The following is a 57,671-nucleotide window of genomic DNA, read 5'->3' as shown; positions in this document are numbered from 1 at the left end:
ATGCGCCCTTGACCATCGTTTGCGGGCTGCTGGGCGCGGCCGGCATGGGCGTGCAGAACGCACACGCGCGCCTCGCGACGCGCAGCGTGGCCGCGAACACGGTGATGACGGGCAACGTCACGCAGGCTGTGATCGATGCATTCGATCTGCTCGCGCCCGGCACGGCGCACGTGGACCGGGGGGAAGCACGCGCGCGGCTCGTGCGCACGCTGCCACCGGTTCTCGCGTTCGCGCTGGGCGCAGGCGGCGGGGCGCTGGGCTGGTTGACGGGCTCGTTCTGTGCGCTGATCGTGCCGCTCGTGTTGCTTGGCGTGCTCGCTTGCTGCGCGTTTCGAATTGGGCGTGAAAGCGCATGACGGCTGGCCGCCACGCTTCGTCCCCTCAATTCATGCTGGCCTGATCATCGTTCGCTACGATCGATCCCCAGCCGATGGGCGAGCGTGACAAGTTCTGCGAACGAACTGGCGCGCATCTTGCGCATCGCGCTGCTGCGGTAGACGCGCACCGTGACTTCGCTAATGCCAAGTTCGTTCGCGATCTGCTTGCTCAATTTACCGGCTGCCGCGGCGGCCATCACTTCGCGCTCGCGCTCGATCATCGCTTCGAAGCGCGCGTGCATGTCGTTATCGTGCCGCTCCTGAATCAACCTTGCGGCGTCGCGTTCCAGCGAGATCGCAATGGCATCGAGCAGATCCTGATCGCGAAACGGCTTCGTGAGGAAGTCGATGGCGCCCGCCTTCATCGCCCGCACGCTCATGGGAATATCCGCATGACCGGTAACGAAAATCACGGGAATGGGGTCGTGCTCCGACTTGAGCAAGTCTTGGAGCGCAAGCCCGCTGCTTCCCTTCAGTCGAATGTCAAGAACCAGACAACTCGGCCCCGCGCTGCGCTGGCAAGTAAGGAAGTCGTGCGCGTTCAGAAAGCCCTGTGCAGCGACGCCAACGGAGCGCGCGAGCAGACAGATGGCCTCGTTCATTACGGTGTCGTCTTCGACGACATATACCGTGGAGATTTCGCTGGCTAGCTCTTGGTCTGAGAATGTCGCTGATTTCACGATTCAACCTGAATAGCGTGGGATGCCCGAATAGGCAAAAGGCTAACGCGCGCAACCGAGAATGTCTTGAATGTTAATGCTGTGCGCGCTGGGTGACGATTTCGTGTTATGCGACAGGCAGCGTCATGACGAACTCGGCACCGTCCTGCACGTTAAAGGCATCGAGCGTGCCGTGGTGGCTCTCGACGATGGTGCGGCAGATCGCCAGCCCCATCCCCATGCCCGACGACTTCGTCGTATAGAGCGGGTCGAAAATGAGCTCGAGGACGTCGGCCGGAATTCCCGTGCCGCGGTCGCGCACGGACATTACGACCTTGCCGACGCTGACCCGTGTGGCGATCGCAAGTGCGCGCGTTTCAGGCGCCGTTTCGCTCATCGCCTCCACGGCATTGGTAAACAGATTCAGCACCACTTGCTGTAGCTGGATGCGATCCGCCTGGACCATCGCATCACCTGCCTCCAGTTGCGTCACGACCTTAACTTGCTGGGCCGCAGCTTCGGGGTGGAGCAGATCCAGCACGTCGCGCACGACGTCATCCATGCGTAGCGGCGCGAGAATCGCGGGTGCCTGCTTGGCGAGTGCGCGCAAGGCGCGAACGATCTCGAGCGCACGCAGGCTCGTTCGCTTGATGTGGAAGAGGCCCGCCGCGACTTCCTCGAGATTGGGCGTGGCGCGCTGCAACCAGCGCAGGCTGGCGTCGACTGAAGTGGCGATCGCGGAAAGCGGTTGATTCACCTCGTGGGCGATAGAGGCCGCCACGTTGCCCATCACCGTGAGATGAGAGGTGCGCGCGAGTTCGTCGCGCGCGGAGCGCAGGCTGACTTCCGCATTCAGGCGGTGCTCGCTTTCTTCGACAAGCCTCTCATAGAGTCGCGCCGTTTCGAGCGAAACCGCCACCTGCGGCGCGAGCACTTCCAGGTCCGCGACCCGGTTCTGGTCAAAAACGCCAGGCGCGAGGTTGTTCTCCAGATAGACGACGCCAACAAGCGAGCCGCCGCGCAACAGCGGCATGCAGAGTACCGAGCGTTGCGTGCGTCCGACGGAAGTACGTGTGCGCAGCGATGGCGATTCGACGCTCGCTTCCGCGAACACCAGTGTCTTGCGCGTGCGAACGACGCTATTGAGCACGGCCAGTGGCAACGCGTCACCATCGGGGGCAACGCCACTCAGCGTGACCACCATGCGATCCGCTTCCACGCGCGCCAACGCTTCAATTTTCGGCCCATCGTCGTGCATGATCAGCAACAGGCCGTATTGCGCCCCGGCGTACACGGTAATGCTGGTAAGCAACTTTTCGACCAGGCGATCTGTCACGGCCTCGCCCGAGATTGCCTTCGCCGCCTCGACGCCCAGGTCGACAAAGGGCTGCTGCCGCGCTGCGTTGCGCGGGCTCGCGTCGTCGCTCGCCATGGACGCCACAAGCGGGTGGCGTTCGTGAATGCGCTTCTCGGCAAACGCCGCGCCCCAGCGGCGATAGCAGATTGCTGCGTGGCGCAAATGATGGCGCGCCGAGGACTCCAAAGCGTGCGTCATGCACAGTTCGCCCGCGAATTCATGGGCGAGCGCCTGTTCGTGGACGAATCCCGCGGCTCCAGCGGCTTGCGCGGACTGCTCGTAAGCCACCAGCGCGCCGAAGGCATCACCCTGGAGCCGCGCAATTTCGGCGTCGATCAGGAGGAGCTTGTTGCGAAACGTCGCACCGTTTTGATGGGCCCAGCGCGCGAACTGGACGCGTTGCGAGCGAAGCTCGAAAAGCGCGCTGTCGTTGGAGGCGTATTGGCCGCGTGAAACTGCCAGCGCGCCATACCAACGGCAATCAGCCACGTTGATATGCGCGGGTACGGTCCAGGCAAGCGCGCTCGCATTGTCGAGGCGTGCGCGCGCAGCTGAATAGTCTCCGGCGAACAGCTTCGCGAGGCCGTCGTAGAAGTACAGGAAGAAGCGCGCGATCTGCGAAACCTCCGAGCCGGTTTGGTCGGGTCGATCCGTGCTGTTCTTTCCTCGCTGCAACTGGCGAACAAAATCGCGTTGCGCCAGCAGTACCGCTTCGATATCGCGGTACTGGACGATCGCTGTCAGTTCGAGTCCCCGTTCAACCTCCTCGTCGACGAGCGACAGGTTCTCGCCCATGGCAATCAGGTCGGAAACAATGTGATTGCACGCGTAACATGCCATGCCGATGTCGCCAGAGGCTCGCCCCAGCACTCGTGCTTGCTGTGCGTGCTCAAGCGCGAAAGAGAGCGGGCGTGTCCATACGCTGACCTGATCGATGGCAACGAGCGTGGCGACGCGCTGCGCCTCGAACCCGTGCTGATCGACCAGCGCCAGCGCGGCCTGTCCGTAGGCGAGCCCTTCGTCGGCGGCTTCGTACAATCCCGCAAACAACACGCCGAACCACGCGAGGCCAGACGGCGACTCGGGCGTCACGCCATGTTCGAGCGTGAGTTCGACCATCTTGGCGAGATGCAGGATGCCGAGTCCGTCGGTCACGAAGAACGAGGAAGTGAGCGTGGCGAGCAGGCCCATGACGACATGAATGCGCCGGTCCTCGCAAGGAGGCAGATGGCGCACGCTCGCGATCGCGCGGCCCCGCAGCGCGAGCTGCACCGACTCGCACGCGGCGCGCATCTGCTCGGCGGTTGGAGAACGGTACAGATCCACGCCTAGCAGCGCAAGCCCGGCCAAAGCGGTGGACAAAGCGCCTTCGTAATCGGACTGGACGGTCTGCAAGACGGCGTTGAGTCGATGCACGTCGGCGCGGTCGAGAATCGCGAGCGGGTGGGCAAGCAGCGCGTCGAGGCGTTGTTGCGCGTCCGTGAGTCTGGCCTGCGCCAGCAAACACTCGCAGTGCAGCAGTTGGGCTCCGTAAGTCAGTGCGTAGTGGTTCGACCACCACTTTTCATCGACCATGCCGAGGGCCGCGTTGGCATATTCCGTCGCCTGGTCCAGCGCAGCGGCGTTGCGCGCGCGCTTGCCCGCCATAATCAATACGCGCACATACGCAACCCGAGTTTCGAGGCCGAGCGTCTCCTTTGGTGCGCGCTCGATCTGGGTGGCAATATCGAACGCATACTCGGGAAGACGCGCACGCCAGTAGTCGATCATCACGGAGGCGATACGCGCGTGAAAACGCGGCTTCGTTTGGGGGTCGATGCGCGCGTAAGCGGATTCGAGCACACGATCGTGCAAAAATGCGTAAGCCTCGGGCTGAACCGAGAGCAGATTCGCGTCGACGAACGGACGCAGACGCTCGTGAACCTCGTCCGGCGTTATGCCGGCTATTTGTGCGAGCAATGCCACGTCGCATCGTATCCCGACGCAGGCAAGCCATTCGACCAGTTTCGCGCTTCCCTGCGGAAATCGATCGAAGCGGCGAATCAGCAGGTCGATCACGCTGTCGGAGTATAGGCGCCGCGCGATGCTCGCTTCGTCCCACGTCCAGGCCGCAGCTTTGACGCTGTAGCGCAGCACTTCGTCGTCGATCAACATGCGCAGGAGTTGGCGCGAGAAAAACGGGTTGCCGCCCGTTTTTGCGTGAACGGCGCCCGCCAGAGGCTCGACGCGCTCCGCCGGCTCGCCGAGTGTCGCGCCGATCAGACCGGCCAGGTCACGAACCGAAAGCGGTTGCAGGCGCACCTGCGTCACGCGCATCGTCCTGCATGCGTCGAATTCGCGCTGCCACTGTAAATGGCCAGGCCGGTCGACGGAGAAGTCGCGGTGCGCGCAAAGGAGCAGCACGTTCGACGGCGGTTGCGAAGAGAATGCCCTCAGGAACGCGAGGCTCGCCGGGTCGGTCCATTGAACGTCGTCGAAAAAAATAACGAGCGGCGCGCCCGGCTGCGCGAGCGCAGCGAACGTGTGCAGCAGCGCGCGCACGAGGCGCGCCTGCGCGAGCGGCGCGGGCACGTCGGCAAGCGGCACGCCGTGGCCGATGATGTGTTCGACTTCCGGTACGAGTTCGGCGATCGCTCGCCCTTGTCCTTCGAGGCGTTGAATCCAGCGCTCGCGAACGGACGCGAGCAGACTGTCCGCCTCGCCGAGTAGCGCCAGCGTCAATGCGCGCACGATCTGGACGATCGGCGCATAAGGAATCGTGGTGCGAAGCTTGTCGGCCTTGCCGGACGCGAATCGAGAGCCGAGGCGCTGCACGTCGTTGAAAAGAGATTCGACGATCGCCGACTTTCCGCAGCCGCCGCTGCCGGAGATTAGCACGATTTCGGTCTTGCCGGTCGCGGCCACGCGCGCAAGGGCATCGTCGAGCAACGCTTTCTCGGCTGTCCGCCCAAACAACCGGCCAGGCACGCTGAGGAGACGAGACGATGCCCCCGTATCCAGGGCAAAGCGGGCTTCGCCGCCAGGCGCGCAGAGCGACTCGCGGATACGCTGCAAGTCTCCATATGCAGCGGCCGCCGTGGCGTAGCGTTCGTTCGGATCCTTCGCGAGCAGCTTGAGCAGGACTTCAGCGAGCGGCTCAGGCACGTCCGCGCGGCGGCGGCGCGGATGTGGGGGTTCGATTGCCAGGCGAGCGTGATACCAACCCGCTGAGCTTTGCGCGTCGATGGGCAGTTCACCGGTCAGCAGTGTATAGAGCGCTACGCCCAGCGCGTAGAGGTCGGCGCTTTTGTGATCGACAGGAGCGTCATCGAGCACGACTTCCGGAGCCAGATACGGTTGCCTGCTCAGGCGGTCCCGATACGCCTCAGGCGGAGCAGGATCGAAACCGATCAAGCGGATTGCGCGGGTTTCAGCGTCCGCTTCGATTCCGGCCTGGGCTTTGGCTAGCAAGATGCTGGAGAGTTTCAGATCCCCGTGGCAAAGTCGCGCTGAATGTGTTGCGCCTAGTGCGCGCGCTGCGCCCGCAGCCACGGCGAGAAACGCTTCGAGGCTGAGTTGGCGGGAGTCCAAAGAGGAGGCGAGGGTGCTGCCCGCGCATGCCTCATACACGATGATGAGGCGCTCGCCACCCCAGATGCTCTCCACCGGCGGCAGGCCCCACGGCGGGCCAATACGCGCGCTTATGGCGAGTTCACGCTTGAGGCGCTCGGAGCCGATTGCCGACGTGCTTGGCGCATGGCGCGCGAGCCAATATCTGCCCTCACCGGGCTCGCGGAGCAGACTGGTCGTTACTCCGTCGGCATGGTCGAGCTCGCGCTTCTCGCAACGCTCGAACCATGCAATGTCGAATTGCACGCCCGGGAAAGCGGCGTCCGCTGCCGCGCCGTTCTCAATCTGTGCGGCAACCGAGCTGGAGTGCTTTGCATGCGTGGTCATTGAATGGGCAGCTTGTTGGCTTCGCGTTCGCCGGCAGCGGGTATGCCGTCGCAAGAACCTCGTGGAGAAGCATTCAAGGAATACGGCTATTGCATATTCCTCGCGCGTAAGCCGCAGTATGCGGGACGAGTTTCGGCATATCCAGCGTTTGCCGCCCGCGTTCATAACACTTAAGGATTTTTAGCGAATGCGGACGCTCTCGTAATGATCGAGCAAGGCGGCTCAATCGTTAGCATGGTGTGGCGGAGAGTTGCCCGCGTGCGCAAATGTGGCACAGGTTATTTCAGAACCCAGCGAGCCGCCGTTAATGCGAGCACAGGTTGCTGTTGGAGTCGCGCAGTGGCCGAATGCTGCGCAATCGGGCGCAAGGGCGGACGAAAGCGGGCTTTGCGGCGCAAGGGGCGCGCGCCCCCCGGAATCCGCCAACCGCTCCGCACCGTAGGCTCGCACGATGGGAAAGAGCGAGTAGAGCCGGTTCGCCCCTTCCGGGTGCACCGTCAGCAGCGATTTTGCGGCGAGCCGGTGCACGCATTCCAGAGCCGTGTCGCGTTGAATGCCGTTGACAGCAGCGACTTCGCAGGCGCTTGCCAGGTCGAATGGGGCCTCGAAAACGGCGAGACGCTGCAGCACCGTGCGTTCGGCTTCGCCAAGCTGCAGATAGCTCCATTCGATCGAAGCGCGCAGGGTGCGCTGGCGAGGATGCGCAGTTCGCGAGCCGCCGGCGAGACCCAACGCAGAACCCTCAAGCTCCTGCGCGAGCGCCTGTGCGCCCAGCAACGCGGCGCGGGCAACCGCGAATTCGAGTGCGAGCGGCAGGCCACTCAGGCGCCGGCAAATATCGGCGATTGCCGCGAGCGTTTGCGGGTTTTGCGGGAATTCGGTTCCCGTTGCTTTCGCGCGATTGAAGAACATCGTCACCGCGCCGCTGGCGAGAATGGCCGCTTCGTCTGCACCTTCATGGGGCAAGGAAAGCGGCGGGACCGAGTGAAGATGTTCGCCCTTTGAGCGCAGTGGTTCCCGGCTGGTCGCGACCACTACCGCGTTGCGGTTCGCAGCGAGAACGCACTCGCATAGTGCGGCGACGGTCTCGACTTCACGCTCGCAATTGTCCAGCACGAGCACGGTGCGCCGGTCGCCAATCTCACTCGTGATTTCCGCAATCCCGGCGCTGCCGTCGCGAAGCTCCTGCACAAGCATGGGCAGTCGGTCCGCATAACAGGAACAGCGATCGATATGGTCGGCGAAATCGGCGTGGCAAAAAACGGCGCGGTTGTCCTCGGCCCACGCCTTCGCCACGGTGGAGGCAAGCCGCGTTTTGCCCACGCCGCCGGGCCCGGTTAGGGTGATGAACGACTCCCGTTGAAGCAGTTCGTACAACTGGCGCGCCTGATCTTCACGGCCGGCGAGCGCCCACGCGCGTTGGCGAACGTGGCTGTGCCGCTTTACTGCAGCAGCACCCACAACTGTGCTCGAAGCGTCCGATGCCTGCGCAAAGGGGCGCACGAGTTGATAACCTAGTCCCGACACTGTGCGAATCCATCCTTCGCCAAGCAGCTTGCGCAGCGCGGAAATATGGACCTGTATATTATTTTCCACAACGAAGGTCGTGGGCCAGACTAACCGCAAGATCTCGTCTTTGGTCACGATGGCTCCCTCGGCACAAATGAGCAATTCGAGAATGTCGAACGCCCGTGCGCCCAGCGCCAACGGCTGTCCATCGAGGTATACCTGGCGCCCCCCGAGAGAGACCGAAACTCGACCGAAAACGTACATGTTTTGCCTCCATTCTTTGATGTTGAACGGCGCAATGGAGTTCTCAATCAAGCGTAAACGCGCTTCATTGCAATTTGTAGCGTGTCTTATTTTAAATGGAGAATCGCTCGACAAACCGAATGAACGCGCGAACTTTGCGCGAAAGGCGCCGGTTGGGAAGGTAGGTCGCATAGACGAAAGCCTCGCCCGCGTCGGCCGTGATTTCCCTGTCCTCGAACAGCCTGACGAGGCGGCCGGCCGCGACATCGGGCGCGACGAGCCATTCCGGCAGCAAGGCCACGCCCTGGCCGCCAATTGCAGCGCCCGCGATCATGTCGAGGTTGTTGGTCACGAGTTGGCCGGTCACGATAACGGGCTCGATCGCTTCGCCCGAGCGAAAATTCCAGCGTTGCCGCCGGCCCGGCTTATAGGCGAATTGAAGGCATTCCGCGCCCGCCAGGTCCGTGGGCGTTGCGGGGCGTCCGTGCCGCGCAAGCCATGCCGGGCTCGCCACGAGAAAGCGCTCGCTTTTGCCGAGCGTCTTGACGATGAGACGGTTGTCGAGGTCGGGCACGCCCACACGCAGGGCCACATCGAGGCGGTCGTTCACGAGATCGAGGTGAATGTCCGACACCACCAGATCGACGGTGATCTTCGGGTAGGCCTGAAGAAATTGGGGAATTCGCGTGGCGAGGCGAAGGCGGCCATAGGTCGCCGAAACCGAAACACGCAAATGCCCCGTGAGTTCGGTGCCGCGATCGATCACGCTGCTATCGGCATCGTTCAGATCGGAAAGCACCTGCCGCACCTGTTCGACATAAGCGCATCCCGCACCTGCGTGAGGCCGAGCGCGAGACCACGGCCGCGATCGAACCAACTGCTGACCACGCGCGTATAAGGCAGACCACTCGTGCCGCCGCCGACAAAACCAAGGAGTCCGATCAAACCGATATAGGTGACCGGCGAGCGCGCGCCAGCCGCAATCGCGAGAAAGTACAGCGCGAGCGCAAGCGCGCTGGCGGAGACGGTGCGCGCGGCGCCGAAGCGCGAAAGCATGCGCCCCCAGAACTGCAATCCCACGACGAGGCCAAGCGTGAACGCGAGATAACCCGCGCCGTACTGCGTTTTCGTGAGGCCAAAGGCGTGTTCCAGGTCCTTGGCAAAGAGGCCAAGGTTATATGACCCCAAGCCGATTACCCCGACACCGAGGCCGGCCGTGCAAGCGATCAATTGAGGCCAGCCTCGGTAAAATTCGTCAAGCTTGCGCATACATTTCCTGTGTCTGGATTATTTTGTCGTGCAGACGCACGTGCGAAATAAACCGGGGTTATCGTTCAAGCGCCGCTGCAAATGCAGCGACGGACTCAAGAATAGTGCCGACAAAAAGCGCGATAAACGGGGGATGTTGCGAACGCGGCGTTGCATTTTCTGCAATGCGCGGGCGCGTGAGCGAGCAGGAGCGCAGGCCGAATCGATGCGGCTCAAGAAGGGGAAAGCAGACACGCGAGCGCCCCGCGCTGAGGCGGGACGCTCGCGTATTGAGGCGAGAGGGCGCGGTTAGATGCGCAGCAATCGGGCGGCGTTTCCGCCTACGATCATGTTGCGCTCGGCGTTGTCGAGCGGAACGCGGTCGAGAAAGCGCACGGGCTGTTCGTATCCCATATCGAAGCAGTAGTCGCTGCCAAGCACGAGTCGATCCACGCCGACGGTCTTGATGAGAAACTCCAGCACGGGCCCGGAATGCGAAACCGAGTCGTAGCTGAAGCGGCGGGCGTAGCTGCTGGGCTGCTGCGCGAGCTTGCGCGTTTCGGGCCGCACATTCCATCCGGCATCGATGCGCCCCAGCAGAATCGGCAACGCCCCGCCCGCATGCGGCAGCGTGATTTCCAGCGTGGGATAGCGGTCCATGACGCCGCCGAGAATCAGATGTGACGCGGCAATTGCAGTATCGAAAGGATTGCCAAGCAGATTGCTCAGATAGTAGTCGGCCAGGCGGTTCCCGCCAACGGTTTGTTGGGGATGCAGAAAGACCGGCAACCCCATTTGCGCGATGCGGGCGAAAATTGGATCGAAGCGCGGATCGTCGAGATCGCGATTGTCAATGTTCGTGCCCATATACACGCCGCGTACGCCCGGCAGGGCCGCTGCGCGATCGAGCTCGTCGAGCGCGTCGCGCGCGTCCAGCATCGGCAGCGTGGCCAGCACAACGAATCGTGTGGGGTGAGTGCGATAGACCTCCGACGCGGCCGCATTCCACGTTTTCGCCAACTGCGCATTGAACGCGCGGTCGCCCCAGTACGCCATCGGCACGCTCAGGGAAAGCGCCTGAACGTCTACGCCGCTCGCGTCCATGTCCCGCAGGCGTTGGTCGACGTCGATGAACTTCATCGGCAACGGACCCAGGCCGCCGGCCGGTGTCTTGAAGGTGAACGAGTGGCCGTCGCACACGAAACTGCCGCCGTATTTCGAGCCTTCCTTACCCACGAGGTCGCAATACGATTCGGGGTAATAGTGCGCGTGAACATCGATCGAACGCTGGGTGATGGACGCCGCCACGGCTTGTGCCGCCTGCGCGGGTTTGGCGCTCACGCCGAGTGCGGCTCCCCCGGCAACCGCGCCCAGTGCGCCGAGCAAACGGCGGCGTGTGGGGGAAATACAGCACGTGCAATCCATACGTTGTCTCCTTCTGCTTTTATGTTGAGTGTGTTTAGAGAGGCTTACACACCATGCGTGGCGCCCATTTCACATCTGACGGTTTGCGAATCGAACAGCGTGCGCTCGCGTTGCGCGCGGGCTGAACGGTCGGTGACCGAGAAAAACCACGTGCCCGCGAAAGCGCAAATCATCGAGAAGAGTGCGGGATATTCGTACGGGTAAGCCGCATGAGCGTGCCCGAGCACCTGCACCCATACCGTTGGGCTGAGTACGGTCAACGCGAGGGCGACGGCGAGTCCAATCGTGCCGCCCGCCACGGCGCCACGCGTCGTCATACCGCGCCAGTAAATCGACAGTAGCAGCACGGGGAAATTCGAGCTTGCGGCAATCGAAAACGTCAGGCTGACGATGAACGCGATATTCTGCTTTTCGAACGCGAGCCCAAGCAGAATGGCGAGTACGCCCAGAACGAGGGTGGTCACGCGTGAGACGCGCATTTCGTCGCGCTCGGAAGCCTTGCCACGGCGCAGCACGTTCGCGTAGAGGTCATGCGAGATCGCGGAGGATCCCGCGAGTGTGAGACCCGCCACGACGGCAAGAATGGTCGAGAACGCAACGGCGCAGATAAAGCCCAGAAAGACATTCCCACCCACCGCGTGCGCGAGATGAATCGCGACCATATTGACGCCGCCGATCACCGCGCCCGAAGGCGTGTGATAGCGGGGGTCCGTCGCCACGAGCGCAATCGTGCCAAAGCCGATCACGATGATGAGGGCGTAGCCGATGCCGACGATGCCCGTTGCGTAAAGAATGCTTTTGCGCGCAGCCTTGACGTCGCGGACCGTGAAAAAGCGCATCAGGATATGCGGCAAACCTGCGGTGCCGAATATGAGCGCGAGGCCCAGCGAGACGGCCGAAACCGGATCGGAGACGAGGCCGCCCGGCCGCATGATCGCGTCGTGCGCCGGATGCACGGCTACGGCCTGGGCAAAGAGCGCATTGAGGCTGAAGCCAAAGCGCGCGAGCACCATGATCGCCATGAAGGCAGCGCCCGCGAGCAACAGCACCGCTTTGATGATCTGGATCCACGTGGTGGCGAGCATGCCGCCGAAGAACACATAAACGACCATCAGCACGCCCACCATCACCACGGCCACGCTGTAGTGCAGGCCGAACAGCAATTCGATCAGCTTGCCTGCGCCCACCATCTGCGAGACGAGATAGAGCAACACGATGACGATGGAACTCGACGCCGCGAACGCACGGATCGGGCGCTGCGCGAGCCGCCAGGACACGACGTCCGCGAGCGTGTATTTGCCGAGATTGCGCAGCGGTTCCGCGATGAGGAACAGAATGATCGGCCAGCTTGCGAGAAAGCCGATCGAGTAGATCAAGCCGTCGTAGCCGCTCGTAAACACCAGCGCGGAGATGCCGAGCAGCGAAGCGGCCGACATGTAGTCGCCCGCAATGGCCCAGCCGTTCTGGAGCGCGGTGATCTTGCCGCCCGCCGCGTAGTGGTCGGATACGCTGTTGTTCCTGCGCGCTGCCCATTTGGTGATGAAGAGCGTGGAGGCGACGAAAACAAGGAACATGCCGATGGCCAGCGTGTTGTGGCCTTGCGCGATGGACGAGGCCGGCGCCGCTTGGACCGCTGCGGGCAGGACCGTCGGCGTATAACACGCGAGAAGTGCCAGACGTTTCATGACTTTTCCCCTTTGGCGCAGGCTTCGACCATCGGATCGTGTACACCGTTGGCGCGTGCGACGTAGATGGCCACGAGCGCGAACGTGAACACGAACATGCCAAAGCCGACCGGGAACCCCCAGGTCATCGGCTCGCCCTGCGTGATTGGCATGCCGAGCCATTTCGCGTTGAAGGCAAGCGACAGGATGAACGCGAAATAAGCGCTGAGCATCAAGGCGGTGAGTCCCCATGAGAAGGCGCGGCGCTTTTTCACGAATGCGGAGAAGCGGGGATTGCCGACCAGCGTGTGCGGGGCATCGGCGGGCAGGGCCGCCTCTTTGGGCCCGTATGCGCCGTGAGAGGAAAGAGTGTGTTCCACGTTGTCTCCGTATATGTCGTGTTCGCGTTGTGTTTGCGTCGTCAAGCCGCCCAGGGAACGGCCGTTTCGCGCATCACCGCCTCGGGCGTGCGGTAACGTTCGGCCATCTCGCGCTCGGACTCGTCCTTGAGCTGCGCCTGCATATACGCGCCCAGGTGGCGCGCATGCTGAACAATGGCCGCGCCGAATTCCGTGCGAACGGCGCTATAGGCTTCCAGCGCGCCGCGCACATCAGTGCCTTCGCGCAACGCCTTGACGAGTTCCATCGCGTCGCCCGCGGCCTTGGTTACGCCCATGCCGCAGTGCGGGCGCGCCACGAACGCGGCGTCGCCGAGCAGGGCAATGCGGCCAAAGGCCATGCGCGGTACTTCGAGGTCGAAAATAGGCTGGAAAAGCGGCTGCGCGGCCTTCGTCACGATCTCGGCGAACTGCGGCGCGAGCAGCGCATGCGCGGCGTCTTCCATGTCGGCCAGCACGTCGTCGCGGATCAGCGTGGGCGGGATGCCGCCTTCCCAGCGCTTGCCCGACGCGTCGGTGAGCATGTCGCGAAGCGCCACCTGCTCGTCGGTCGCGCGGTACCAGACGAAGTTGTAGCGCCGCTCGCCGGGCCGGGTGCTGTTGGCGTGGCCGGCCACCGGGTAGCCGAGAATCTGTTCGCGCGGGGGCAGGCAGAACGCGAACTTGTCGAACAGCGCCGCGTGCGTGGGCGCGGAAATGGCCGCTTCATCGACAAGACCGCGCCATGCGACATAGCCTGCGTACTGCAACGCCACGCGCGGCAAAAACTGCTCGCGAATCGCCGAACGCAACCCGTCCGCCGCAATCACGAGGTCCGCCGTGTGCGTCGTGCCATCGGCCAGCGTGACGGTGGCGCGTTCGGCGTTCTCGTCCACGCGCACGACCGACATGCCGGGTTGATAGTGCGCGTCGTCGATCGAGCCGCGCAATACGCTGTACATCTTGCCCCATGCGGTGAGGACTTGGGGCATATCGCACGCGGAGATAACTTCGCCATCCTGAGCAAATGTGGCGCGCTTGTCGACGCTCACACCAATCGTGTCGTCAAAGCGGATGTCCGCCGCGCTCAGCGCCGCGAACAACTCCGGATGCGTGACGATTCCCGCGCCGCGCCCCGAGAGCGCTTCCGGCACGCGTTCGAAAATCTTCACCGTCCAGCCGTCGCGCGCGAGCAGGTTGGCGGCGAACAAGCCACCAAGCGAGCCGCCCACCACGATTGCCGTGCCATTCGTCGTCTTGTTCATCTCAGTTCCCTGCCTTTGCCAGATCGTCTGTTTCGTTCGGTGCTGCTAGTGCTTTTGCCTCGCCGTCTTGGACTTCCGAGGCGGGGAAGTTCAGTTCGATGGTGACGCCCGATGGGTCTTCCACGAAGATCTGGTGCAGGCCAAGGCTCGGCACCGTGCGGTCGCGCCATTCGAGCCCTTCGCCGCGCAGCGTTTGCCACATCGCCTGCACGCCGGTTGCAAGAAAGGCAATGTGATCGACCGTACCCGTGCCGCTTTCCACCTGGGCCTTGTCGCCCAGGTACGCGGTGAGTCCCTCGGGGTTGTCCGCGTCCACGCCGATGATGTGGACGATGCCGTAGTCGGCTTCGTCGCCGCCCCGGTAAAGCCATGCGCCGGGAAAGTCGAAGGGCGGGCGGTACCCGGGCTTGAAGCCGAGCACACGTTCGTAGAATCGGCACGAACGTTCGAGGTCGGTCGTGCGAATCGAGTAGTGGGCGAGCCTGGAAATCGGCATGAGACGTTCCTCATAATTTATCGATCGATAACTGATCGGTTGATAAATTGTAGGGAAGAACGCGCCCGACTACCAAGCGCAAACGCGCGGGTGTTTACCCTGGAGCGCGCATGCGCTCCAGGGGCCATATCGCCCGAATCGGCCGAGGAATCAAGCCAGGCTCACGGCTTCATCAGGGCGCGGCAGGGCTGTTCCGCGCCAGCGCGGCGCCCCCGCGCGTTCGTACTGCGGCGGATATTGAATCTCTTCGAGGGCATCGAGGCGTTCGGCGGCGTGCCAGACCCAGCGCCGGTCGTCCAGAAACGCGCGGCCAATGGCGACGATATCGGCCAAGCCTTCGGCGATGATGGCTTCGGCCTGGTGCGGATCGACGATCATGCCAACGGTTCGTGTGGGCGCCTCCATCAGCGCGAGGTCGTCTAGCCTGGGTCGTGTGTGAGCGTAACGACCGCGCTGCGTTCATCCAGGCGCATGGCGGTCACCACATCGTCGGGCATGTCGCGCACGAGCTTCACCTCGCGCACGTCCCACGTATCGGCGTATTCGTCGCGCGGGTCGCATACGGTCACGTGGTAGTCGAGTCCCACGGCCATGCGCGCGAAGTATTGCGAGAGCTGGCCGCCACCAATGACGAGCAGGCGGTAGCGCGGACCGAGCACCGTATGCAGGCGATCGCCGTCGAAGCGCAGCCCTTCGGTCACGCGGGGCCCAGGCGCACGGTCCCCGTGGCGAGATCCAGCGTGCGGGTGACGAGCCGCCCGGCCTGCAACGCATCGAGCAGCTGCGGCAACTGGCTCGCAACACCCAGGGTTTCGAGCACGACTTCGAGGGTGCCGCCGCATGGCAGACCGAAGCGATGGGCTTCGGCGGCGGTGATGCCGTAGCGCACCACGCGCGGCGCTCCCGCTTCGATTCCCGAGGCGCGAACCTGTGCGATCAGGTCGTCTTCAATACAGCCGCCAGAAACGGAGCCGGCCGTGAGCCCGTCGTCGCGGATCGCCAGCATCGAGCCCGGCGCGCGTGGCGACGGGCCCCACGTCTTGACGACCGTGACGAGCAACACCTTGCGATGCTCGGCTAGCCACCGGGCCGCCGTGCCGACGACCTCCATGTTCACGCTGGCCATACGATCCCGCCGGATGATGAGTGCGCAACGTTCGCATCAACGCGAACGTGCCCCGCGTGCAGCGCGAGGACGAACAACAGCCTCAGGACGCTGTTTTTGTCGCTTTTGCCTGCTTCGCGCGGGGCGCTTTTGCCGCGGGCGTGGCCGCAGATGCTTGAGCGCCGTCGGCACGCCATTGAGGAAGGCGTCGATCTGCAAGGCAATCTGGGCTTCGAGGTCGTCGGGAACCGGCAGCCCGTAGATCCATTTGCGCACGCCGATATAGAAAATGCTGGCGTGCAGGCTCCAGATCAGTTCGAGATCGGCCGCGCGCTGCTGGGCATTGCTCGCGGGCTCGACGCCGTACGCCTCGCGAATCTCATTCATCACGGGCACGAACACGCGCTCGCGCAGGCGCGAGAGGTATTTCGAGTTGATGCCTTCCTTGGTCAGCCCCGCGAAGATGAAAATGCGGATCCACTCGCGGCGCAGGATGATGCGGGAATAGCCGTGATAAAACGTGACCATGCGCTCCTGAATGGGAATCGCGCGGTCGAGCATCAGTTTCTCCCACGACGAGTCCCATTGGTAGACCTCGTCGTACACGCGGTCGATGAGCGCTTCCTTGCTTGGGAAATAGCGGTAGAGCAGGGGCTGCGTGACCCCAAGTTGACGCGCCAGTTCGCGCGTGCTGCCGGAAAAGCCGTGTGTGGCGAAGTGGTCGATGGCCTTGAGCAGGATTTGCCGCTCGCGCACTTCGGGCGCGAGGCGGCGCGCCGTGGCGGGTCGCGCCTGCGGCGTCGCGGCTTCCTCCGTCTTCTTTCGCGGCATGCTGGATCACCACTGGTTGCGTCGTGGGGATCATACAAAGATTGCCCGCCGGTGGCTAGCGTGCGCCACGTCCCGTCCTCCCGCACTCGCGCGCGCGCTCATGAAAGACGCTGCCCCTGCAACGCCGGAATGCCCGCGTAGAGCGCCGAAAGCCATTCGATGAACACCTTCAGTTTCGGCGGCATGTGGCGGCTGGGCGGATACACCACGGAAACCGGGCGCGGCGGCGTGTTGAAGTCGGTCAGCACTTCCCGCAAGCGGCCGTCCCGAATGGCGGGCTCTACGAGGTAGAGCGACGTTTTGACGAGGCCGAGACCGGCAATCGCGCAGTCCACTTGCGCGTCGGCGTCGCTCACCGCTATCGCCCCGCGCATGGACACCGTGCGTTGCGCGCCGTCCACCGCGTACTCCCAGGGGCGCGGGCGTCCCGTGTCCGCCGACACGTAGGCAACGGCGCTGTGATGCGCGAGGTCGTCCACGCTCTCGGGCGTGCCGTGCCGCGCGAGGTAAGCGGGCGTCGCGCAGGTGCAGGTGGACATGCTGCCGATGCGTCTTGCCACGATGGCGGAATCCGGCAATTCGCCCACGCGCACGACGCAATCCACGCCTTCGCCCACGAGGTCCACCTGGCGGTCGGTGACCGCGAGGTCGATCGAGATGTCGGGAAAGCGCTCGACGAACTCGGGCAGCGTGGGAATCACGATGTGCTTCGCCATGGCTGTGGGCATGTTGACCCGCAGCTTGCCTTTGGGCGCAACACGCGCGCGCGACAGCGAGGCCTCCATGTCGTCGATCTCGCCCAGTACCGCGACGCAGCGCTGATAGTAGGCGCTGCCGTCTTCCGTGGGCGAGACGCGGCGCGTGGTGCGGTTGAGCAGCTTGCAGCGCAAGTGCTGCTCCAGTTGCCGCAGGAGCGCGGAAACGCGCGGCGTGGTGAGCCCTGTGAGTTCGGCGGAGCGGGTGAAGCTGCCGGTTTCGACGATGCGCGCGAACACGCGCATTGACAGTAGCGTATCCATGATCGCTTACACCTCGATGAGCTTGCGCAGCGAGTCGCCGGCCAGCGGCATGTCGCGCACGCGCTTGCCGCTCGCGTCGAACAGCGCGTTGCCGAGCGCGCCGGCGGTCGGTCCCATCGCCGCTTCGGCCGCGCCGAGAAAAGGGGCGCCGGGGCGGTCGATCAAGTGCACGTTGACCTGTTTCGGTACCGACGAGTAGCGCAGGATGGGGTAGGTGCCCCAGTCGAAGCTGCGGATGCGCTGTGTGTCGAATTGCAGGGACTCGTGCAGTGTCCAGCTCGCGGACTGGATGATGCCGCCCTCGATCTGGTTGCGGATGCCGTCGGGATTGACGATCTGCCCGCAATCGACCGCCGCTTCAGCGTGTTCGAGCGTCACCTCGCCCGTCTCCGGCTCGATCGAGATCTCAACCGCAATGGCCACGTACCCCATGAGGTTCTTGTACTTCGCGAATCCAAAGCCCACGCCATGATTGCGGGCGCGCGGCGCGCGCGGCCAGCCGAACTGCTTCGCGGCGAGCTTGATGACATCCTTCGCGCGCTCGTCGTCGAGATGCCGCAAGCGAAATTCCACGGGATCGATGCCGGCCATATGGGCGAGATCGTCCATCGTGCTTTCGATGGAGAACACGTTCATGTGTGCGCCGAGCGAACGCATGGCCGAGGTTTGCAGTGGCATCGTCGGCGAGAAATTGTTCATCACGTAGAGGTTCGGCAGCACATAGAGCGGAATGCCGTTGCGGTCGCCGCCGCCCTCGGGTTGCAGCATCGGCGTGGAAGGCGCGGGGGCGAACGGCTTTTCCAGCATGCGTGCGGGCAACAGACGCCCCGCGTTGACGATGCGCTCGTTGTGCGAACTGCTCCACAGCGCGTACTGCCAGTCGACGATGCGGCCGTTCGCGTCGATCGCGGCTTTCACCTCCGTCACCATCGCGGGTGTGTAGTGGTCCCAGGTATGTTCCTGTTCGCGCATCCATTGCACGCGAACCGGATGGCCCGGCATGGCCGCCGCGATCAGCGCCGCATGGGCGGCCACGTCGTCGGCGCCGTTGTGGCCGTAGCAGCCTGAGCCTTCCACGTGGACGCAGCGCACCTGTTCCTTTGGCAGCGAGAGCATTTCGGCGAGCGCATCGCGCAGCGGATACACCCCTTGCGAATGCGTCCAGACGCTCATCTGCGTACCGTCGAACAGGGCAACCGAGCACGACGGCCCGATTGAGCCGTGCATCATGTAGCGCTTCGTGAACTGCGCGCTGAGCGTCTTGACGGCGGGCGCCATGGGTGCGTGGTGATCCGCGATCTTGATGGGCTCCGTCGCGATAACTTTCAGCTCGCGATGCACCGTATGCGGATCGGGCAGCGCGCGTCCATTCGTCCAGGTGCTGCCCGCTGAGAGCGTGCGTTGCGCCTTGACTGCTTGCCATTCGCCTTTCGCCACGACGGCCAACATGCTGCCGTTGCGCACGATCTTGACCACGCCGGGCATGTTCATGACCGTGGCTTCGTCATACGCCGCGAGGTGTGCATCGTAGACCGGCGGCATCACCACGCGCGCGTGCAGCATGCCCGGCAATACCATGTCTTGAACGTAGCTCACGCCCCCGGTGACTTTCGAGGGGATATCGACGCGCGGCAGCGACGTGCCGATCACGCGGAACGTTTTCGGGTCCTTGAGCGGCGAGGTGGGCGTGGCGCTGCGATGGAGATTGACGAGCCCGACGGCCTCGCCATAGCTCATCATGCGGCCGTCGCGCGCGCGGATCACGGCGTTGTTCGCGACGAGCGTCGCGCCGTCCACTTTGAAGTGCTTCGCGGCGGCGTCCACAAGCAGGCCGCGCACCTGAGCGGCCGCGTTGAGCAGCGCCGTACCGCTGTCGGCAATGGTGTGGCTGCCCGCCGTCAGGCCTTCGTCGGGGGACGCGCCGGTGTCGGCGGTCAGGAAGGTGATGAGCCCGGGCGCCATGTTCAGCTCTTCCGCCGCGACCTGGAGCAGCGCTGTGCGCACGCCCGTGCCGAGTTCGACCTTGCCCGTGAACACGGTAACCTTGCCTTCGGGCGTGATCTTGATCCACGCGTCTAGCATCGGATTGGTCTTGAGGCTGCCCGCGAGCGCCTGGGTCTCCTTCGAGACATAGACCGCCGCGCCTTCGTCGGCGATTACCTCCTGGGCGAACAGCTTCGCGTTTGGCGCCATGCTGAAAGCGACGAACAGCGCGCCCGAAATCATGAAGTGCCGGCGGCCTTCGTCGACGAAATCGTCCTGGTGGCTCATCGTTGCGCCTTCGTTTCGATGTGGGGTTGAGCGATACCCGCGACGTCGCGCACGGCCGCGAGAATGCGCATATGCGTGCCGCAGCGGCAGAGGTTCGGCTCCATGTGGTCGCGGAGTTCCTGCTCGCTCGGGTGCGGATTCTTGTCGAGCAGCGCCTGGGCGCGCATGACCATGCCCGCGATGCAGTAACCGCATTGCGCGGCCTGGTGCTTGATGAAGGCGTTCTGCAAGGCGCCGGGATGCGCGGCGCTGCCCAGTCCTTCGAGTGTGCGTACGGGGCGCGCGCCAATCGCGCTCACCGGCACGAGGCAGGAAAACGTGGCCTCGCCGTCGACGATCACCGTGCACGCGCCACATTGACCAAGGCCGCATCCGAACTTCGCGCCGTGAAGCTTGAGATCGTTTCGTAGTGCATACAACAGCGGCGTGGACGGATCGATATCGAGCGTATGCGGGGTGCCGTTCACATTCAGGGTAATCATCGCGCACTGTCCTCCTTTCTGAGCGTGGCGACGAGCGGCGAGGCATCGGGCCACGCGGGTTTCGCGGACCACGTCGCGCGCACGTAAGCGAGAAGATCGGCGACTTGCCGGTCGTCATAAACGCCGCTGAATGCGGGCATGTAGTTCACCGCATCCTCGCGGTGCCAGTTGATGCCATTGAGGATCATCTGGATTGCGTTGCGCGGCGTATCGGCGTTGACGGCCGTGCTGAAAGCGAGCGTCGGGCGTTCGCCGATCGTCTGCATGGGCGAGCCGTTTCCGTGGCACTGCGCGCAGGATGCGTTAAACAGCACCGCGCCGCGTTGCTCTGCCAGTGTGGCCTCATTCGAGGCACCCAACGCGCTCCTGGCGGCCGGTGGCGACGGATGCGGCGCCTCGCCCTTTTGCAGCGACAGGATGTAAGTGGCAATCGCCTCGACGTCCGACTGTGGCACGGTTGCGAGGTCGCGCGTGACGGGCAACATCGGCCCCGCGGCCGCGCCATGTCCGGAAGCACGGCCGGTGCGCAGGTACGCGACGAGTTGCTCGCGCGTCCACGGCCTCGATGCGCCGTAGAGCGCGTTGAGGGCAGGCGCTTCCCAGCCGTCGACGATGCCGCCGTCGAACGCCCGCCCCGACTTCTCTCCGCCAATGGCATTGAGCGGCGAGTGACACGACGCGCAGTGGCCGAGTCCGTCCGCCAGCAGCTTGCCGCGATTCCATTGCGCGTCTTGTGCCGGGGCCGGTTGGAGCGGGCCGGGGCGCAGGAACAGCACGTTCCAGAAAGCCACGAGCGGGCGGAAGTTCAGCGGAAAGACGAGTGCGTTCGCGGGCGCGGCGGCCTGTACCGGCTCGCGGCTCATCAGATATGCGTAGGCCGCGGAAACATCCTGGTTGGACATGTGCGTGAAGTGCACGTACGGAAAGGCGGGATAAAGCTGATGGCCGTCGCGCGCGATGCCGCGGCGCAAGGCGCGGGCGAAGGCCGCCTCCGACCAGTTGCCAATGCCCGTTTGCGGGTCCGGCGTGATGTTCGTCGCGTAGATCGTGCCGAACGGCGTGGCGAGCGGCAGGCCGCCCGCGAACGGCTTGCCGTTTCTTGCCGTGTGGCACACCGCACAGTCTCCCAAGGCCACCACGCGCGCGCCTTCCAGCTTGAGGTGGGCGTCGAAGCTGTCTGGCGCCGGGGGCGTGATGGGCGCGATGGCTGGCTCGTACATGATGGCGCCCGCCATCGTGAGCCCCACGATCGCGAGCGCGCCAACGACAAGCGCAATGCGTTTGCGATTCATGCTATCTCCTCGTTCATGGGCGCATTGAGGGAAGGCGTCACGAGGAGAGCGCCTCGGCCGCAGCCGGTTCGCCGGTGGGGGCGCCATACGGCGGGTAATCGACATAGCCGACGTTGTCGCCGCCATACCAGCCTACCGGGCGCGGCGCGGCCAGTTCGACGTTCGCCGCGATGCGCTCGACGAGGTCCGGGTTCGCGATATACGCACGGCCGAACGCGACGAGATCGGCGTCGCCCGTGGCGATCAGGCGATCGGCCGCCGAAGGCGTGATGGAGCCGTTGAGCATCAGCGTGCCCTTGAACGCGGGGCGCAGGGTTTCGATCATGCGGGGCAGATCGGGCTGGCCGCTCCAGCCGTTCGTGTCGGCGGCGTGCAGATACGCGATGCCCGCTTCGTCGAGCATGCGCGCGACATACGCGTAAGTGCCATCGGGGTCCGTGTCGCGCACGTTGTTGTATCCGGCATAGGGCGAGACGCGCACGCCCACTTTCGCGAGCGGCATGACTTCGCCCAAGGCCTGGATGACTTCGGCGAGAAAGCGGGCGCGGTTGGCGAGCGAGCCGCCGAACTGGTCATCGCGCGTATTCGTTGTCGACGAGAGGAACTGATGCAGCAGATAGCCGTTGGCGCCGTGAATTTCAACGCCGTCGAAACCGGCGGCGAGCGCGTTGACGGCAGCGCGCTTGTATTCGGCGATGGCCTGGGTGACTTCGTCGGTCGTCATGGCGCGCGACGGCGTGGCGTGAATCTTCGTGTAGTAGCCGTTTTGCAGCTGGCCCCACACCTGCAGTTGCTCCAGGTCGTCGTTGAGCCCCGAGGGCGAGAGCGGCTGATCGCCGCCGAGCAGCGCCATCGAACTGACCCGGCCGCTGTGCCAGAGTTGCGCGAAGAGGCGCCCGTGCTTCGCGTGCACCGCTTCAGTCACGGGCCTCCAGGCCTGCACCTGTCTGTCGGTCACGAGTCCCGGAGCGAGTTCGAATGCGGCGGAGTGCGGGCTGACGTTCGTCGCTTCGCTGATCAAGAGGCCCGCCGACGCGCGCTGCGCGTAATACTGCGCCATCAGCGCGGTGGCTTCGCCGCGATGTGGCGCGCGGGCGCGCGTCATGGGCGCCATCGCGATCCGGTTGGGCAGCGGGAGGCTGGACAGATCATAAGGAGTAAGCAAGGAAGACATGGTGATTTCCTGTGGGGCACGTTCTTGAAAGTGAACTGCGGTACGGGCTTCGGGTTCTATCGGCCGGTGCGCACGTGGGCGCGTCCGACAAACAGAAAGTGGACGAACGCGACGAGCGGGAAAACGAGGGCGACGCCGGCAACGAGCGTCCAACCGCCGCGCTCGAACAGCGTGCTGGCGAGCGCCGACCCAACCGCGCCGCCCACGAAGATGCTCGTCATGTAAAGGGCGTTGAGGCGGTTGCGGCTCGACGCATGCAGCGCATAGATCTCGCGCTGGCCGAGCACCATGTTCATCTGCACGGCGAAGTCGAGCGCGATGCCAGTGACGACGAGGCCGAACACGCCCCATGCGGGATGCACGAGCGCGGGCAGGAAGGACAGCGCAGCCGTGCTCAGGGCGACGAGCGTGGCGCGCACGGAATGACCGGCGTCGGCAAGTCGACCCGCCACGGGCGCGGAGGTGGCGCCGATCGCACCCACGAGCGCGAACAGGGCAATTTCCGACTGCGTGAGCCCGTACTGGCGCGTCAATTCGATGGGCACCGCCGTCCAGAAGAGGCTGAACGTGGCGAACATGAGGCCCTGGTAGAGCGCGCGGTGACGCAGCACGGGCAGGCTGCGCGTGAGCTCGACGAGCGAGCCGAGCAGTTCCAGGTAGGTCGCGCGATGCTCGGGACGGCGCTGCGGAATCGTGAGCGCGAGCACGGCCGTGACGAGCGCCATCAACGCCGCCGCGCCGCCGAACACCACGCGCCAGCCCAGGTGGTCGGCGACCACGCTCGCGAGCGGGCGCGAGAGCAGCACGCCGAGCAGCAGGCCGCCCATGATGGTGCCAACGATGCGTCCGCGCGAGTGGTCGGGCGCGAGGTGTGCCGCGAGCGGAATCAGGATCTGCACGGCGACGGAGCTGAAGCCGATCAGGAACGAGAGCACGAGAAACCAGCTCGCAGAATGCACGAGCGAAGCCGCCGCGAGGCTCGCGATCGAGACCACTGCGGTCGTAATCATGAGCTTGCGGTTTTCCAGCAGGTCGCCGAGCGGAACGATGAAGAACAGCCCGAGCGCATAGCCGATCTGCGTGAGTGAGACGACGAGGCTCGCCGTGTCGCCCGACATGTGGAGCGAGGCGCCGATCAAGAGCGTGATCGGTTGCGCGTAGTACAGGTTCGCGACGATGGCGCCGCAGGCGAAGGCGAACAGCGCCACGAGTCCCGACGTGAGCCGGACCGGTCCGCTTTTGCCGCCGAGGGTCCGTGAGGGCGTGGACATGCTAACTCCTTGAACGATGGCCTCCGGGTCTTGCGAGGCGGGACCCCGTATTCGCCGCCGCCGACCTCTGGCGGGGATAAAGGGCAACATTTGTCAGATCGAAAGGTTAGAAGAGGCGCCAGCCCTGCGGAAGCCGGACCCCACGCAACCCCACGTTGCAAAAATCGCAATGAAAACGCGGTTTCAGGCGCAGTGTGCGCACGCCGGAAAGCTTGTGTTTGCGCGCTGCGGCCCGCTTTTCGAATCCGCACGATGCCGGTTCGGCAAGCGCTCCGTGAGCCCTTAGCGCCGCGCCGACGGGGTGAGCGTCACCGTGCAGGTCATGCCCATAGCGAGCTTGACGCCCTCGGGTACACGGTCGAGGTGAATCCGCACGGGCACGCGCTGCGCGAGGCGCACCCACGTAAAGATCGGATTGACGTCGGCGAGCAGGTCGCCGCGGCTCGTGGGGTTGTCGCGATCGGCAATGCCGCTCGCGAGACTCTCCACGTGCCCTTCGATCGGCTTGCCGCCCGAGAGCAGGCGCACCTGCGCGGGGTCACCCACACGCACGGCGGGCAGCTTCGTTTCCTCGAAGTAGCCGTACACCCAGAAGGAATGCACGTCGATCAGCGCCATGCGCGCGACGCCAGCGCTCGCGAAGTCGCCGGGGTACAGGTCGAGGTTGGTGATATAGCCGTCGGCAGGCGCGTGCGCCTCGCTGCGTGCGAGATTGAGTACGGCCGTGCGCTGCGCGACTTGGGCCGCCTTCACCTGCGCCTGCGCCGACGCGTACGCCGCCGCCGCGCCCTCATAGGACGCCTGGGATTGCCGGGCGAGCGAATCGGCGTCGGCGCGGTTTTCCTCGGAAATCGCGTCGCCCGCGAGACTCGCGCGGCGCGCGGCCTGGGCGCGCTTCATCCCGTACTCGGTCTGAGCCGCCGCCATGCGCGCCTTCGTTTCCGCGAGTTGCGCCTGGGCGCGCTGGAGGTCGGCATCGGCCTGATCGATGGCGTACTGGAAGCGCGCCGGATCGAGCACGAACAGTACGTCGCCCTTGTGCACGTACTGGTTGTCGTGCACGCGCACCTCGCTCACGAGACCGGACACGTCGGTCGCGATTTGCACGACCTTGGCGCGCACACGCCCGTCGCGCGTCCAGGGCGAGAACATGTAGTCGAGCCAGAGCGCCCGTACGAGCGCGATGGACACGGCGAGCAGCACGAGTGTGGTGGCGGCGCGCAGGAGGGTTCGGGTATTCATCGTCGATTACACAAGGTGGGCGCGGTTACTGACGCAACAGCAGTGACGCGCCGCTGAACAGCGCCGCGAACAGCGCGACGCGAAAGAGGTCAGGATGCCAAACGAAGCGATACAAGCCGACCCGCGCGAGCACGAGATCGAGCGCGACGAACAACAGCGCGCAGGCCGCGAGAATGGGCAGCAAGCCCGGCACGAGCAGCGAAAAGAACTCAATCTCGCGCGGCATCGCTCGCTCCTTGATTGGGGGGCGCTGAATTCGCGGGGCGCGCAACGTCATAGCCGCCCAGCGCGCTCATCAGCAACGCCCACGCGTCGAGCCGTTGCGCCTGCACTTGCGCGAGGCTCTGCTCCTGCTGCAACTGCGTGTTCTGCGCGGCCAGCACGTTGAGAAACTCGCTGATGCCGCTGCGGTAGCCCGCGTCGGCCAGGCGGTATGCCGTGCGCGCGGCGTCGAGCGTCGACTGGGTCGAGGCCTGCTGATCCTGCAGCGCGCGCAGCGACACCGCCTGCGTGGCCACGTCGCGCATAGCGTTCACGACCGTGCGGTTATAGACGTCCACGGCGGCGTCGCGCGACGAGACCGCCACGCCGTACTGGCCGCGCCGGCGCCCGCCGTCGAAGATCGGCAGGGAAATCGCCGCGCCGAAGCCATGGCCGATGCCATCGCTATTGAGGAAGTTGAAGAAGCCGCCGAAGGTCGCCGCCGAACCGAGCGAAGCCGTAGCAAGCAGATTGATGTCGGGATAGAAGTCGGCGTGCGCGGCGTCGATGCCCTTGTCCGCTTTGAGCACGCGCCAGCGCGCCGCCACGACGTCCGCGCGATGACCGACCAGCTCCGCCGGCAAGGCGGCCGGCAGCGTGAGCGGCACGCTCAGGGCGAGCTTCGGCCGCGCCAGCGCGTCGCCGTAACCGGGGCCTTTGCCGCACAGCGCCGCAATCGCGAGCCGATCCAGGGCAATCTGCTGCTGAGCGCGTTGCAGGCGCGTCGCGCTCATGGAGAGCTGCGTTTGCGCTTGGGTCGCTTCGAGGCGGCTGCCGATGCCCGCGCGCCAGCGCTGCGTCGCGATCTCGAAGGTGCGCCGCTCCTCGTCCTGAACGGCGCGATACACGTCGGCGAGCGCGTAGTCGAGCGAAAGCTGCACATAGGCGCGTACGACGCTGGTTTGCAATTCGACCTCCGCAAATCGCGCGTCGGCGGCCGTGGCGTGCAGATTGTCGAGCGCGCCTGCGCGGATCGCGCGCTGCTTGCCCCAGAGATCGAGGTCGTAAGACAGCGTCGCGCCGATGTCGTTGCTCCACACTGTCGTGCCGCCCGGCGGCGCGGGCGTGGTGTAGCGCGCGTAGCGGCGGCGCTCGAACGCGCCATCCATGTTCGCCTGCGGCAATGCGCTCGCGCCGGCGATTTCCGTCTGGAAGCGCGCGGCCTCCACTCGCGCCGCGAGCGCTTGCAGGTCGGGGTTGCCCGCCGTGGCGTCGACCACCACGCGATCGAGTTGCGCGTCGCCCCAGCGCAGCCACCAGTCGTCTTGCGGCCATTGCGCTTCGGCTTGCGTCTCGCGCAACGCGGCGCCTGGGTCGAGCGTGCTGGCATCGACCATCGTCGCGTGCGTGTGGATGCCGCCGCTGTTGATGCAGCCGCCGAGCAGGAGCGCCGCCGACCACGCCGCCGGGATCGTGCGACGACGGACAAGGGAGAACCCGAAATGCGCTTTCATGCGGCACGCTCCGTGTGCGCCCAGAGCGCGAGCGCATCGTCGCGCAGCGCCAGTTCCGTGAAGTGCAGCAACGCCTGCATGCGGCAACGGATGAGCGCTTCGTGATCGGCCGGGGCGGCGTCCTGCGCGTTCGCGCCCGGGTCGACGCCCGGCGGCAGCGCCGCGAGCGCTTCGTCCGTGGCGGCGAGCGCACGTGCGGTGCGCTCGGGCGCGGGTGCTTCGAACAATTCGGCCAGCGCCTGGAGCCACGCTTGCAGACGATCGGCCCATCGCGCGGGCAGCGCGTCGCCAAGCTGCTGCGTGTCGAGGCGCATTAGGATCATCGCGCGCCCCGCTTCAAGCACGGCGAATGCCCACGCGATCATGCGCTCGCGATCGAAGCGCGCGTCGGCGGGCGCGGAAGCGATCTGCATGATGCAGTCGCGCACTTTCTGTTCGAACGCGTAGAGCAGATCCTCGTCCAGTTCGCCGTCGCGCGCGTCGCTGGCAATGAGGGCGCGCACGTCCGCGAGGTAGCGGCGGGCAATCCATTCGCCTGCACGCGGCGCGAGCACGGAAAACGCCACTGCGGCGGTGGCGATCCCGCAAAGCAGCGCAAAGCCCGTGTCGAGATACGCGCTCGGGTTATAGACGGCCGGATTCGAAATGCCGACGATGAAGCAGAAATAGATGTTGAAGCCGAGCCCGAGCACGGCCGTCTTCGGGAACGTGTTGAGGTAGCCGCCGACCATCACGACGATGGCGGTTGCCGCCGCGAGCAGCGTGAAGGTGCCGAGATGGGGCAGCGCGAAAAAGCTGAAGCCGAAGCCGGTGAGCCAGCCCGAAAGACAACCCATGAAGATTTGCCACGCGGCCGTGGGCGGGTCGGGCACGAGCGCAAACAGCGTGCTCGTGATGGCCACCGCGACGATCGCGGTTGCGCCGCCCACCCAGCCCGACGCAACCCATACCGCGCCGACCAGCAGGACCGCAAGCGCCGCGCGAGCGCCCGCGACCAGCGCGGCCGTGCGGTTCGCCACCGCGTGCTGACGTGCGATACGGCCAATCGCCTGAAGCACGGAGACGGTCCACGGAAGGCGGTCGGCGTTGCGCGCTTCGAGATAGCGGCGGCAGAGCAGGCGCAGATCCGCCGTCATGAAAAGGAGCGCCGCGCCAGTGCTCTCCACCACCCGGCGTTGTGCCGGCGGCAGATCGGCGAGCGCCTGCAGTTGCGCGGCGAGCCGCGCGGGCAGCGCCGCTTCGAACGCGTCGAGTTGGGGGAGCAACGCGGCCACGGCATCGTCCGTGATGCATGGCGCGCCCGCCAGCGCGGGCATGAGCGCGAGCGTCGCATCGGTTAGCGCCGTGATGGCGGCCTGCGAGCGGGGATGCGCGTTGATAATCGCGTGCGCCTTCAGGCGTTGCAGCGCGTAGAGCCACGTGACGGTGTCGAGAAAGCTGCGGTCGAGATCGAGAAAAACGGCCTGCAGGAACCGCATCGACGGGTCTTCGAAGAGCGCGCCTGTGCGCAGCAGTTCGACGTTTGCACGTTCGCTGATGAGGCGCAGCAGCGAGTCCGCTTGCGGCATCGCCGTCGCGCGTTCGAGCGTCGTGCGCAGGGCGCCCAGAAGATGCGTGAAGCTCACGCGGCTTGCGGCAGCGAGCGCAGGCGCGACGTGACGCGGCAGCACGATCGAACTCACCACGCTCGCGCACACCACGCCGATCACGACCTCGCTGATCGTATAGACCACGTTGTCGAATACGCCGTACGGATTCGATATCGCGGGCATTGCCGTGATCGCCGTGGCGAAGCCGGTGAGCACGAGGCCGTAAGACTGGAAATTGTGAAAGTACGCCGAGCCGAACGCGCACAATCCGATCCACGCCGCGAGCGCGAGAAAGAAGGGCAACGACTGCTGGGCGCACAACGCGATCAGCACGAGGCCCGCGAGGCTGCCGCCCACCATGCCGAGCCCGCGATAGAAGCCGCGCGCGATCACGATGCCGCTTTGCTGGTGCATCATCACGATCACACAGGAAAGCATGGCCGTGGCAGGCGAGCGCAATTGCAGGCGCATGGACAGGCCCATCGCAAGCACGACCGCGAGGCCCACCTTGACTATGTGCAGAAGGCGCGGCGCGTCGTCTTTCCAGTACGCGATCCATTCGTCGCGCAGGCGCGGTGGTGTGGCGCCGGCGGGCGTCACGTTCATGAGTGTCCTTTTCGGTGTCGGTTGCACGTGTGTCAGGCCGGCGCGGTCCAGGCAATTCCATCCTGTCCTGTGAACCAGTTGATGCACATGAGGAAGCATTGCATAGGGCAAAAATGTTTGTGCTTAAGCGCCGGGCGCGAATTTGGTAGCCATTCCTGCGGCCGTTTCAATACGCTTGGGCTGTGCAGCGAAAATGTTCGATCGACTGGCCCGACGCCACTGCTCGACTGAGCCACGGCGGCATCGCGCCCGCACCGTCCCACGTGTTGCCTTCGGCGTCGCGATACTGCACGGCCAGCGCGGCGCGCGTGTCCGCGATGAGCGCGCGCTCCAGCGCCTCCGGCGTGATGCCCGCGCGCGCCATCCTCAGGCGCATCCAGACGATGAGGCGCTCGCGCGCTTCACCGCTCATGGGCCGCGGCGCGCTCGCGTCGCGTGTCGTCAATGCTTCGGAAAGGGTCTGCATGGTCGTGTCTCTCTCGTCGGGTTCCTGCCTGCCAACGATAGCAACGCGGTTGCGCCCGCACCATCAGCCCGTGATATGTTCATTTCAGACTATCGATTGACGTTCCATACCTTGGTTTAGTTTGGGGGCACGACATCGTTCGAAGCTGAAAACGCAGGCAAAAGTCACACACTTCGGGCCGCCCGGCTCGCCATCATCCACCTCGTCGCCAGGTTACGAGTCCCGGCATGCGCTGCGGCGCCATTCACAGGTGGAGAGTCTCGCTATGGACATGTTCAAGTCACTTAAGGCTTTTATCGCTGTCGGGCAACTGGGTAGCTTCACGCAAGCCGCGCGTGCGTCGGGCTTGTCCACGCCTGCTGTGAGTCGCGCCGTGTCCGACCTCGAAGGCGCGCTCAAGGTACGGCTATTGAACCGGTCCACCCGTAAGGTGAGTTTCACGGAGGAGGGCGCGCTTTTTTTTGCGCCGCTGCTCGAAGGGATTCAATTGATCGAAACCGGCATGAGCGACGCGTGCCGCTCGAACGCGGACCTGCGCGGCGTGATTCGAATCGGCGCGCCGCCGATGATAGCGGGCACCATGCTCTCGCCGCTCATCGCGGCCTTCAGCGAGTTGCATCCCGAGATTGAATTCGATGTTTCGATCGACGAACGCCACAACGAGACGCTCGACGAACAGATCGACGTGGCCGTGCGCGTGGGCGTGGATCCGGACTGCAACTGGATCGTGCGCGCGCTCGGCACGCTCAAGTTCGTGCAATGCGCGGCGCCCGCGTATCTGCGTCGGCGCGGCGTGCCGGGCACGCCTGATGAACTGGTGCGACATCGATGTATCGGGCTAAGGGGCTCGCGCGGTTCACGTGCGCAGGCCTGGGAATTCGCCGCGGGCGGCGTGCCGCTCAATTGCCCGGTCCAGGCGGTCGCGACATTCAACGAGGTGAGTGCCATCGTGCATGCGGCGCGAGCGGGCGTGGGCATTGCGCAGCTTCCTCAGTATCTCGTGCGCGGTGATCTCGCAACGGGGCGTCTGGTGAGCGTGCTGCCCGACTATGCGAGCGAGCGCCGCAAAGTGCTGCTCTGTTATCCCCGGCGCGCACCCATGCCCATGCGGGTGCGAAGCTTCATCGATTTCGCCTTCGCGCGCCTGAGCGATGAACTGCACGACGCGCCACGGCCCGCCCTGCTTGCGCAGCACGCGCTGCAGGACGTGGCGCTTGCGTGAGCGCCATATGGCTCGAGGCCCGACGTGTGAACCGTTATCCGCCTCATACTTAGATATAGTTGTCACACATCGAGATATAGTGTTAATCGACAACGCTCCTATCTAAGATAACGACATGAGCGGTCAGCACTTCTCGAGCCCCGCCCGAAACGCTGTACTGGACGAGGATCACACGCTTGCAAACCCCCATGATAGTTTCCATCGTCGACGATGACGAAAACGTGCGTTTCGCGACCTGCAGCCTGCTGAGGTCGCTGGGCTGCGATGTGCGGGTGTATGCATCGGCTGAGGCGTTCCTGGATTCCGGCCGCCTTGGCGACGTCAACTGCGTGATTTCCGACGTGCAGATGCCCGGCATGGGCGGCATCGAAATGCAGCGCAAGCTCAAGGAACTGAATTCGGCCCCGCCCATTATCTTTATCAGTGCATTCGGTTCCGAGGCGCGGCGCAAAGAAGCGCTCGCCAATGGCGCGCTGTGTTTTCTCGACAAACCGGTCAACGGGGAGGCGATCCTCGCATGCCTGGAAAAACTCGGTCGTACCACTTGAACGCCACCCTCGTCCGATCCGACGCCATCCGATATCGGCATGAAGGGGGCCTGGTCTTTTGGCTCGCCGTGCTCGTCGCGCTCGGCGTATTCTGCGTCGACGCGTTTACGCCGCTCGATATCGCCGTTGCCGTTTTCTACGTCGTGGTCGTGCTGCTCGTCGCATCGAGCGGATCGAACATGGCCGTGATGGGCGCCACGGTCGCCGTCGGCGCGCTCACGCTCGCGGGCTTCCTGTTCTCGCACGGCAGCCACTATACGGGCGGCTCGATCGCGCGTTGCGTGGTGAGCCTGCTCGCGATCGGCTCGACCTCGATCCTCTCGCTGCGCAATCTCGCAAAAACCGCGCAATTGCACGAGCAGATCGACATGCTCAACCTCACCCAGGACGCGATCCTCGTCTACGACCTCGGCGGCAAGATCACGTTCTGGAATCACGGCGCGCAAACACTATATGGCTGGAGCGCGGAGCAGGCCGTGGGCCAGCGCATCCACGATCTCACGCAAACGCATGCCGACGCACCCCTCGACGAGATTTACGCCACGCTGCTGAGCACCGGCCACTGGTCGGGCGAACTGCAACGCGTGCGCCGCAACGGACGCGCCGTGAGCGTCATGAGCCGGCTTGCCGTGTGGCGCGACGCCAAAGGCGAACCGCGCGCGATACTCGCGACGAACAACGACATCACGCTGCAAAAACAGATGGCCGAGGAGCTCGCGGCGCAGCAGGAAGAGTTGCGCGCGGCGATCGACGCGATTCCGGGCATGGTCTGGAGCGCGTCGAACGAAGGCGAGGTGATGTTCGTGAACCGTCGCTGGCAGGAGTCCGGCATCGACACGAAGGACAGGGGCGCGGACCTGTGGGCGGGACTCGTGCACCGCGACGACTTGAGCCGTATGCGCAGCGACTGGCTGGCCTCCGTCGCCACCGGCCGGCCGCTCGACAATCTCTCGCGCGTGCGCCAGCGCGACGGGGGCTACCGCTGGATGCATATCGCCGCCGAGCCGCAGCGCGACGCGAGCGGCGCGGTGCGCCGCTGGTATGGCGTGAACACCGATATCGAGGCGCGCAAGCGCGCCGAAGACGCGCTCACGCGCAGCGAGGCCTTCCTCGTCGACGCCCAGCGGCTCAGCAAGACCGGCAGCATTGGCGTCGCGCCCGCAAATGGCGAGATGATCTGGTCGAACGAGGCCTGGCGCATCTTCGGCTATGACCCCGCTTCAGAGGTGACGCCCAGCATCGCGCTCATTCTCGCGCGCACGCATCCCGACGACCGCGCTCATGTCGAAGCCGCGCACCGCAGCGGCGGCACGCCCGCGCCGCTGATCGACATAGAGTACCGGTTGGTGATGCCGGACGGCGCGCTCAAATACGTGCACTATGTGGCGCATCTCGGGCCGCCCGCATCGACCGATCTCGCCTATGTGGGTGCGCTCATGGACATCACCGACTGGCGCCAGACTCAGGAGGCGCTTGCGCGCTCGATGGCGGAACTCGCGCACGTGACGCGCATGACCACGCTCGGTGAAATGGCGGCCTCGATGGCGCACGAAGTCACGCAGCCCATGGCCGCCGTTGTCACGTCGGGCGACGCCGCGCTGCGCTGGCTCAACCGCGCCGAGCCGGATGTCGAGGAGGCGGCGCGCTCAATCGGGCAGATGATCAAAGCGGCGCGGCGCGCCAGCGAGATCGTGCGCCAGATACGCGCCATGGCGCAAAAGCGTCCTGCGGCATTCACCCGCGTCGCGCTGGACGACGTCGTGGATGAAGCCGTGCAACTGATGGCGGGCGAATTCCGGCGCAACGGCGTGGGCTGCGAAGTGCAACGCTCGCGTGAAAAATCGCTCGTTCATGCGGATAATATCCAGTTGCAGCAGGTCATCATCAATTTGCTGATGAATGCGGTGCAGGCGATGGACGAACGCGAGCGTGCGCCGCGCCGCGTTGCCGTCGCGACATCCAGGCTGAACGAACAGGAGGTGCAACTGAGTATCGAGGATTCCGGCCCCGGTATCCGGGAGCAAGATCGCGAGCGCCTGTTCAACCCGTTCTTTACAACAAAACCCACCGGCATGGGCATGGGACTGTCGATCTGCCGCTCGATCGTCGAAGCGCATGGCGGCAGCATTGACCTTGACGCCGCGGCGGCTCCCCGTGCACGCTTTTTGATTACACTGCCGCTGGAATCCGCACAAGAGGAGGTCGTTACATGAACGTGCAGCGCAATACTGGGGGCGTGGCGCCGGGCAGGCTCGTCTACGTGGTCGACGACGACGAGTCGATGCGTGAGGCCTTAGGCACCTTGTTGCGCTCGGTCGATCTGCCGGTGCAGCTGTTCGCCTCGGCGCGCGATTTTCTCGCCTTCGAGCGGCCCGACGTGCCGAGCTGCCTGATTCTCGACGTGCGCCTCAAAGGGCAGAGCGGCCTTGCGGTGCAGGCGCAGATTGCCGAGAGCGATCTGCGCATTCCCATCATCTTCATGACCGCACACGGCGATATTGCCATGACGGTGAAGGCCATGAAGGCGGGCGCCACGGACTTTCTCGCCAAGCCGTTTCGCGATCAGGACATGCTCGACGCCGTCGACCACGCGCTCGCGGCCGACGAAAAGCGGCGCAGCGCCGATCGCTCCGTTTCGGACCTGCGAAAATGCTATGGATTGCTTACGCAGCGCGAGCGCGAAGTGATGGCGCTGGTGGCCTCGGGGCTGCGCAATAAACAGATCGCCGCCGAAATGAACCTGAGCGAAATCACCGTGAAGATTCATCGCGGTCAGGCCATGCGAAAGATGGAATCGAATTCATTCGCCGATTTCGTGCTCAAAGCGAAAACGCTTGGCATTAGCGCGTCCGCCGACGAATCCTGAATCGCAACGCCCGTAACATTCCCCGTTTTTCCACGCTCGCACGCCCGCCGATTTCCGCCAATGCGCGAATGACCGGGCGCGCCGCCGTTCACGCATTCCCCCCACTTTCTTATCTGCGGCTCATACCAAGGTTTGAGTGAAACGGTGTGCTGCCAATCAACGGCCGCCTGAAATGTGGAGCGCGCCTGGCGCTTCGGTATTCGCTTCGTACTGCAGGATATTCCGGCGGCCAACCGGTTAAACCTCGGTATGAGTGCCTCAAACATTCACACCAAAGGCGCAATCCATTGTACGACTAGTGGGCGCGATATTCGTCGGGTAACGTGGAGCCTCATCACTTACTCATCTTCGCGGCGCTTCAGGTCGGAACTTCGACACGACGGCGGCGGGAAAGGAGCGAATCTCATGGGCAATCTGTCCGACTGTCTTGTGCCGACGCGTGCGGCGCGTCAGCCGATCGACGCCGAAACCGAATGGCGCGTGCCGGGCGACAAGCTGCAACCCGCGTCCGGGATGCGGGTCCTGCGCTGGTCGCGCAAGCCGAGCGGGCCGCTCGATGTCGTGAGCGATGGCCATGCGTCGATGCATTGCGTGGCGCTCAATCTCAAGTGCACCGTGGTCGATTTCGACTACGGCGCGCGTCCGCTGATTCGTGGGCGCGTGTCGGCGGGCGTCGCGCATGTGGGCGCGCCCGGCGTCGCCGCCCGGGCGCGTTTTTCCTCGCCATGCGACGTGCTGCATCTGTACGTGACGCAACAGGTGCTCGACGAATGCTATGCGGACCTGTTCGAGCATGCACACAACGGCGACATCGTGCTCGGCGACGGCCGCTTGCTGCGCGACCCCGCGATCGAGCGCCTGAGCCAGGCGCTGGCCGTTTCGCCGACCAGCGACGCCGCGCTTGGCAAGATCTTTACGGACAGTGTGAGCCTCGCCATCGTTTCGCGCCTTGTGAGCCGCCAGTACGCGGGCACCTCGCGCAACACGGGCGCCGCGGCCGAACTGCCGAAATGGCGCATGACGCGCGTGATGGAATACGTCGACGCCCATCTCGGCGACCCTATCGGGCTCGCGGAAATGGCGCAGAGCGCGGGTCTGACGCGCATGCACTTCGCGGCGCAGTTTCGACGGGCAAGCGGCCTGCGCCCACATGAATACCTGCTACGTCGACGCGTCGACCACGCGCAGTCGCTGTTGCTCGGCTCGCAGCACACCGTGCTCGACGTCGCGCTCGCCTGCGGCTTTCGCTCGCAGGCGCACTTCACCACCGTCTTCAAGCGTTTCGTGGGCGAGACGCCTTGTGCCTGGAGGAAAAGCAACGATGGGCTTCGATAGCGACCTCGTGCGCTTCATGGCGCACAGCACGCAGTATCTGCTCGGTCATCTTTCGGCGGATACGGCGCACGAGCCGGAAGTGCTAACGGCGCTCCAGCCTTTGCCCGAGGATGCTCGGCGGCAGGCGAACCGCAGCATGGGTTTGCCGGCGTCGCAGCGGAACCGCTGCAGGCCTGATGCTTGACCATGGACGCCGCCGACGCGAATGAAGCGTCGATGCGGCGAAATCCGAAAATCCACAGCAGAGTCGAACACATTTATGACAGGAGTCCGCACTATGGAAGCGCAAACGCAAGTTGTCGACCCGTGGCAAATGACGATTGGCATGCTCGGGCTGTTATCCGGGGAGAAGTGCCCGGGCAACCCGGTACCGACAGCGCGCAAGCCTGCTTTGCGCCGCTGCGCCGACAAGCCCGTACCTAGCCTCACGATCCGCGTGCTGGAGCGCGCTACCGCTACGCGTGTGACGCTCGCCTGGCGCGATCCGTCGCGTTGCGCGTATTGCGATCAGGAGTGGTATCGCACCCGCGCGCGCCGCTCGGGCGTGTGCGCGGTGAGCGGGCGCGAGATCAGGCGCGGCGAGGACGTCTATCGCCCGCGCCCGATGCGTCCGCAGGCCCTCAACGCTGACGCGATGATCCACAGCATCGTTCTCGACGAAGCGGCACGCGTGTGAGTGAAGCAGCGATTGGCGCGACAGGCTGGCATGGGCGTCGAAGCAGCAAACGATGAAGATCGCGAATGTGAAAGAGGGGCGCTCCGCTGGAGCGCCCCTCTTTCATTGGACGTTTGGCGCGAAGGCGCCTCGTCTCAAGCGCTTTCCTCTGCGTGCTCGGGCCGGCCGACCTTGCCGCGGAAGATGTAGTACTGGTAGAGGTTGTAGCCGATCATGACGGGAAACACGAAACCGATGCCGATCAGCATGAAGGTGAGCGTCGCACTATCGGACGCGGCATCGAGAATGCGCAGCTTGCCCGGGACGAAGTCGGGAAAGAGGCTGATGGCGAGGCCGAGAAACGAAATCAGGAACATCGCGAGGGTCGCGCGAAACGGAACGCCCGATGTCGCGTGCCGCAAGCCGACCAGGATCGCGACGAAGGCCAGCGCCGCTAGCAGGCCGAGCGCGCCAAGGACGTGCACGACCGGCGCTTGCGACCAGCGGTCGTGCCCCACGCTGCTGTAGAGCCAGGTCGCGGCGCTAAGCGCCAACGCCGTCGCCACGCACACCTTGGCGTACACGGTTGCCGCGCTGCGCGCCCACTGCTCGAGCGGGCCTTGGGTCTTCTGGACGAGCCATGTTGCGCCGAGCAGACAATAGCCCGCGACCACGCCCACCGCCGCGCAGGCGACGAAGAGCGCGCTCACGGACCCCGGTTCGAGCGCGGTGATGACCTTGCCGAGGATGACGCCCTGCGCGGCGGCCGCCACGAAGCTGCCGAAGCCGAATACGCGATCCCAGAGGGCGCCGCGCGTCGCGCTGTGTCGGAATTCGATGGCGGCGCCCCGCATGATGAGGCCCGCAATCAAGACCATGATGGGCACGTAGAGCGCTTGCATAAGGAGGGCGTAGGCGAGCGGAAAGGCGCCGAAGAGCGCGCCGCCCACCACGACAAGCCAGGTCTCGTTGGCGTCCCACACGTGGCCGATCGAGGCGACCATCACGTCGTGATCGGTGCGCTCGCGGCGCATGAGCGTGAGGATGCCGACGCCGAGATCGAAGCCATCCGTGACGACGTAGAACGCGAGCATGAGACCGATGAGGCAAAACCAGGTATAAGCCAGCATGACATGCGTGGAGGTTTCCATGAGGGTTCCTTCATCCTTCAACGGGGGGCGGCGGCTTCAGCCCACCGTGGTGTATGAATCGGCGGCTTGCGATGCGGCGCGCGCCGGGGCGATGAGCAGGTCCGGTCCCGTGCGCAGCCAGCGTCGCGCGAGGAGGAAGAACGTGACGATCAGCACGAGGTAGAACGAGAGGAACATGACGGTACTGGCGGCGACCTGGCCGGGCGGCACGGCCGACACGGCATCACGCGTTCGCAGGAGGCCGTAGACGACCCACGGCTGGCGGCCAACCTCGCGCACGATCCAGCCCGCCTCGACGGCGATATACGGCAGCGGGATCGCCGCCACCCACGCGCGCAGCAGCCAGCGGCGCTGAAGCAGCGCATCGACCCTGCCGCGAAAGCGCCGCAGGCACCAGGCGGTCCACAGCGCGAGGGCCACGAACAGAAAGCCGATGCCCGCCATCACGCGAAACGCGTAGTAGAGCAGCGGCAGCATGGGCGGCTGGTCCTCGCGCGCGAAGTCGGCGAGCCCCCTCACGGTGCCGTGCAGCGTATGGGTGCCCAGAACGCTCAACATGCCCGGCACCTCGATCGACCAGTCGTTGCGCTGCGCTGCCTGATCGGGCCACGCGAGCAGCGACCAGGACGCACCCGTGCCCGCCGCATTGGTGTGCCAGTGGCCTTCAATCGCCGCGCCCTTGGCGGGCTGCGTGGCGAATACGCTCACGCCGCTCGAATCGCCGAGCCACACCTGCAACGGCGCGGCGACCAGCAGCACCGCGAGCGCGAGCTTGAATGAGTGCGCGAAGAATTCGGCATGACGCCCGCGCAGCATTTGCCAGGCTGAAATGCCCGCGACCACGAACATGCCGGTTTCGATCGCGGCCACCCACATATGGCCGACGCCCCACGCGACATCGGGGTTGAAGATCGCGTGCAGATAGTTGCTGACGACGATCTTGCCGTCGACGACCTCGATGCCCGCCGGCGTCTGCATCCACGAGTTCGCGACCATGATCCAGAGCGCGGAGAGACTGGAGCCGAGCGCGACCATCGCCGTCGCGAACAGATGCACGCCGCGCGGCACGCGGTCCCAGCCGAGCAGCATCACGCCGATGAAACCCGCTTCGAGCATGAAGGCCATCGCGCCTTCAAAGCCGAGAATGTTGCCGATGAACGGCCCGCTGTACTGCGCGAAGCCCGCCCAGTTGGTGCCGAACTGGAACTCCATGGGAATTCCGCTCACCACGCCCACGGCGAAGTTCAGGATCAGCAGCTTCGACCAGAAGCGCGCGTGCCGGTAATACACGAGGTTGTTCGTGCGCAGCCACAGCGCCTCGACGAGCAGCACGAAGGCCGCGAGACTGATCGTGAGGATCGGCCAGAGAATGTGGAAGATGGCCGTGAGCGCGAATTGCAGGCGCGAGAGGGCGAGCGTGTCAAAGAGTTCCATGGATGTTTCCCTGTTGCGCGGCAGCGCCGGCGCGCCGGATCTTCACGGGCACGCCCTTATAGGAAGGCGTGCGGCTTTGCGGGTCGTAGGCATAGAGCGGCACGAGCGGATTCGCCTCGGGGTAGTAAGCACCACAGCAGCCGTCGGGCAACGCATATTCCACGAGCATCAGGCCGCGGACGACGCGCTCAATGCCGTCGCGCGACAGGGCGACGAGATCCACGCGCTCGCCCGCGTGCATCTCGCGGCGTCGCAGTTCCCCGGCGTTCACGAATACCACGTCGCGCTGGCCGAAGACGCCGCGATAGCGGTCCGAATGCGAATAGAGCGTGGTGTTGTACTGGTCGTGGCTGCGCATGGTGGTGAGCCAGAGCGCGTCGGGGTCGCCGTGCACGGGGTCTTCGTCGAGCCCCTGAAACACGAGAAAATTGGCCTTGCCCGTGGCCGTGGCCCAGATGCGATCGCGTGCGGTCGAGCCCAGATGGAAACCGCCCGGCACACGAATGCGCGCGTTGTATGCTTGGAATGCGGGAAACACGATTTCAATGGCCTCGCGAATGCGGTCGTAGTCGGCCACCAGGTGCTCCCATGCCACGCGCGAGCGCGCGCCGAGCGTGGCGCGCGCGATGCCCGCGACGATGGCCGGTTCGCTACGCAGGTCCGCCGAGGCCGGCGGGTTGCGGCCCGCCGAAGCGTGCACCATCGACATCGAATCCTCCACGGTGATCGACTGCGGGCCGTTCGCCTGCACGTCAATTTCGGTGCGGCCGAGACAGGGGAGGATCAATGCGTCCTTGCCATGCACGAGATGGCTGCGATTGAGCTTGGTCGCGATGTGCACCGTAAGCGCGAGGCCGCGCATGGCCGCCTGGACGCGCGGCCAGTCGGGCACCGCCGCCGCGAAGTTGCCGCCGAGCCCGATGAACACCTTCGACTCGCTCGTGAGCATGGCCTCGATGGTCGCGACGACATCGCGGCCATGCTCGGCGTTCGGCCGAAAGCCGAAGGCGCGCTCGATGCCGTCGATGAGCGCCGCATTCGGCTTTTCCGTGATGCCGACCGTGCGATTGCCTTGCACGTTCGAATGGCCGCGCACCGGGCACACGCCTGCGCCCGGACGTCCCACATTGCCGCGCATGAGCGCGAGGTTCGCGATCTGCTGCACGTTGGCGGTCCCGCAGTGATGCTGGGTGACGCCCATGCCGTAGACGAGGATCGCGTTCTTCGCCGCCGCGTACAGGCTCGCGGCCGATTCGATGTCGGCCTGCGCGAGGCCACTATGGGCCGCGATCGATTCCCATGATGTCGCGCGCAAGTCCGCTTCGAGCGCCTCGAAGCCCAAGGTATGGCCCGCGATGAATTCGGTGTCGAGAATGCGTGGGCGGTCGTGGGCCACAGCGGCGTCGTCCATTTCGAGCAGCGCCTTCATCATGCCTTTGAGCACGGCCGCGTCGCCACCGACCTTCACCTGATAGAGACAGGTGCTGATGGGCGTCGAGCTGAAGGTGGCCATTTCGATCGGGTTCTGCGGCGCTGCGAAGCGCTCGAGCGCGCGCTCGCGAAACGGATTGAACGAGACGATGCTCGCGCCACGGCGGGAGGCGGCGTGCAGGTCGCTCATCATGCGTGGGCTGTTGGTGCCGGGGTTCTGTCCGAAGATGAAGATGGCGTCCGCGTGCTCGAAGTCCTCCAGCAGCACCGTTCCTTTGCCGACGCCGATCGACTGCGGCAGGCCCACGCTGGTCGCTTCGTGGCACATGTTGGAGCAGTCGGGGAAGTTGTTGGTGCCGAACTCGCGCACGAACAACTGGTAGAGAAACGCGGCCTCGTTCGAGGCGCGCCCCGATGTGTAGAAGTCCGCTTCGTTCGGGCTTTCGAGCGCGTTCAGATGCGAGCCGATCAACGCGAACGCCTCGTCCCAGCCGATCGGCGCGTAACGGTCGGTGGCGGCGTCGTAGCGCATGGGGCGGGTGAGGCGGCCGACCATTTCGAGGTCGTAGTCGTCCCATGCGGCGAGTTCGCTCACGGTATGCGCGGCGAGAAATTCCGGCGTGCAGCGCTTGTCCGTGGCCTCCCAGGCCACGGCCTTCGCGCCGTTCTCGCAGAACTCGAACGAGGAAGTGTGCTTCGGATCCGGCCACGCGCAGCCGGGGCAGTCGAAGCCTTCGGGCTGGTTCATGCGCAGCAACGTGCGCGCGCCGGAAACCGCCACACCCTGCAGTGCGAGCGCTTCGCCCGTGGCGCGCAGCGCGCCCCAGCCACCCGCCGGTTCCTTATAGATGCGGATTGTTTTCTTGTCGCTTGCCATGTCGATTCCTTCGCGGCGAGGGAGGACGCCACGTGTGCAAAGGGTGACGCGTTCGCGCCGACGCGGCTTGCGGCGCGCGGCCGGCGATTTCGAAATCGCACGGCGATGCGTGCGGGCTCTTTCGAGCGGCGTTATCCGTGGGCGCTCTGGGAGCGCAGAAGAGCGTGCGAATCCTGAAAGACATCATGCATTGAGATCACCAGTGCTACCGCACGCGCCGATACTGCAACGCACTGCCGGCGCGACCGATCCTCATGGGTGAGCGGCTTCCAGCGCGGCGATCACGGTGCGGAGACACGACGATGAATCACAATGAAGCCTTGAACCGCGCCGCGGCCGACGCGCGCACAACGAACGAAGGGCCAGAATTCCCCAGCTTCGTGGCGTGGCTGCGCTGGCAGGGGACGACGGAGAGTGCAAGCGACGCAAAGGCGAGCGGACTCACCGGCGCGTGGACCCGCAGGCTCGTAACATTTTCGGCGCTTTGGGCGTTGGTCGAGTTGCCCGTTGCGTACTGGAACGCGGCTGACGACGTGGAGCGCGCGGCGCTCGCGGCGTCGACGTTGATCTGGCTGGCGATCGTGTTTCGCGTGCTCAAGGGGGGAGCAACGGCGCGCGGGATATTCGTTTTTCTCTGTGCGCTCAGTGTCCTTGCCGTTGCGCCCGCGCTCCCCGCCGAGTACGCGAATTTTCCAATCGCTTTCTGGCTCTCACTCGTGGAGTGTGTCGTGAAATGCGGGCTGTTCGTCGTGTTAGTCACCCGCTATATCGCTATGGAGCCGTGAACACGCGAGATGGGATAAACGGAAATAGGCAAAACGCCTGGCGTCATGGAATATAGTGACGCCCGTATGTCATACCAAAAAGAATCGCCAGGACGCCACATGAAGATTACAGGTCTGCCTTTCCTGCATTGGGGATACGACCGCCCGGCAGCGCAGATGTGCTGGCTGCATCTCCACACTGCACCAGGGCTTGAGCCCCGATATGATCCGCCCGACAACCGGCGGGATCTGCTCTCCAGCCAGAATGCGGAGCAGGCCTGCCAGAGCGATAGCGGCAGGAGCGGGCAATTGCAACCCCGATCAGGCTACACACCAGAGGAGTGAAGATAAGTAGGCGTTCATAGGACGATTTCCCCTATGCCGCAAAGAAACTGATACTCGATAATGATCGACAAAGGTACAGATAGCTTTTGAGCCGATGGATTTTATTCAGAATACTTCAGAAAGTTTGCATAGCCCGAGAATTTCACACAGACTCCTTCAGATTTCTTCAGTGCTTCTTGCTGGTGATCTCGTGTCAAATGGCGGCTAGCTGGAGTGTCGAACTCCAGGCAGAAGAAGGCAGACGGAAATTCGGCTGTCCCGCCCGGGAGGCGGTCTACCCATTCCTCGATCAAAGGACGCAAGCACCATGAGCAACGCCAAACTTGAAGTACTCACCCCGCAAAACAGCCAGATGATCTTCATCGATCAGCAGCCGCAAATGGCCTTTGGCGTTCAGTCGATCGACCGCCAGGTCCTGAAGAACAACGTCGTTGGGCTGGCCAAGGCGGCCAAAGTGTTCAACATCCCCACCACGATCACGACGGTCGAGTCGGAGAGCTTCTCCGGCTACACGTACCCGGAACTGCTCGACGTGTTTCCGGACCACAAACTGCTGGAACGTACGTCGATGAACTCGTGGGACGACCAGAAAGTGCGCGACGCGCTTGCCGCGAACGGCCGCAAGAAGGTGGTTGTTGCCGGTCTGTGGACGGAAGTCTGCAACACGACCTTCGCGCTGTGCGCGATGCTCGAAGGCGACTACGAGATCTACATGGTCGCCGACGCATCGGGCGGCACCTCGAAGGACGCGCACGACTTCTCCATGCAGCGCATGATCCAGGCCGGCGTCGTGCCGGTCACGTGGCAGCAGGTCATGCTCGAATGGCAGCGCGACTGGGCGCGCCGCGAGACCTATGACGCCGTGATGAAGATCGCGAAGGAGCACTCGGGCGCGTACGGCATGGGTGTCGATTACGCGTACACGATGGTTCACAAGTCGGCGCAACGCACGTCCGTGCAGCACGAAATTCTTCCGGCGGTTCCGGCGCGCTGATCGGTTTCACGATCATTGCGGACATCGATGCGGGGCGCTCCAGGCGAGGGCGCCGCGTCTTTGCCGCCAGTGCGCCTGTCACATCAATCAGGATTGCGAAGCAATTCCGGGGCCGCTGAAAACGGAACCTCCGCGGATTCCCGTCAGCCATGTCCAGCATTCCAATCCGACCGCGAGGCCGACCGCATGGAATCTTATCTGGTGTCACTGGGCGCGGGCGCGCTCATCGGCGTGATCTACAGCGTAATCAAGGTCCGCTCGCCCGCGCCGCCGCTGATCGCCCTGGTTGGCTTGCTGGGCATGGTGATCGGCGCGCAGGCCGTTCCCGCCCTGAAGCCGCTGCTGGGTCTTTAATCAACGTGAGGAAACGCCCGTGAGCGCAACCGACAGCCAACCTGATCTCATTCTTCATAACGCACGCATCACCACGCTGGACCGCTCGAACCCGCTCGCCAGCGCTGTGGCAATCGCCAATGGCCGCTTCGTCGCGGTCGGGAGCGAGGCCGACGTCATGCCGCTCGCGCGGCGCGCCACGCGCGTCATCGACCTGCAGGGGCGCTCCGTGCTGCCCGGCCTGATCGACAATCACCTGCACCTTATCCGCGGTGGCCTGAACTACAACATGGAACTGCGGTGGGACGGCGTGCGTTCGCTCGCCGTTGCCATGGAGATGCTCAAGCAGCAGGTCGCGATCACGCCCGCACCGCAATGGGTGCGCGTGGTCGGCGGCTTTACGGAGCACCAGTTCGCCGAGAAACGCCTGCCCACGATCGAGGAACTCAACGCGGCCGCGCCGGACACGCCCGTGTTCATCCTGCATCTGTACGATCGTGCGCTGCTGAACGCCGCCGCGCTGCGCGTGGTGGGCTACACGAAGGACACGCCGGAACCGCCGGGCGGCACGATTCTGCGCGACGCCACGGGCACGCCCACCGGGCTGCTGCTCGCCAATCCGAATGCGACGATCCTCTACGCGACGCTCGCCAAGGGGCCGAAGCTGCCCGCCGAGTACCAGTACAACTCAACGCGCCATTTCATGCGCGAACTGAACCGCCTGGGCGTGACGGGCGCGATCGACGCGGGCGGCGGTTCGCAGAACTATCCGGATGACTACGAAGTCATCCGCAAGCTGCACGACGCGGGCGAGATGACGGTGCGCATCGCATATAACCTCTTCACGCAGAAGCCGGACGCGGAAAAGGAAGATTTCGTGAACTGGACGCAGAGCGTCAAGTATCACGATGGTTCGGACTACTTCCGGCATAACGGCGCAGGCGAGATGCTCGTGTTCTCGGCGGCCGACTTCGAGGACTTCCGCGTGGCGCGCCCCGAGTTGCCGCCGGAGATGGAGGGCGAACTCGAGGGCGTCGTGCGCGTGCTCGCACAGAACCGCTGGCCGTGGCGTCTGCACGCCACCTATGACGAAACGATCAGCCGCGCGCTGGACGTGTTCGAGAAGGTCAATCGCGACATTCCGCTCGAAGGCCTGAACTGGTTCTTCGATCACGCGGAAACCGTTTCGGATCGCTCGCTGGACCGCATCGCGGCGCTGGGCGGCGGCATCGCCGTGCAGCACCGCATGGCGTACCAGGGCGAGTATTTCGTCGAACGATATGGTGCGCGCGCGGCCGAGGCCACGCCGCCCGTCGCGAAGATGCTCGCCAAAGGCATCAAGGTGTCCGCGGGCACCGACGCCACGCGCGTGGCGTCGTACAACCCGTGGGTGTCGCTTGCGTGGCTCGTGAGCGGCAGGACTGTGGGCGGCATGCGCCTGTATCCGCAGCGCGATCTGCTCGATCGCGAAACGGCGCTGCGCATGTGGACGGAGTACGTCACGTGGTTTTCGAATGAAGAGGGTAAGAAGGGACGTATTGCGGTGGGGCAGCTTGCCGACCTGATGGTGCCGGACCGCGACTTCTTCGCTTGCGCCGAGGACGACATCGCCGACACCACGGCGCTGCTTACGGTGGTGGATGGCCGGATCGTGTGGGGGGCAGGTCCGTTCTCGGAGCACGACGCGCCGATCCCGCCCGCGATGCCCGACTGGTCACCGGTGCGCCAGTACGGCGGCTACGGCGGCTGGGGCGCGACGCAGCAAACCGGCGCGCCGTTGCAGCGCGCGGCCGCGGCGGCGCTGTGCGCCTGTGCGAGTGCGTGCAACCTGCACGGCCACGCGCACGGGAGCGCATGGGGCAGTGCGCTGCCGACCTCGGATGCGAAGGGCTTCTGGGGCGCGTTTGGCTGTTCGTGCTGGGCGATCTGACGTGGCGGCGTTCACCGGCCGGGGCAACCCGGCGTGGATTCGCGCGTTGCTCGCGCAGCCGTGGGTTGCACCGCTCGTGCGCGTCGCGCTGGTTTCCGCATGGCTGATCGGCGGCGTGCACAAGCTGCTGGACTTCAACGCGGCGGTTGCGGAGCAGGCGCATTTCGGCCTGCATCCGCCAGCGCTGTGGGCCGCGCTTGCGATCGTGGTGGAGATCGGCGGCTCGCTGTTCGTGGTGTTGTGCCGCTTCACGTGGCTCGGTGCAGGCGCGCTGGGCGTACTCACGCTCGTGGCCATGCTGGTCGCCAACGACTTCTGGAACCATACGGGCGCCGCGTACTTCATGGCGCTGAACAGTTTTTTTGAGCACCTCGGGCTGATCACGGCGCTCGTGCTGGCCACGTTGCTGGAAGACACCCGCGAGTGACCGGCACAAACGTATGATGAAACAAGGAAATCCGACGATGAAAGAATTTCGTTCCGCATTGCTCGCACTGATGGTGGCGGGCGGTCTTGTCGCCGCGCCCGCGTCGTTCGCGAAGCCACCTGTTGTGGAGTCCGAAACACCGGCCGTGGCCGTCGGCCCGCAGTACGACACGACGCACGTGTACGTTGCCCCGGAAGACTTCGACCGCTTCACGGACAGCTTCGTGGCGACCTTCGGCGGCAGCAAGTCGAAGCAGGGCGTGTTCCAGGTCACGCCCACGCCGAGCCGGACCATGTCGCAGCTCGTGTTTACGCCGTCGGGCACGATCTCCGTATTCGGCTTCAAGACGCCGGTGCCGTATTCCTTCGGCTCGGAGCGTACCGGCTACCTTGTGACCGACATGGACGCGGCGGTGAAGGCGGCGCGCGCGCACGGCGCGGACGTGATCGTCGACACCTTCCCCGATCCGATCGGGCGCGACGCGATCATCTCGTGGGCGGACGGCGTGAACATGCAGCTTTACTGGCACAACCAGGCCCCGCACTACGACGCGCTCCAGATGATTCCCGAGAACCGCGTGTACGTTTCGCCGAAAAGCCTGCACAAGCTGGTGCATGACTTCGTGAAGTTCTCGCACGGCAAGGTGGTGTCCGATGAGGGGAAGGCGCCGGGCATCGAAATCGGCCGGCAGGATGAGACGTATCGGCGCGTGCGGATCGAATCGGGCTTCGGCAAGATGACCGTGCTGGTGACGGACGGCCATCTGCCCTATCCGTTCGGGCGCGAAACGACGGGCTACGAAGTGGCGAATCTCGACGAGACGTTGCAAAAGGCCCAGGCCGCGGGCGTGAAGGTGCTCGTGCCGGCGTTTACTTCGGACGGCCGCAACGCGGCGATCGTCCAGTTCCCTGGCGGTTACATCGCCGAAATCCACGCCAACGCGGTGAAATGAAGTACGAGGACACGATCCTGGCAGCGGTGGCGGGCTTTGTGGATACGCTGAGTTTCGTGGCGCTGTTCGGGCTCTTCACCGCGCACGTCACGGGCAACTTGGTGCTGATCGGCGCGGGCGTGGCGGGCTACGGGCAGGGCGTGCTCCTCAAGCTGATCGTGTTCCCGGCTTTCGGTGCGGGCGTGGCGGGCAGCAGCCTGCTGCTGCGCTCGCTCGGCGCTCAGCACGCGCGCCACGGCGCGCGCCTGGTGCATGCGGTGCAGGCGGTGCTCATGCTCGGCTTTTGTCTCGCGGGCGTGTGGGCGTCGCCGGTCAGCCAGCCCGACGCGCTGCCGGTGATCGTGGCCGGCGTGCTCGGCGCGTTCGCGATGGGCGTGCAGAACGCGCATCCACGCCTGATCCTGCGGCCCGCCGTGCCGAACACGGTGATGACCGGCAACGTCACGCAGGCGATTCTCGATGTGGTGGAAATGCTGCACGCGGGCACGCCCGAGAGCGTGCGCGCGGCGGCACGCGCACGGTTCGCGAAGATGATGCCGGCCATCGCGGCGTTTGCGGCGGGGGCGGCGGGCGGCGCGCTCGGCCTGCGCTACGTGGGCTTCTGGGCGCTGCTTGCGCCCGTGTGCGCGCTTGCTGTGCTCGCGTTGACAACCGGAGAGCACGAGCGCGCGGCAACGGCCGGCCCGGCATGACGCGAACGATTCGAAGCGGCGGGGCTCCTGTCCTTCGTGCGCTTCGCGCAATCAAACATACGCCGTCAACGGCAAGGAAAAAAATGGTGTCGAGCACGACGCGCGAGCGTCGAAAGAAGAGGGCCGCGGGCGTTGCGGCGGCCGCCTGGCTGCTGATGGTGAGCGCCCCTGCCGCATTCGCGCAGACAGGAACGAGCACGCCGGACACGACGCCCACGTGTGATGTCAAGCGCCCCGTTCCCGGCTTCAACCGCTGGCAGGAAGACTGGGGCGTGCTCGCGAACCCATGCCTGCCACGCAGGCCGTTCGACGCGCTCAAGTACATCCCGCTTTCGAAGGTCGATCCCACCTGGTATCTCTCGCTGGGTGCAAACCTGCGCGAGCGTTTCGAACTCAACAACACGCCGCTCTTCGGTCTTGGCAGCGCGCGTCCCGACAGCTGGGTGATCCAGCGCGCCGAAGTCCACGCGGACGCCCACCTCGGCGAGCACGTGCAGGCGTTCTTCCAGCTCGAAGACGCGCGGCCGTTCGGTAAGGACTCCGTTACACCCGTCGACAAGAACCCGCTCGACATCGAGCAGGCATTCGTGGCGTTCGTCTACGGCGTGGGCGGCGGCACGTTCAAGGCGCGCGTGGGGCGGCAGGAGATGGCGTTCGACTTACAGCGCTTCGTTTCCGTGCGCGACGGCCCGAACGTGCGCCAGGCGTTCGACGCGTTGTGGGCCGACTACGAGATCGGCAAGTGGCGCTTTATCGGCTACCTCACGCAGCCCGTGCAGTACCGTGACGCTACCGTGTTCGACGATGTCTCGAACGGTCACCTCACGTTCAGCGGCGTGCGCGTGGAGCGCGCGAGCCTGGGTCCGGGCGATCTCTCGGCGTACTGGTCGCGCTACGAGCGCGACAACGCGCATTTTCTCGACGCGAGCGGCAACGAGCGGCGCGACGTGTTCGACGCGCGCTACGCGGGCAAGCAGGCGCCGTTCGACTGGGACGTGGAAGGCATGGTGCAGACCGGCCGCGTGGGCGCGGATACGGTGGGCGCGTGGGCGTTCGGTGCGCTGGGCGGCTATACGTTCGCCGCGCTGCCGGGCACGCCGCGTCTCGGGATTCAGGTTGACGGCGCATCCGGCGACCGGCATCCGGGCGACGGCCGTGTGGAAACCTTCAATCCGCTTTTTCCGAATGGCTACTACTTCACGCTGGCAGGCTATACGGGCTACAGCAACCTGATTCACGTGAAGCCGTCGCTCACGTTCAAGGTGACGCCGAAGGTGACGCTACTCACTGCGGTGGGCTTCCAGTGGCGCGACACGACGGCGGATGCGGTCTACGGCCAGGGCATGGCGGTGGTGCCGGGTACGGCGGGCAAGGGCAGCCGCTGGACGGGCATGTATGCGCAGGTGCGCGCGGACTGGCTGGTTAGCGACAACGTGGCGCTCGCCCTCGAAGCGGTGCATTTCGAGGTAGGCGATTCGCTGCGTGCGCTCGGCGCGCGCAATGCCGATTAGGTCGGCGTGGAAGCGAAGTTCGGCTGGTAATGACGGGTATCGACAGGAGGCGCTATGAGCACGCATCTGCATGAACTGGAACTCGCGCGGTTGCGTGCCGCCGTGCGTGCGAATCTCGATGACGCGTGCATATGGCGCTGGCACGCCGATCTCATGGAAGACGAGCGCGTGAGTTGCAGGCGCACGCGCGACGGCTGGCAGATCACCATCGACGGGCGCTGCACCGTGGAGGACGAGTCGTTCGATTTGCGGTGCGGCTCGCCGCGCGCACGTGGCTCGATATTGCGCGCACGCCGCTCACGCTGCGCCGCCGTCGCAAGCGCACGATGAAGCCGGGCGTAGCGCTCTTTCCGCAGATCATCTAGTGCGACTGCTAGCCATAAGCATGCGCTTCGCTGGCTCTCAATCGACCGGCGCGAAACAACGTCGGGAGTAGCAGACGTCGCCGCAGCGGTTATTTCGATTTGGTAGGCTCTTGAGCACGATCCTTCATTTGTTCGTCCGGACCTTATGAGCGTTGCCCAGCCGGACATACCGTCCTCCGATTTCATTCCGGCAGACGTACTGCACTGAGGTATTGCCCGGGGCAAACGGACATCAGTCAGTTGAAGAGCACGCAGCGGAACATGGGGCGAACCGCGCGATGGAAACGCCGCTCTCATCGTCTTGCAGTTGCGCGCTTTCGGCGAACTGGACGTATGGCTCATCGCGGTGTCGAATATGTCTCGCCACGCGTCTCCGTGGAAATCGATGGCCGGATCGTGGATCCAGACATAGTCGAGCCGGTCCGTGCGCAAGCGCTTGAGGCTGTCTTCGATCGAGCGCAGCGTATCGTCTTCCGAATAGTCATAGACGACACGGCTCGGCAGGCCGTGTTCGAATAGGCCTCCCTTTTCGCCGAGGTCGCGTGCGGTGGTGGATTCGATCTCATCGAGAATGATGCGGCCTACCTTGGTACCGATGACATACTCGTCGCGCGGATAAGACGAGAAGAGCGCTTCGCCGAGGCGCAACTCCGCCAGGCCGGCGCCATAGGGGTGTGCGTATGCGTGCAACTCAGGCTGCGGCGCCGTCAAGCACCGGATAGTCAGTGAGACCTTTCGCGCCGCCGCCGAAGAGCGTTTCGCGATGGTGTTGCGCGAGAGGCGCATTGATGCGCAGACGCTGCACCAGATCGGGATTGGCGACGAACGGCCGGCCAAAGGCGATGAGATCGGCCCAGCCCGCCTCAATGGCGTCGCGGGCCCGTTCGCCCGTGTACCGCCCGGCATAGATCAGCACGCCGGGGTAGGTAGCGCGCAGCTTGCGTTTGAATTCAAGGGGCATGTGCGGGGCGTCGTCCCAGTCGGCTTCGGCGATGTGAATGTACGCTACGCCGATCTCACCGAGCAATTTGGCCGCCGCAAGATAGGTCGTTGTTGGCTCAGCGTCTTCGCAGCCGTTCAGCGTTGTAAGCGGCGCAAGGCGGATGCCGACTCGCTGCGCGTCCCCTGTGCCTTCGATGAGAGCGTGCGCGACTTCGTCGAGGAAGCGCAGGCGGTTCTCGAGCGACCTGCCGTAAGCGTCGGTGCGCGTGTTGGCATTAGAGTCGATAAACTGGTTGACAAGATAGCCGTTCGCCGCATGCAGTTCGACGCCGTCGAAACCGGCCTCGATCGCATTGCGCGCCGCCGTGCGGTACTGGCCCACGATTACGCGAATTTGGTCAACGCTTAGTGCGAGAGGTTCAGAGGCCTGCACAAAGCCCGGAGTGCCATCTTCGTTACCAGCGATGAACACGTTCACACCTATTGCCTGGAGCGCCGATGAGGACACCGGCTGCTTGCCGCCGAGCAGGCTCGAATGGCTCAGGCGCCCGACGTGCCAGAGCTGTGCGAAGATGCGTCCGCCCTTGGCGTGCACCGCCTTTGTGACTTTGCGCCAACCTTCGATCTGGGCTGGCGTGTGGATGCCGGGAGTCCATGCGTAGCCCTTGCCGAGCGGCGCGATATACGTACCTTCGCTCACAATGAGTCCTGCGTCAGCGCGTTGCGCATAGTATTCGGCCATCAGGTCGTTGGCCTCGTCGCCGGGCTGGCTCGCTCGCGAGCGCGTCATCGGCGGCATCACGATGCGATTGGTTAGTGTCAGTGAGCCGAGTTTGAGAGGCTGGAAAAGCGGATCATGCTTCACGAAGTATTCCTGTTCGGGTTCACGGCGCGAGCGCCGCGAAGGTTCAGAATGGGCTTGAGCGGGCTAGTCCCACTGCGCCGCGAAACCGTCGGGGCTCACTTCGCGGCCGTTGCGTTCGAGCGCGGCGATTTCCGCCATGTCGTCGTCGCTCAGTTGCAGTGACTGGGCGAGCAGGTTGCTCGCGAGGTTTTCCCGCTTGGTCGACGAAGGAATGACCGAGTAGCCAAGGCGCATCGCCCAAGCGAGCGCCACTTGCGCCGGCGTCGCGTGGCGGCGTTCGGCAATCGAGCGAATGACGGGGTCACCGAGCACCTTGCCGTAGGCGAGGGTCATGTATGAGGTCACGTGAATGTCTTCCTGCTGGAGGAAGCCCACGAGCTTTCGGCTTTGCAGATACGGACTCAGCTCGATCTGGTTGGTCGCGATGTTTTCCTTGCCGACCACGGCGATCGCCTGCTTCGTGAATTCGATGTTGAAATTCGACACACCAATCTGCTTCGTCAGGCCTTGCGACTTCGCTTCGGCCAGCGCGCTCATGAATTCCTGTAGTGGGACGCCGTTGCTGGGTGCGGGCCAGTGGATCAGCGTGAGGTCCACTGCCTCGGTCCGCAGTTTATTGAGGCTGTCCTTGAGGCTCGGGATCAGCTTTTCGCGCGAATAGTTGTCGACCCAGATCTTCGTGGTCAGGAACAAGTCCTTGCGCGCGACGCCCGAGTCGGCAACCGCTTCGCCCACTTCGGCTTCGTTGCCATAGATCTGCGCGGTGTCGATCGTGCGGTAGCCGACGTCGAGGCCGTTTCGTACAGCGTCGATGACGACCTGGCCTCGCAGGCGGAAGGTGCCAAGGCCGAATGCGGGAATCTCGCTCATTGGGTTCTCTGGGGCAGTAAGGGGCATGCGATGTCGATGACGGCATTGTGCCCATTTCGATCTATGCTAAAAACAGTGATAAGCGCGAAATACAATTGAATTCGAGTCAAATATTGCTGTGCGGGAGTTCGCGTGCCGACTTGTGCTGCGGCGGGCCATCAGCACGAATATGAGCGCGCGGCCCGAAGCGGCGATCAGCGCCCACGATGGGCACCGAAGCGTAGTCAAAGCCCACTGAAATCGCCGCGCCGCCGGCCGCAACGCCCACGGCATCGCCGAGATTGAAGGCCGCGACATTGGCCGACGAAGCGAGCCTCGGCGCGGCGGCATGACGCGCATCGGCAAGGGCGGCACGACAGCAAGGGTGGCGGTGCCCAGACCACCACGGCAACGGCAGTACCGGTGTGATTCCTCACGAGCGGCGGAAAGGCCAGCACGATCTGGACGAGCAGAATCAGGAACACGATCAGGCTGCCGTCGAGCCAGCGATCCGCGAGACGGCAGCCCCCCACTTGTCGGAAAAGCCCACGAGCACCTCCGTCACGACGGCGGGTGACGCGCCGGCAGTGTTCGAGCGTCGGCACGATATAGGTGTAGCGACTGAACGTGCCCGGGCGCCAAGCACGATGGTGGCCATCGCCATTCACACCACGGGGCGGATGAGCACCATCAGCTCGCCGCGCAAGGGCGGCACCTTGCTGGCCTCTCCCTTGGGCAGCGCCATGCGCAAAGTCGGCATCGTGAGCAAGCGAAGCGCTGAGGTCGCGCCGAACGACATGGGCCAGCCGATGCTCTGGCCGAGCGAGGTGGCGGCGGGTGCGCCGCTAACGTTCGCGATCGTCAGACCAATAGGCATGGTGGCGACGGAGCTCGCCTGCTTGCGGCGCGGCACCAGGCTTGCCTCGGCGAGCGAGCCGAGCCCGAAAAACGCGCCGCGATTGAGACTCGTGACGAGGCATGCGAGAAGCAGCGTCGTGTAGTTCGAGGACAGCGCCGAGAGCACATTGCCGATGGTGGAAATGCCGATCAGCGCAATGGGGGCCGTGCGGCACGACCGGCGCGAAAACGCGAGCATCATCAGCGGCGCGCCGAACATGACGCCAATCGCGTAGGTGATAAGCATGCCCGCGGTCGGGATGGCGACCTGCACGCACTGGGCGGTCACTGGCAGGAGCCCCACCGGCGAGAATTCGATCGTGACGATGCTGAACGCGCCCAGGCGAGCGCCAGCAACGATAGGCATGCGCTGCCGGATCGTTCAGACCGATCCGGCTTAGTTAGTTGAGTCCGGATTGTGCTGCGAGTTCCATCATGTCCGGATTGAAATGGGGAAGGATTTCGCTGGCGATTTCACTGAACGCCTCGTCGAGCGGGCGGCGGTTGCGGCGGAAGTGCAGGGCGATGTGATCGACGCCCGCGCGGCGCAATGCCTCTAGCTCTCCAATCAACGCGTGACGTCCCGCGCGCGCGCCGAAGCGATGTCGCTGAAGCGGTTCATCGGGATTCTCGGCCAGATCGAGATGGAAGAAGCTAACGTACGGCTTCGCGCCCGCTACCGCCCGCCATTCTGCCACGCGGCGCAGGTGGTCCGCAGGCGTGCCAGGATACGCGAGGCAGCCGTCCATGTGCTTTCCCAGCCACTCCGCCTGCTGTTGTGCAAGTCCGGCCACGAAGAGGGGCAGCGGCGAGCGCAGTCGCGGCAGCACCTCGATCCCGGGCGGCAGGTAGCCTTGAGCACGGTTATTTAAAAGCGCGATCTGTTCGCGGAAATTGGCGCCGCGGGATTCGTACTTGCGACCGAACAGCGGATACTCCACGGGCCGGTCGCCGCTCGCCACGCCTAGCAGCAGGCGCTCGCGGCTCAAGGTCTGGATTGAAGCCGCCGACTTGAGCGTGAGCAGGGGCTCGCGCAGCGGCAGCACGACAGCGGCCGTGCCCAGCAGGATGTTCCGCGTGATGCCCGCGAGGTAGCCGAGGTAAGAAAACGTTTCGAACACCTGAGCAGCGTCGCCAAACGAAGGATCGTAGAGCGGCACGTCGCGCACCCAGAGCGCACGAAAGCCGAGCGTATCCGCAAGCTGGGCGAGTTCCGCGTGGCTCTCGACGTCGGGTACGCCGTGGCGACGCCCGTCGCGTTGCCGCCTGGCGTCGCCGGCCGGCGACCAGTCATTGTCGAGCGGCAACTCGATGCCGATGCTCAAGCCGCCCTTCGTCAGTTTTTCTAGTGAAGTGGACATAATCGATTTGTGTTCGAGGTGGCGCGCTCAAGCCGCGCGCGGGCTGCCTTCGAGGCGGAAAAATCGAGCGACGGTGCGGTGAAAAACGAGCCTGATGCGACAGTGGCCCGGTTCGCTTCCCGCCACGGTGCCGGCGGCGAAGTCGTCGATATGCACGGGAGATCGCATAGATTTCACCGGCCACCTGCTGCCACGTATAGCCGACCTCACCCTTCGGGCCCGCGAAATCGCCTTCGGTGATCTCGTAGCGCACGCGGATGCCGTCCGCGTCACAGGCGTTGATCGCAATGGGGCCCTCGTACCGGACTTCGAAGGTCTAGCCCGCGGATGAAGCAAAGGCCTGGGGACGTTGGGTCGGTGCGTTCGTGCTGGTGCACTCCTGCTAACTGGCGAAGGGATGAAAGGTCTTCACTGCACGGCTTCCACGGGCTCGGCCGTGCGCTCGGGCAGGCCTTCACGCCTGTCGAGGCTGCCGCTCAGTGCCGTGAGTGCGTATGCACCGAGCGTGACGGAGGCGGCGATCCACGGCGTATGGCCAAGACCAATGTGTGCGACGACTAGACCGCCGAGAGAGGAACCGCCCGCCACGCCAAGGTTGAACGCGGCGATGTTGAAGCCCGAGGCGACGTCGGCGGAATCGGGCGCGAAGTGACGCGCCTGCTTGACGACGTACACCTGCAGACCCGGCACGTTGCCGAACGCGACCGCGCCCCAGGCGAGCATCGTGAGCACCGTGAGCCACGCGTTGTGTACCGTGAAGGTAAGCGCGAACAGCACGACGGCGAGCAACAGGAAGATGCGCTTGAGTGCCCTCACTGGGCCCACCTGATCGGCGAGCTTGCCGCCCCACATGTTACCCACGGCCACAGACACGCCATAGGCGACCAGCACGATGCTGACTTGGGAAGGCGTGAAACCAGTGATCTGTTCGAGCAGCGGAGCCATGAATGTGAAGGCGATCAGCGAGCCGCCGTAGCCCACCGCCGTCATTGCATAGACGAGAGCGAGGCGCGGTTGGCCGAGCACGCGGAACTGCTTGAAGAGGCCGGCGGGCGGCGTATGCGCGAGCTTGCGCGGCACGAAGGCCACGGCGCCGAGAAACGCGACCAGGCCGAACAGGGCGACGACGAGGAACGTCGCCCGCCAGCCAAAGTGCTGGCCGATGAAGGTGCCCAGCGGAATGCCCGCGACGAAGGCCACCGTCATCCCACTGAACATCGTGGCGATGGCGCTAGCGGCCTTCTGTTCGGGAACGAGCGTCGTCGCGATGATTGAGCCCACCGAAAAGAACACGCCGTGCGCGAGGCCGGTCAGGATGCGGGCGACGATCAGCGATTCATAGGTGGGCGCGCGCCAGGCCACGAGATTGCCGATAGTGAAGAGCGCCATAAGACCGGCGAGCAGGAGCTTGCGCGGCACGCGGCCGGTGAGGGCGGTGAGCAACGGCGCGCCCACGGCGACGCTCAGTGCGTAGAGGCTCACGAGCAGGCCCGCCGAAGGCAGGCTAATGACGAGATCGGAAGAGATCGTCGGGATCAGGCCGACGATCACGAACTCCGTCGTGCCGATGGCAAACGCACTGATGGTGAGCGCGAGTAGGGCGAGGGGCATGGTATCCAGTCCTGGCTTCGAAGAAGACGGGACGAAGTGTGCGCCCTTTACTTTTGATTAAAAACTGGCTTATAAACGAATATGTTTTGATCTGAAATCAAAAATGAAAACGACATTAGATGAGCTGCAAGCCTTTGTGAGCGTGGTCGACAGCGGTTCCATCACGGCCGCCGCGCAGCAACTCGGCCTCACGATTTCGGCCACGAGCCGCACACTGGGGCGGCTCGAGGACAAGCTCAAAACTACGTTGCTACGCCGCACGACGCGGCGCCTGGAGTTGACCGAGGAAGGGCGGGCGTTCTTGAACGACGCGCGGGCGATCATCGCTTCGGTGGAGAGCGCGGAGGAGCAGATGGCCGCGCGCCGCGAGCGACCCTCGGGCCTGCTGCGAGTGGATGCGGCCACACCGTTCATGCTCCACGTGATCGTCCCTCTCGTGCAGGGCTACCGCGAGCGCTTTCCGCAGGTTGAGCTGGAGCTCGTGAGTAACGAAGGGATCATCGACTTGCTCGAGCGGCGCACGGACGTGGCAATCCGCATTGGCGCGCTCAAGGACTCCACGCTGCACGGCAAGCCCGTAGGCCGCAGCCGCATGCGCATTCTCGCGAGCCCGGCGTACTTGGAGGCGCATGGCCATCCGAAGCGCGTGGAAGATCTCGCGAAGCACACTCTGCTGGGGTTCAATCAGCCCGAGGCTCTCAACGTCTGGCCGATCTTGGGACCGGACAACGAACCGTATCGGATCGCGCCGAGCATCGCGTCCTCGAGCGGCGAGACGCTTCGGCAGCTCGCCCTGGCGGGCGCGGGCATCGCCTGTCTTTCCGATTTCATGACGGCGCGCGACCGGCGCGAGGGGGCGCTCGTCCAGCTCTTCACGCGCCAGACACAGGAAGTCCGGCAGCCGATTAATGCGGTCTACTACCGTAATACGGCGATTTCGGCCCGCATTGCCTCGTTCGTCGACTATCTGATCGAGTCGGTGCGTGGGACGGAGTTTGAGCGCTAGCCCGCGTCACCTGGGGGGCTGCTTACAGTGCCCTACGGCGAAACGCTATTCGCCGACCGCGATCAAGGCCCACGTTTCGGCGCGCATCAGGCGATTGATCCGAAGATCGCACCCGCGCTATGAGGCAGGTCAGCGCAAGTGCGCAAGGGGGCATCAGCGCGGCCTCGATCGCAGTCATCGTCGCAATCGTCTACGCAGCCCTGCACTGATCTCTGTCGCGTTCCACTACAAAGCCCGCACGCGTGCGGGCTTTCATTTGTGCATCGAACTTTACTGAAACCGGTGTGCCTTGATTTCCGTGCAGATTTCCGGGTAGGCTCACCCAAGCCTGACGGAGGTTTGCCTTATACCCCCCAATAAATCTCCTTTCAAAAACAACCGCCAGCTGTAACGCTGTGCCAGATGAACCTAACGTCATATCGAGCCAACTCCGCGCCAACCCGATAAGAGGGGCGGCCGGGATTCGTGAAATTTTCGCCAAAACTGCCTTAAGCTGCTGATTGAAAGGAGAAAGCGATGCCCGGGTCAAGGGGCGGCGCCCTCCGCTGAAGATCCAGCAGATAGGACCTCGTTGCGACGCACATGGTCCAGCCGCCGCATCAACTGCGCACGCCGATGCTCCCGGCGATAGTGGTCGACCACGAAGCCGGCTGCGAACAGCAGCACCGCCGACCCCATCACCATGGTTA

At 64.7% G+C, this 57,671-nt stretch carries 48 protein-coding genes and 4 pseudogenes (1 of these 52 running past the window's edge); 17 read left to right on the top strand and 35 right to left on the bottom strand.

Going from position 1 to position 57,671, the window contains the following annotated elements:
* Positions 1–356 carry the final stretch of a YoaK family protein gene (locus VSR34_RS22020; protein ID WP_342963525.1) on the top strand. 385 nt of this gene lie to the left of the window's left edge, so 356 of the gene's 741 nt are visible here — the last part of the coding sequence; its start codon lies beyond the left edge, outside the window; its stop codon occupies positions 354–356.
* 44 nt (positions 357–400) lie between these two features.
* On the opposite strand, the gene VSR34_RS22015 is transcribed toward VSR34_RS22020, so the two are convergent.
* From VSR34_RS22015 to VSR34_RS21900, 24 genes and pseudogenes are all read right to left on the bottom strand, one after another.
* Entirely contained in the window at positions 401–1,057 is a 657-nt protein-coding gene (locus VSR34_RS22015; RefSeq protein WP_342963524.1) for a response regulator, read from the bottom strand.
* Between the two features lie 106 nt (positions 1,058–1,163).
* Entirely contained in the window at positions 1,164–6,329 is a 5,166-nt protein-coding gene (locus VSR34_RS22010; protein ID WP_342963523.1) for an AAA family ATPase, read from the bottom strand.
* 222 nt (positions 6,330–6,551) lie between these two features.
* Positions 6,552–8,273: a winged helix-turn-helix domain-containing protein gene (locus tag VSR34_RS22005; RefSeq protein ID WP_342963522.1), complete on the bottom strand. Its 1,722-nt coding sequence runs from the start codon at positions 8,271–8,273 to the stop codon at positions 6,552–6,554.
* The gene (locus tag VSR34_RS22000; RefSeq protein WP_342963521.1) at positions 8,194–8,880 is read right to left on the bottom strand and encodes a substrate binding domain-containing protein; all 687 of its coding nucleotides are present in this window, start codon (positions 8,878–8,880) and stop codon (positions 8,194–8,196) included. The genes VSR34_RS22005 and VSR34_RS22000 overlap by 80 nt, the downstream gene beginning before the upstream one ends.
* Positions 8,865–9,350 carry an MFS transporter gene (locus VSR34_RS21995; protein ID WP_342963520.1) on the bottom strand — a complete coding sequence of 162 codons (486 nt, stop codon included), beginning with the start codon at positions 9,348–9,350 and terminating at the stop codon, positions 8,865–8,867. Before VSR34_RS21995 ends, VSR34_RS22000 begins: the two co-directional genes overlap by 16 nt.
* A 288-nt stretch (positions 9,351–9,638) precedes the next feature.
* Positions 9,639–10,754: an amidohydrolase family protein gene (locus VSR34_RS21990; protein ID WP_342963519.1), complete on the bottom strand. Its 1,116-nt coding sequence runs from the start codon at positions 10,752–10,754 to the stop codon at positions 9,639–9,641.
* Between the two features lie 44 nt (positions 10,755–10,798).
* Positions 10,799–12,439 carry a cation acetate symporter gene (locus VSR34_RS21985; RefSeq protein WP_342963518.1) on the bottom strand — a complete coding sequence of 547 codons (1,641 nt, stop codon included), beginning with the start codon at positions 12,437–12,439 and terminating at the stop codon, positions 10,799–10,801.
* Positions 12,436–12,798, bottom strand: a complete 363-nt coding sequence (locus VSR34_RS21980; RefSeq protein ID WP_342963517.1) for a DUF485 domain-containing protein — start codon at positions 12,796–12,798, stop codon at positions 12,436–12,438. The genes VSR34_RS21985 and VSR34_RS21980 overlap by 4 nt, the downstream gene beginning before the upstream one ends.
* 41 nt (positions 12,799–12,839) lie before the next feature.
* Positions 12,840–14,060: an FAD binding domain-containing protein gene (locus tag VSR34_RS21975; RefSeq protein WP_342963516.1), complete on the bottom strand. Its 1,221-nt coding sequence runs from the start codon at positions 14,058–14,060 to the stop codon at positions 12,840–12,842.
* A gap of 1 nt (position 14,061) precedes the next feature.
* A complete protein-coding gene (locus VSR34_RS21970) occupies positions 14,062–14,556 on the bottom strand; it encodes a VOC family protein (RefSeq protein WP_342963515.1) in 495 nt (164 codons plus the stop codon).
* A 150-nt stretch (positions 14,557–14,706) separates the two neighbouring features.
* Complete coding sequence (locus VSR34_RS21965) at positions 14,707–14,934, bottom strand: hypothetical protein (RefSeq protein ID WP_342963585.1); 228 nt, start codon at positions 14,932–14,934, stop codon at positions 14,707–14,709.
* 18 nt (positions 14,935–14,952) lie between these two features.
* Positions 14,953–15,682: pseudogene (locus tag VSR34_RS21960) on the bottom strand (XdhC family protein); the annotation flags it as partial.
* Between the two features lie 36 nt (positions 15,683–15,718).
* Entirely contained in the window at positions 15,719–16,492 is a 774-nt protein-coding gene (locus VSR34_RS21955) for a TetR/AcrR family transcriptional regulator (protein WP_342963514.1), read from the bottom strand.
* 98 nt (positions 16,493–16,590) lie between these two features.
* Positions 16,591–17,511, bottom strand: coding sequence for a LysR family transcriptional regulator (locus VSR34_RS21950; RefSeq protein ID WP_342963513.1), 921 nt, complete (start codon positions 17,509–17,511; stop codon positions 16,591–16,593).
* 6 nt (positions 17,512–17,517) lie between these two features.
* Positions 17,518–19,782, bottom strand: coding sequence for a molybdopterin cofactor-binding domain-containing protein (locus VSR34_RS21945; RefSeq protein ID WP_342963512.1), 2,265 nt, complete (start codon positions 19,780–19,782; stop codon positions 17,518–17,520).
* Entirely contained in the window at positions 19,779–20,264 is a 486-nt protein-coding gene (locus VSR34_RS21940) for a (2Fe-2S)-binding protein (protein ID WP_342963511.1), read from the bottom strand. Before VSR34_RS21940 ends, VSR34_RS21945 begins: the two co-directional genes overlap by 4 nt.
* The gene (locus VSR34_RS21935; protein WP_342963510.1) at positions 20,261–21,556 is read right to left on the bottom strand and encodes a c-type cytochrome; all 1,296 of its coding nucleotides are present in this window, start codon (positions 21,554–21,556) and stop codon (positions 20,261–20,263) included. Before VSR34_RS21935 ends, VSR34_RS21940 begins: the two co-directional genes overlap by 4 nt.
* A gap of 37 nt (positions 21,557–21,593) precedes the next feature.
* Positions 21,594–22,730 (bottom strand): alkene reductase, encoded by a 1,137-nt coding sequence (locus VSR34_RS21930; protein ID WP_342963509.1) that lies wholly within the window; start codon positions 22,728–22,730, stop codon positions 21,594–21,596.
* Positions 22,731–22,786: 56 nt separating this feature from the next.
* Positions 22,787–24,001, bottom strand: coding sequence for an MFS transporter (locus tag VSR34_RS21925; protein WP_342963508.1), 1,215 nt, complete (start codon positions 23,999–24,001; stop codon positions 22,787–22,789).
* Positions 24,002–24,283: 282 nt separating this feature from the next.
* Positions 24,284–25,243, bottom strand: a complete 960-nt coding sequence (locus VSR34_RS21920; protein WP_342963507.1) for an HlyD family secretion protein — start codon at positions 25,241–25,243, stop codon at positions 24,284–24,286.
* A 25-nt stretch (positions 25,244–25,268) separates the two neighbouring features.
* Positions 25,269–25,469 (bottom strand): DUF1656 domain-containing protein, encoded by a 201-nt coding sequence (locus tag VSR34_RS21915; protein WP_342963506.1) that lies wholly within the window; start codon positions 25,467–25,469, stop codon positions 25,269–25,271.
* Positions 25,453–26,958 carry an efflux transporter outer membrane subunit gene (locus VSR34_RS21910; RefSeq protein WP_342963505.1) on the bottom strand — a complete coding sequence of 502 codons (1,506 nt, stop codon included), beginning with the start codon at positions 26,956–26,958 and terminating at the stop codon, positions 25,453–25,455. Before VSR34_RS21910 ends, VSR34_RS21915 begins: the two co-directional genes overlap by 17 nt.
* A complete protein-coding gene (locus VSR34_RS21905) occupies positions 26,955–29,153 on the bottom strand; it encodes an FUSC family protein (RefSeq protein ID WP_342963504.1) in 2,199 nt (732 codons plus the stop codon). Before VSR34_RS21905 ends, VSR34_RS21910 begins: the two co-directional genes overlap by 4 nt.
* Before the next feature lie 166 nt (positions 29,154–29,319).
* Entirely contained in the window at positions 29,320–29,619 is a 300-nt protein-coding gene (locus VSR34_RS21900) for an H-NS family nucleoid-associated regulatory protein (protein WP_342963503.1), read from the bottom strand.
* A 271-nt stretch (positions 29,620–29,890) separates the two neighbouring features.
* On the opposite strand from VSR34_RS21900, the gene VSR34_RS21895 reads away from it, so the two are divergent.
* The 7 genes from VSR34_RS21895 to VSR34_RS21865 all read left to right on the top strand — a co-directional run bounded on the left by VSR34_RS21895 (position 29,891) and on the right by VSR34_RS21865 (position 36,266).
* Positions 29,891–30,841 carry a LysR family transcriptional regulator gene (locus VSR34_RS21895; protein ID WP_342963502.1) on the top strand — a complete coding sequence of 317 codons (951 nt, stop codon included), beginning with the start codon at positions 29,891–29,893 and terminating at the stop codon, positions 30,839–30,841.
* A gap of 188 nt (positions 30,842–31,029) precedes the next feature.
* Positions 31,030–31,389 carry a response regulator gene (locus VSR34_RS21890; RefSeq protein WP_342963584.1) on the top strand — a complete coding sequence of 120 codons (360 nt, stop codon included), beginning with the start codon at positions 31,030–31,032 and terminating at the stop codon, positions 31,387–31,389.
* Positions 31,386–33,602: a PAS domain S-box protein gene (locus VSR34_RS21885; protein WP_342963501.1), complete on the top strand. Its 2,217-nt coding sequence runs from the start codon at positions 31,386–31,388 to the stop codon at positions 33,600–33,602. Before VSR34_RS21890 ends, VSR34_RS21885 begins: the two co-directional genes overlap by 4 nt.
* The gene (locus VSR34_RS21880; RefSeq protein WP_342963500.1) at positions 33,599–34,255 is read left to right on the top strand and encodes a response regulator; all 657 of its coding nucleotides are present in this window, start codon (positions 33,599–33,601) and stop codon (positions 34,253–34,255) included. The genes VSR34_RS21885 and VSR34_RS21880 overlap by 4 nt, the downstream gene beginning before the upstream one ends.
* A gap of 405 nt (positions 34,256–34,660) precedes the next feature.
* Positions 34,661–35,590, top strand: a complete 930-nt coding sequence (locus VSR34_RS21875; RefSeq protein ID WP_342963499.1) for an AraC family transcriptional regulator — start codon at positions 34,661–34,663, stop codon at positions 35,588–35,590.
* Positions 35,577–35,774 carry a hypothetical protein gene (locus tag VSR34_RS21870; protein ID WP_342963498.1) on the top strand — a complete coding sequence of 66 codons (198 nt, stop codon included), beginning with the start codon at positions 35,577–35,579 and terminating at the stop codon, positions 35,772–35,774. The genes VSR34_RS21875 and VSR34_RS21870 overlap by 14 nt, the downstream gene beginning before the upstream one ends.
* Positions 35,775–35,867: 93 nt before the next feature.
* The gene (locus tag VSR34_RS21865; protein ID WP_342963497.1) at positions 35,868–36,266 is read left to right on the top strand and encodes a DUF3331 domain-containing protein; all 399 of its coding nucleotides are present in this window, start codon (positions 35,868–35,870) and stop codon (positions 36,264–36,266) included.
* A gap of 134 nt (positions 36,267–36,400) precedes the next feature.
* Here VSR34_RS21865 and VSR34_RS21860 read toward each other — a convergent pair whose 3' ends face one another.
* Genes VSR34_RS21860 through VSR34_RS21850 form a run of 3 tightly spaced genes read right to left on the bottom strand, consistent with a single transcriptional unit; the run spans position 36,401 to position 41,138 of the window.
* Positions 36,401–37,396, bottom strand: a complete 996-nt coding sequence (locus VSR34_RS21860) for a cytochrome d ubiquinol oxidase subunit II (RefSeq protein WP_342963496.1) — start codon at positions 37,394–37,396, stop codon at positions 36,401–36,403.
* A 36-nt stretch (positions 37,397–37,432) separates the two neighbouring features.
* Entirely contained in the window at positions 37,433–38,830 is a 1,398-nt protein-coding gene (locus VSR34_RS21855) for a cytochrome ubiquinol oxidase subunit I (protein WP_342963495.1), read from the bottom strand.
* Positions 38,817–41,138 carry an FdhF/YdeP family oxidoreductase gene (locus VSR34_RS21850; RefSeq protein WP_342963494.1) on the bottom strand — a complete coding sequence of 774 codons (2,322 nt, stop codon included), beginning with the start codon at positions 41,136–41,138 and terminating at the stop codon, positions 38,817–38,819. The genes VSR34_RS21855 and VSR34_RS21850 overlap by 14 nt, the downstream gene beginning before the upstream one ends.
* A 302-nt stretch (positions 41,139–41,440) precedes the next feature.
* Between VSR34_RS21850 and VSR34_RS21845 the strand changes: the two genes are divergently transcribed.
* On the top strand, positions 41,441–41,923 hold the full coding sequence (locus tag VSR34_RS21845) for a hypothetical protein (RefSeq protein ID WP_342963493.1): 483 nt from the start codon (positions 41,441–41,443) through the stop codon (positions 41,921–41,923).
* A gap of 106 nt (positions 41,924–42,029) precedes the next feature.
* Here VSR34_RS21845 and VSR34_RS21840 read toward each other — a convergent pair.
* Positions 42,030–42,217, bottom strand: a pseudogene (locus VSR34_RS21840) (DUF1427 family protein).
* Between the two features lie 337 nt (positions 42,218–42,554).
* Here VSR34_RS21840 and VSR34_RS21835 point away from each other — a divergent pair.
* The 7 genes from VSR34_RS21835 (at position 42,555) to VSR34_RS21805 (ending at position 49,086) form a co-directional block, all read left to right on the top strand.
* The gene (locus VSR34_RS21835) at positions 42,555–43,241 is read left to right on the top strand and encodes a hydrolase (RefSeq protein WP_342963492.1); all 687 of its coding nucleotides are present in this window, start codon (positions 42,555–42,557) and stop codon (positions 43,239–43,241) included.
* A 186-nt stretch (positions 43,242–43,427) separates the two neighbouring features.
* A complete protein-coding gene (locus VSR34_RS21830; RefSeq protein WP_342963491.1) occupies positions 43,428–43,595 on the top strand; it encodes a DUF1427 family protein in 168 nt (55 codons plus the stop codon).
* A 19-nt stretch (positions 43,596–43,614) separates the two neighbouring features.
* A complete protein-coding gene (locus tag VSR34_RS21825; RefSeq protein ID WP_342963490.1) occupies positions 43,615–45,504 on the top strand; it encodes an amidohydrolase in 1,890 nt (629 codons plus the stop codon).
* Between the two features lies 1 nt (position 45,505).
* Positions 45,506–45,931 (top strand): DoxX family protein, encoded by a 426-nt coding sequence (locus VSR34_RS21820; protein WP_342963489.1) that lies wholly within the window; start codon positions 45,506–45,508, stop codon positions 45,929–45,931.
* A gap of 37 nt (positions 45,932–45,968) precedes the next feature.
* Positions 45,969–46,883, top strand: a complete 915-nt coding sequence (locus VSR34_RS21815) for a glyoxalase (RefSeq protein WP_342963488.1) — start codon at positions 45,969–45,971, stop codon at positions 46,881–46,883.
* On the top strand, positions 46,880–47,575 hold the full coding sequence (locus tag VSR34_RS21810) for a YoaK family protein (RefSeq protein ID WP_342963487.1): 696 nt from the start codon (positions 46,880–46,882) through the stop codon (positions 47,573–47,575). Before VSR34_RS21815 ends, VSR34_RS21810 begins: the two co-directional genes overlap by 4 nt.
* Positions 47,576–47,730: 155 nt before the next feature.
* Positions 47,731–49,086 (top strand): alginate export family protein, encoded by a 1,356-nt coding sequence (locus VSR34_RS21805; protein ID WP_342963583.1) that lies wholly within the window; start codon positions 47,731–47,733, stop codon positions 49,084–49,086.
* On the opposite strand, the gene VSR34_RS21800 is transcribed toward VSR34_RS21805, so the two are convergent.
* The 7 genes and pseudogenes from VSR34_RS21800 to VSR34_RS21770 form a co-directional block, all read right to left on the bottom strand.
* Entirely contained in the window at positions 49,083–50,141 is a 1,059-nt protein-coding gene (locus VSR34_RS21800) for an aldo/keto reductase (RefSeq protein WP_342963486.1), read from the bottom strand. The genes VSR34_RS21805 and VSR34_RS21800 overlap by 4 nt on opposite strands.
* A 1-nt stretch (position 50,142) precedes the next feature.
* A complete protein-coding gene (locus tag VSR34_RS21795; protein ID WP_342963485.1) occupies positions 50,143–51,258 on the bottom strand; it encodes an alkene reductase in 1,116 nt (371 codons plus the stop codon).
* Between the two features lie 63 nt (positions 51,259–51,321).
* A complete protein-coding gene (gene dkgB / locus VSR34_RS21790) occupies positions 51,322–52,128 on the bottom strand; it encodes a 2,5-didehydrogluconate reductase DkgB (protein WP_342963484.1) in 807 nt (268 codons plus the stop codon).
* Positions 52,129–52,194: 66 nt separating this feature from the next.
* Positions 52,195–53,421: pseudogene (locus VSR34_RS21785) on the bottom strand (MFS transporter).
* Entirely contained in the window at positions 53,406–54,365 is a 960-nt protein-coding gene (locus tag VSR34_RS21780; protein WP_342963483.1) for a TIGR03571 family LLM class oxidoreductase, read from the bottom strand. Before VSR34_RS21780 ends, VSR34_RS21785 begins: the two are co-directional and overlap by 16 nt.
* Positions 54,366–54,522: 157 nt before the next feature.
* Positions 54,523–54,690 (bottom strand): annotated as a pseudogene (locus VSR34_RS21775) (adenylate cyclase); the annotation flags it as partial.
* An 83-nt stretch (positions 54,691–54,773) separates the two neighbouring features.
* Positions 54,774–55,976: an MFS transporter gene (locus tag VSR34_RS21770; protein ID WP_342963482.1), complete on the bottom strand. Its 1,203-nt coding sequence runs from the start codon at positions 55,974–55,976 to the stop codon at positions 54,774–54,776.
* Between the two features lie 103 nt (positions 55,977–56,079).
* Between VSR34_RS21770 and VSR34_RS21765 the strand changes: the two genes are divergently transcribed.
* On the top strand, positions 56,080–56,982 hold the full coding sequence (locus tag VSR34_RS21765; protein ID WP_342963481.1) for a LysR family transcriptional regulator: 903 nt from the start codon (positions 56,080–56,082) through the stop codon (positions 56,980–56,982).
* The last annotated feature ends 689 nt before the right edge of the window (positions 56,983–57,671 follow it).

Source organism: Paraburkholderia sp. JHI2823, from assembly GCF_038900695.1.
GTDB classification, from domain to species: domain Bacteria; phylum Pseudomonadota; class Gammaproteobacteria; order Burkholderiales; family Burkholderiaceae; genus Paraburkholderia; species Paraburkholderia mimosarum.
Note: the sequence above shows the minus strand (reverse complement) of the source record. Positions and strands in the feature narration are given on the sequence as shown.

Coding starts and splice junctions, on each gene's coding strand:
- VSR34_RS22010 (WP_342963523.1), bottom strand. CDS start 6,329: ATGACCACGCATGCAAAGCACTCCAGCTCGGTTGCCGCACAGATTGAG.
- VSR34_RS22005 (WP_342963522.1), bottom strand. CDS start 8,273: ATGCGACCTACCTTCCCAACCGGCGCCTTTCGCGCAAAGTTCGCGCGT.
- VSR34_RS21995 (WP_342963520.1), bottom strand. CDS start 9,350: ATGCGCAAGCTTGACGAATTTTACCGAGGCTGGCCTCAATTGATCGCT.
- VSR34_RS21990 (WP_342963519.1), bottom strand. CDS start 10,754: ATGGATTGCACGTGCTGTATTTCCCCCACACGCCGCCGTTTGCTCGGC.
- VSR34_RS21985 (WP_342963518.1), bottom strand. CDS start 12,439: ATGAAACGTCTGGCACTTCTCGCGTGTTATACGCCGACGGTCCTGCCC.
- VSR34_RS21975 (WP_342963516.1), bottom strand. CDS start 14,060: ATGAACAAGACGACGAATGGCACGGCAATCGTGGTGGGCGGCTCGCTT.
- VSR34_RS21970 (WP_342963515.1), bottom strand. CDS start 14,556: ATGCCGATTTCCAGGCTCGCCCACTACTCGATTCGCACGACCGACCTC.
- VSR34_RS21965 (WP_342963585.1), bottom strand. CDS start 14,934: ATGATCGTCGATCCGCACCAGGCCGAAGCCATCATCGCCGAAGGCTTG.
- VSR34_RS21955 (WP_342963514.1), bottom strand. CDS start 16,492: ATGCCGCGAAAGAAGACGGAGGAAGCCGCGACGCCGCAGGCGCGACCC.
- VSR34_RS21950 (WP_342963513.1), bottom strand. CDS start 17,511: ATGGATACGCTACTGTCAATGCGCGTGTTCGCGCGCATCGTCGAAACC.
- VSR34_RS21945 (WP_342963512.1), bottom strand. CDS start 19,782: ATGAGCCACCAGGACGATTTCGTCGACGAAGGCCGCCGGCACTTCATG.
- VSR34_RS21940 (WP_342963511.1), bottom strand. CDS start 20,264: ATGATTACCCTGAATGTGAACGGCACCCCGCATACGCTCGATATCGAT.
- VSR34_RS21935 (WP_342963510.1), bottom strand. CDS start 21,556: ATGAATCGCAAACGCATTGCGCTTGTCGTTGGCGCGCTCGCGATCGTG.
- VSR34_RS21930 (WP_342963509.1), bottom strand. CDS start 22,730: ATGTCTTCCTTGCTTACTCCTTATGATCTGTCCAGCCTCCCGCTGCCC.
- VSR34_RS21925 (WP_342963508.1), bottom strand. CDS start 24,001: ATGTCCACGCCCTCACGGACCCTCGGCGGCAAAAGCGGACCGGTCCGG.
- VSR34_RS21920 (WP_342963507.1), bottom strand. CDS start 25,243: ATGAATACCCGAACCCTCCTGCGCGCCGCCACCACACTCGTGCTGCTC.
- VSR34_RS21915 (WP_342963506.1), bottom strand. CDS start 25,469: ATGCCGCGCGAGATTGAGTTCTTTTCGCTGCTCGTGCCGGGCTTGCTG.
- VSR34_RS21910 (WP_342963505.1), bottom strand. CDS start 26,958: ATGAAAGCGCATTTCGGGTTCTCCCTTGTCCGTCGTCGCACGATCCCG.
- VSR34_RS21905 (WP_342963504.1), bottom strand. CDS start 29,153: ATGAACGTGACGCCCGCCGGCGCCACACCACCGCGCCTGCGCGACGAA.
- VSR34_RS21900 (WP_342963503.1), bottom strand. CDS start 29,619: ATGCAGACCCTTTCCGAAGCATTGACGACACGCGACGCGAGCGCGCCG.
- VSR34_RS21895 (WP_342963502.1), top strand. CDS start 29,891: ATGTTCAAGTCACTTAAGGCTTTTATCGCTGTCGGGCAACTGGGTAGC.
- VSR34_RS21890 (WP_342963584.1), top strand. CDS start 31,030: ATGATAGTTTCCATCGTCGACGATGACGAAAACGTGCGTTTCGCGACC.
- VSR34_RS21880 (WP_342963500.1), top strand. CDS start 33,599: ATGAACGTGCAGCGCAATACTGGGGGCGTGGCGCCGGGCAGGCTCGTC.
- VSR34_RS21875 (WP_342963499.1), top strand. CDS start 34,661: ATGGGCAATCTGTCCGACTGTCTTGTGCCGACGCGTGCGGCGCGTCAG.
- VSR34_RS21870 (WP_342963498.1), top strand. CDS start 35,577: ATGGGCTTCGATAGCGACCTCGTGCGCTTCATGGCGCACAGCACGCAG.
- VSR34_RS21865 (WP_342963497.1), top strand. CDS start 35,868: ATGGAAGCGCAAACGCAAGTTGTCGACCCGTGGCAAATGACGATTGGC.
- VSR34_RS21860 (WP_342963496.1), bottom strand. CDS start 37,396: ATGGAAACCTCCACGCATGTCATGCTGGCTTATACCTGGTTTTGCCTC.
- VSR34_RS21855 (WP_342963495.1), bottom strand. CDS start 38,830: ATGGAACTCTTTGACACGCTCGCCCTCTCGCGCCTGCAATTCGCGCTC.
- VSR34_RS21850 (WP_342963494.1), bottom strand. CDS start 41,138: ATGGCAAGCGACAAGAAAACAATCCGCATCTATAAGGAACCGGCGGGT.
- VSR34_RS21845 (WP_342963493.1), top strand. CDS start 41,441: ATGAATCACAATGAAGCCTTGAACCGCGCCGCGGCCGACGCGCGCACA.
- VSR34_RS21835 (WP_342963492.1), top strand. CDS start 42,555: ATGAGCAACGCCAAACTTGAAGTACTCACCCCGCAAAACAGCCAGATG.
- VSR34_RS21830 (WP_342963491.1), top strand. CDS start 43,428: ATGGAATCTTATCTGGTGTCACTGGGCGCGGGCGCGCTCATCGGCGTG.
- VSR34_RS21815 (WP_342963488.1), top strand. CDS start 45,969: ATGAAAGAATTTCGTTCCGCATTGCTCGCACTGATGGTGGCGGGCGGT.
- VSR34_RS21810 (WP_342963487.1), top strand. CDS start 46,880: ATGAAGTACGAGGACACGATCCTGGCAGCGGTGGCGGGCTTTGTGGAT.
- VSR34_RS21805 (WP_342963583.1), top strand. CDS start 47,731: ATGGTGAGCGCCCCTGCCGCATTCGCGCAGACAGGAACGAGCACGCCG.
- dkgB (WP_342963484.1), bottom strand. CDS start 52,128: ATGAGCGAGATTCCCGCATTCGGCCTTGGCACCTTCCGCCTGCGAGGC.
- VSR34_RS21780 (WP_342963483.1), bottom strand. CDS start 54,365: ATGTCCACTTCACTAGAAAAACTGACGAAGGGCGGCTTGAGCATCGGC.
- VSR34_RS21770 (WP_342963482.1), bottom strand. CDS start 55,976: ATGCCCCTCGCCCTACTCGCGCTCACCATCAGTGCGTTTGCCATCGGC.
- VSR34_RS21765 (WP_342963481.1), top strand. CDS start 56,080: ATGAAAACGACATTAGATGAGCTGCAAGCCTTTGTGAGCGTGGTCGAC.